This is a genomic window from Ktedonospora formicarum, assembly GCF_016587355.1.
GTDB lineage: Bacteria > Chloroflexota > Ktedonobacteria > Ktedonobacterales > Ktedonobacteraceae > Ktedonobacter > Ktedonobacter formicarum.
Genome location: NZ_BNJF01000001.1, coordinates 1,612,258 through 1,669,928, shown reverse-complemented (window position 1 = coordinate 1,669,928; position 57,671 = coordinate 1,612,258). Strand labels below are relative to the sequence as shown.

Below are 57,671 nucleotides of genomic sequence, written 5' to 3'. Positions count from 1 at the left end.
TTTGATCGTGTATGCTCAATACCCATTACGAGGTTGTAAGTATATGTATATAGCGGTAATTGAGGAAGAGCTACTAATTCGGGATATGTTACATTATGCGCTTGAGTTAAGTGGGCATCAGGTAGACATATATAGCGAGATGCCTGAGCATTGTCGAGCATATGATTTGGCTATTGTTGAGCCAGGTGAGTATGGGCAGGGCTTTCCAGCTATATCTCAACTCATACGTGGTTATCATATACCTGTGCTAATTCTGACATTTTATGAGAGTAATATGGGGATTGCGCGGGAGTACAGTCTGCCTGCCATAAATAAGATGCCCTTTCGGCTCCCTCATCTCCTCAAGAGTATTAGTCGCTTTGGTCGCTTGAATACACCTTTTGCGCAGCCGTCCAGCACAAGACCGCTGGAAGCCTGTTAATAGAGGCCTTGCTTCGATATCGAGGCCTCTTGATCGCGCAAAGGTCCCCTTTCCTGGTCCTTCCTCTAGCTTTCTCTTTATAATAGGCTCAAACCATAGTTATAAATGGGTCTTATTACCCGGAGCTTGCTGCTATATTTGCCCATTGTTCATATTAGAAAAGAGAATCCATATCGCTATGTTTCAACCTATCCTTGCTACCTTGGGATACATTCTCTCACCTGATGGTAAACATATCTTGATGATTCACCGTAACAAACGCCCCGATGATCTGCATTATGGGAAGTTTAACGGCCTGGGCGGTCGTGTGGAGGCAGACGAGGATATTATCGCTGGGATGCAGCGCGAAATACGTGAGGAATCTGGTCTGGAGGCTGATCATATGCAGCTTCGAGGTACTATCTCCTGGCAGGGATTTGGCAAGAATGGAGCTGACTGGTTTGGCTTTATCTTCTTGATTGATGCCTGGCATGGGACCGCTCATAATGGCAATGCTGAGGGCACACTTGAATGGGTGCCGCTTGATACACTTGCAACTCTTCCCATGTGGCCAAGTGATCGTCATTTCCTTCCTATGGTCTTTGATGGCGATGCTCGCCCTTTCCATGGCCATATGCTCTTCCGCAACGGTGAGTGCCTGAGTTGGAACTATCAGCGCCTGTAGCCTTTGGTGGAAGATTTGCGCGGAGCCTGAAAAAACTGATAAAAAAGTGTTGACAAAACAGGACACTTACTATATACTTGTTTGCAGTTCGGGGATACAAAATTCCTGGCTGAGCACATACGGAGAGGTCGCATAGTGGCCTAGTGCGGCGGTTTGCTAAACCGCTGAGGGAGCAATCCCTCCGAGAGTTCGAATCTCTCCCTCTCCGCTTCGAGACCCCTGAGTGTTCTATACTCAGGGGTCTTTACTTTTGTTATCGTAAACATCTAAGCGCTTTGCCTGAAACTTGCTGGTGATATTAGACAGGGTGGAGAACTACACCCTAAAAGACAAGAGATGGCATTGTGGTATTGACAAATCCTTCCCGCTCTGGTATCATCATTTCACACACGTAGGGGTGTAGCTCAACTGGCAGAGCAGCGCTCTCCAAAAGCGAAGGTTGCGAGTTCGATTCTTGCCACCCCTGTTTATAAAGAAGGCTCCCGAGTTTATCGGGGGCATAGGCGTCAAGTTAAGAGAAGAGATCTCAACCTGACAAGTAAAAGCTCCTGTGTCATGATAGAAGTAGGCAAACTGCTATCAGAAACAGGAGCTTTTCTATGAAAAGTATAGCACCCTTGTGCCAGGCCTTAGAGGAATTGATCTATAAAGATGCGCCTCGTTTGGCTCAAGAACAAGGATTGATTGTCCGTCATCGTTGCTTTTCTGCGAGCACCTTGCTGCTTTTACTCGTCTTTGGCTGGCTGAAACATCCATTAGCTGGTCCCAGTCAACTGGCCCGCTTTGCGCACTCGGTGGGGGTGAGAGTGAGTAAACAAGCAATCTTTGAACGCTTGACAAAGAACACAGCGCATTGGCTCTTGAGCGTGTTACAGCAAGCAGTTCACACGCTCCTTCTAACGTCTTCTTTATCTGTTGGGCTCCTAGCTCGTTTCCCTGCAGTTCTCCTCGAAGATACTACCTGTATTGAATTGCCATCGGCTCTCGCCTGGCTCTGGAAAGGAAGCGGAGGGAATGCATCTCCATCGGCTGTCAAACTCGGCGTGCGCTGGGATCTGCGCAGTGGCAGGTTGGACGGGCCAGCACTCCATCAGGGACGTGATCATGATAGCCGAACGAGCACCCACACACTGCCTTGCGGGCAAGGCAGTGTGTGGGTGGCAGATGCTGCCTATTACTCCCTCAAGCAGTTGCGTCAGATGGACCAACAAGGGGTCGTTTTTGTCATTCGCCCACGAGGCAATTTGGCCGTGAGTACACCCGAGGGGCAACGCTTGGATTTGGCATCTCACTTGTCCGCTTTGACCGACACAGTCATTGATCTTTCGGTCCGTTTAGGCTCCATTCGCTCCCTCTGGCTCAATGCGCGGATTATTGCCTTACCTGTCTCTGATGAGGTAGCTCAGAAACGCCGTGAGCATCTGCTGGACAAGGCCAACAAGCAAGGGCATGTGCCCTCCTCACATGCTCTTGCCCTTGCTCGCTGGACCTTGATTGTTACCAATGCGCCTGTGGAACGCCTCTCAGCAGAAGAAGCACTCCTGCTGTTTCGGGCGCGTTGGCAGGTGGAATTGCTCTTCAAGCTCTGGAAGAGTCATGGGCATGTGGATGAATGGAGCAGCCAGCTTCCCGACCATATTCTTTGTGAGTTCTATGCTAAGCTGATCGCTATGCTCGTGGAACATTGGGTTCTCCTTGAGAGTTGTTGGGATGATCCTCACCGTAATTGGATGCTCTGTGCTGATCTCTTTCGAGATCAACTCTCGCTCTTGGTTCTCGGCATTCGTGGATATATCCCTCTTTCTCAAGCCCTTGCATGTATCCGTGAAGCGTTGTTGGGAAGCGCTTCCATCCCCGCTCGAAGTACGCGCCCCAGTACCTCCCATCAACTTCTTGATGGGGTTTACTGGGGCTTAACTTGACGCCTATGGGCTCCCGAGTTTATCGGGGGCTTTTTTCGTATCTCGCTTTCTTTCCTCTTTTGATGTGCCACATCTTCTTGTCTTAATTTAAGACACTACTTGCTTTCTATCTTCCCTCTCTCAACTTACGAGTGTAATGAGTTTTGAATTCATATAAAATAGGAAATTAGTAATTTATAGCGATTAAAAGCTTGTTAACAGGGAAAAAGAGATGTATATATTGGTATGTATGGGAAGTTAAACCAGCATGTAGTTTTGGTGGAAAACGGTGGGACTTAAACAAACAGCTGGTAGTGTTGGAAGTTGAGGAGGATAGAGATGCACGCCTTAAAAGATGTTAAAGTGGTAAAAGGGAGTGTTGAGCAGGATGAGAAGGCATTGCAGGAAGAAGGGTTGGCCTCAGAGCGATATGTACCGCGAGTTATGCCTTCGATTGTAGGTGGTCGTGATCTCCTGGCTTGCTATATCGTAGCAACATTTCTAATCACAAATGCGGTCTTGCAGGCGACTGGTGGTGTGGTGGCTTTGACGTATACTATCCTGGGCGCAGTGGCTTTCTTTTTGCCTTGCGTCATTGCGACCGCACAGCTTGGTGCAATGTATCCCCACGAAGGTTCCCTCTATAATTGGACTTATCACGCTCTTGGACGTTTCTGGGGCTTTTTTGTTGGCCTCTGCTATTGGTTGAGTGGTGTTCTGGCTCCGGTGACGGCGGCGAATGCGTTTGTGACGATTCTGGCTGGCCTGAATAATAATTGGCTAACACAGCCCTGGCAACAAGGATGCGCTATGGTCATACTCCTGGTCTTTGGGTCCTTCCTGTGTACCAGACGTTTGCGTGTTGTGCTCAATATAGTGAATGTAGCGGCCCTGAGTCTCTTAGTTGCGGTGCTGGTGATCGTTCTGGCTGCGGGTGTGTGGATATGGAGTGGTCATGGCATACAAGCGGACCTTTTGAATGGGGTTTCCTGGCGTATTGACCCTAACAACTTCTCGCTCTTTAGTGTGGTGACACTAAGCTTTATTGGTGCGAGTGGTCCAATGAATATGGCTGGCGAGTTACGAGAGCCAGGAAATAAGCGCCTGACCGTTGCGCATCTCTTCGGGGGTACCCCTGTGGTCTTTGCATGCTATTTTCTGGTCCCGTTCGCGATCCTGGTGGTCTTCGGACAGGGCTTACTGGGAGAAGCGGTGCCATCATTCGCGGGTGTGCATATCATTGATATGGTCTTTGGTAAGGTGGTGGGCAGTGTGATTGCTGTGATTACATTGCTCTCTTGCCTGGCGAGTATCGTTTTCTATATCGGAGCTGCCGCAAGACTACTCTTTGTCGCAGGCATCGATAACTTTCTGCCACGAAATATTGCATACCTGAACAAGCATCGGCAGCCAGTTGTCGCTATTCGCTTTCACACTTTTGCGGCCTTGCTAGTCGTGGTGGTTGTGTTTGTCATTCTTCCTTATGTCGTGAAGTTCGGAACATCTACCTCCCTGGTGTCGCGCCTGTATGCTGTTCTCTCTGCAGTGTTGACTATTATCTGGACTGTTGCTACAGCTTTCTACTTTATCAACTTGTTGAGCCTGTGCTTTGGCAAAAAGTGGCATGAGCAGCTCAAAAAACAGAAGATTTTGCCGCGTCCCGTCTTGATGTTGATTGTAGTAGTAGGGTTGGTGACCTGCTTGGCGACTGTTTGCACAACCTTTATCTATCCTTGGTCGGACCTAATTCGCCGAGATATCTGGATCGCGGCCGTGGGTGGCATTACTGCTGTCTGCCTGATCATCGCTATTAATATTAGTATGCTGGCCCATAGCGAGGCACGCTGGGAGTCGATGCGCGATGGCTAGCCTTGCTTGCACTCTGCTTTGGTGCGGACCATGTGCTCTTCTGGTTTTTCAGGTAACCAACCGTCCCGCCAAAGCGGTCGCTAGAGAGTGAGGGCGGCATTCTCGCGTTCGAGGCGCGGACGAATCTCCTCAATAGGATGTTCATAAAGATCAAAGAGGCCAGGCTGGTCGAGCGTGAAGAGCTGATTAAAGTCCTCTGGCGAGAAGGCTTTGCGTAGGCGCGCGGCATATGAGGTGACAAGCACCTGTACATAATGCTCGATATCATAATCCTGACGCTCCTGGGTAGTGCTATGGCTTTGTGATGAGCGTCGCTGTTGCCAGTGTTGGGGCGTAGTGCTCTCTTCAGCGACAGCCTCTGGGAGCCAGATGTAGCGTCGCTGGCCCCGTCCTTTATAGAAGCGGATACGCTCTCCTGGTAACCATTCGTCGCGCCCGGCATTCAATAGCGCCTCGTAGGCTGGCTCCTGGTGTGATGAGCGTGAGGTGCGATAAGTCGCAGGGCTTTTAGAGAGCCGGACGCGCGTGGCGACATCTGAGGCGGTTAACTGGCGGTCCCGCAGTGCATTGACAGTATCAAGGAAAATCTGGCGTACACGGGGGATGTTGCCTAGTAGTGTATAGTGTAGGGCCTGGCGTAGGAAGCGCTCGCCAAAAGGCTCGGCACGACTGGAGCGTAGGGCTACTCCTCGTACAATGAGCTTGTCATTATAGGTAAGCAGGGCGTAGTTCTTGACTTCATGGCTGAGCATGGCACGATAGCGGCCTTCATACTCCAGGCGAATGCCAGAAGGCAATTCAGCGCCAACCTCCGCTACCAGGGCCCGCTCCTGTTCTTCACTCCAATCATTGGGGACCGCGAAATAGACGCCATCCGTATCGGCTTCTATAGGGAGTGTGCCGCGTGCTTCGAGGGAGCGTAAGACCTGAGAGAGAATGGCACGCCCTCTGCTGGTGACTTCATTGGCTGCGCGTCCATCAGAAAAGAGGGCCATTTGACCCGCGCCCATATAGCCATAGGCAGCGTTAATCAGGATCTTCATTGCAGCTTGAGTCGCGTTATGATGATTGGAATCGATAGAATTGGGTTCAGCCACGCGCGCGGCTTCTTTATGAGCCAGGCGTAAATCTGTAAGACGTCCCAGGATGGTAAGCAAAATGCCGAGGCGATCACTGGCTGGCCCTATCTTGAAGGTGCGCATAAGCGAGGGGTAAAGCGAGGCCACATCAGCTTTAACAACATGTTCAGCTACACCGGACGCGAAGAGATACACCGCGCCCCCTGCGTGTGGCTCTATCTCTGTATTACCAGAGTCATATGTGGCCTGACAGGGAAGAGCTGTCCTCGCGCGTAGATAGGCACGCACCAGGATTGGCTCCAGAATGCCCATGGCTGGACCCGCTGATGCCAGACGCTCATAGCGACGTGGAGCCATGCTTGCCAGGGCGAAGGGCGCGCCAAGAAGGCGGCGAGAGAGACCATCCACCTCGTTTACATCGTCGAGGGCATAGCGGCGAACCATTTCCGGTTCGCGCATATAGGTATTGTAGATTTCCGAGCCCTCGATATAGACGCGTTTTGGTGAGGCGATGCCGAAGTAGCGTGCAACTTCCTTCAAGCCATAGCTAGGGATGTCGCGTACAACGAAGTCATGGCGTCGCACGGCATCTAATGTATCGATAAGCTCGCGTCCAGCGACGCTATAGCGGGTTCGCCGCCGAGCCTCGGGGCCGATAGCCAGCGTCTCCTCTCGCCCTTCCAATATGGCGTGAGTGCCACCTGGACCCCGTCTACCCAGCGTGAGCGATATATCATGGGAGGCGGCTCGTCTGCTAAGAAAGGAAAGGTCAAAGCCGAAGAGATTATGATTCTCTATGATGTCAGGGTCGCGCTCGCGAATGATCCGGCAGAGATCGATAATGAGGCGGCGCTCATCATTAGCAGTTGGCGCTTCGAGTATAGCTTCAAAACCCCGGCTATCACGTATTGAAACAAGGAAGATGCGTCCCTGGCGTGGATCAAGCGCCGTCGTCTCAAGATCAAATTGTAGGCGGTGTAGATCCTCATAGTTCAGGTTGCGGAAGTAGACACGTCCTGTCGCCATCAGGTATTGTTCCACAGGCCCGAGACGGTAGTAGGTATGCTCTAGCTCGCTGATATTTTTGACCTGGTAGTTAAGGCGATGTGATGCGCCAAAGAGAATTTCGCGTTCAAGAAGACGACCATCCGTAGAGGAGAGTAAATAGCGGTAGGAGCCTGTGGGTCCGTCTAGCTCACGAAACCAGATGGCATGTCCCGTCGGACATGGTGTTCCTTCTGGTAGCAGATTTGTACCAGGATGGGTTACATCCTCAAGTATCGTGGCGAAGAGCCAGGGGTGGAAGTGGTCGGAGAGACGGTCGATGCGTTCTCCCTGCTCATCCTTCACGCGTCGCCAGATAAGCGCTCGCCCGTCCCGTTGTGCCCAGACAGAGACGATGCCAGTCATCGGGTCCCAGCCGAAGAGACTACCATCTTCGTCATGTGTTTGTCCCTGGGTGTGGAGTGCGGTTGAGCTCTCCATGCGAATTCCTGCCTGCCCCGCTTCACCTGTAGTCATGTATTCCTCTCTCTTTGACTGACTTCGCCTGAATAAGAACGCCTATTCTAAGGGTATTATAGCATATTCCCTCGGCTTGCTGCGCGAATCTATGAGATAATGGAGGATAAGTCTGAGTTATTGGGAGTTGTTGTGAACCCTCCCCATACGATCCTCTTGCTTTTCTGAGGATCGTATGAAGAGATATCCACCATCAAGTGAGAGGAATGGGCGATCTTTGTAAACGGTTGGCTTATTTCCTCGTTTACTAATAGAGTAATATTTTTCTATGTAAAGATCTCTCCCGCCCACTCCTCAAAAGAGATGGTGCAGATGCATGGGACGCGCTGGAGGATAACCGGGGATGCGAGCGGGCATGATGCAGATTGGACGACAATGCTATGGAGCATTCATCTCGCTCGAATAAGCTGGTTGTGAGTATGGCCTGCTTTGTGCTGGCACTCAGCATCTTACTCTTGTTTGCGGTCGCTACCTCGATGCCGTATACACAGCGACCGCTTCAGTACTATGAGACGCCAACTCCTGATCCGACCGCGCCGGTAGATTGCCGGGGCGTCAACCATTGCTAGCGCGTGAAGCTGAGGGGGTGGAGAGCGCGTTCAGCCAGGCTCGCACTTCAGCCTCTTTGCGGTGTCCGCTCATTTCCAGACTTTCAAGACAGGCATCGCCCAGGCGGAGGGCTTCGGAAATGTCACCTTGCGCGGCAGTCGCTCTTGCGAGACCATATTGTCCCAGGATATACATTTCGCGATCCCCCTCGGGCAGGGTCGTAAGCATTTGATGATAGGCGTCCATCGCTTGCTCGATTCTATGAGTGTAGAGATAGAGGTCCCCATACAGATGGAGTGCGGAGGCTATGATGCGCGGAGAGCCAATGAGATGCGCGGCTTCTAGCCCTTCCGCGAGGAAAAGTTCTGCCTGTTCGTAGTCCTCCTGCTTTGTCTTCATCTCGCCAATATTAATCAGGAAAATACCGATCCACTCACGCAAGCCAAAGCGGCGTGCCAGGTCTAGCCCCTCTTGTAGGTAGGTGTCGGCTGGTTCATAGCTCTCCTGCTCATAAGAGAGCGTACCCAGGTTAAGCAAAAAGATAATAGTCAACTCGTAATGGACAATTTGGCGTGCCAGGGTGAGCCCCTCGAGAAGAAAGCTTTCGGCCTTTTCGTTGCGCCCCTGCTCTGCATAGGTGACACCAAAGTTGAGATAGAGGCGGCAAACTTTCTCGCGGTCTCCCTGGTCGCGCGCGAGTGTAAGTGCTTCCTGAAGATAGCTTTCTGAACGGCTATAGTCGCCTCCACTGGCGACAATGGAGCCAAGCACACGTAATTGCTCAACAAGATATTCGGGATAGTTATCCTGCTGCGCGATGGCAAGCCCTTCGCGAAGGTACGACTCGGCGCTGCTATAATCGCTACGCTTCCAGACCAGCCAGCCCTGACCTGTCAGGTGAGCGCAGAGGAGGCGACGATTGTTCCAGGTGCGTGCAAGCTCGATACCTCGCTGGTATGTCTCCTGGGCCAGATTGTATTCGCCAAGACGATAGGCAATCTCGCCGATTTGGAGCAGCGTATTGAGTATGCCATCGCGATCCTGTAACTTTGTCGCAGCTTGATGGGCTCGCTGGAGGTGTGTATTTGCCAACGTATAGGAGCCGCGCATGAGTAAGAATGGGGCGAAAGCGCAGGCACCTTTGACCAATTCTGACCAGTAGTGGCGCTCGTACGCAGTTTCTAGAGCACTCAGGATGATGGCACTTTCATGTTCGAGCAGTTCATAGTCCTTTTCGTGTTGCTCAACATAGTTCAGGGCGTAAGCAATAAGCCGCTCACAGGGAGTCGCTTCCTGTAATTGGGCACGGGCGTAGCTGGCGATAGTCTGGTGCAGGGTATAGCGCTCGGATGTACTGCATTCCAGTAGACCCGCATCGATAAGGATATCCAATGTGGCCGTATCGCACCCGGCAATCGCGAGTGCCGCCTCCTCGGAAAAGCTATGTGGCTTAGATGGGAAGACTGAGAACGCGTAGAGTGAGGCGCGAGCCGCAGAAGATAACTGGTGGTCAGTAATAGCGATGACTGAGTGAAGTGAACGTAGTTCGGACATATCACTCGGGAATGTGCCTGTCTCATGGGAGGTGCTTAAGTCTAGATATTGTTCCGTACTGCTCAAGCTAGCAAGCGCGTCTTGAATGTGTTGAGAGTCGCTGGTGTTATCCTGGTTACGTAAGTAGTTGCCCATGAGGGTGAGTGCTAGAGGAAGACCTCCTACGGCCTGGGCCAGATCAAGCCCTTTGGGAGAACTGCTATCAAAGACATCGGGTGCGAGATTGCGCAACAGAGTGATGCTTTCCTCTCCGTTCAGCTCACGTAGGGTCAGAGGCCCATTGACTGCGAAATAGGAGGCGACTGTCGGAAAGCGGGTTGTAATCAGATGTGCGCAATGTGGCCCTCCAATCTTGAAGGGAAGTGCATCTTCGATGGACCAGGCATCATCGATCAGAATCAGCATGCGACGTGAGCCGATGGCGGCTCGTAGCTCCTGCGTCCAGGAAGTATAATCGCTATGTTCCTCTGGCGAGAGATTGAGTAGACGACTCCAGCGACTAAGTGTGTTGGGGATGTTGGCATGAGGGCCAAGTCCGGCCCAAAGGATGCCATCGGAGAAATAGTCACGTACCTCTTCATCGTAAGCTAGCGCGATAGCTAGTGTTGTCTTGCCGATGCCAGGGAGACCATTGAGTGCTGAAAGGGAGGCGTTACCATCTTCCCAGAGGTGCTGTTTGAGTAGCTCTATATCGTTAGCGCGCCCGACGAGCGGGTGTATGGGTTGTTGTGGAATGGCGGCATCGATACAGACTGGTGCTGGTAGGGGGCGCGTAGGGGTGGCGGATACTCGAAGATGCCGCGATGATATTGAGGCTTGTGATGGGCGTAAAGGCCCTTCAAGTTGCTGATGCTTCAAAGTGGGTACCTCCTCCAGATGCCAGGAAGGAGCCGGGTATAGGGGCCGTCCGTGGCGAAATGTGGCCGTATACGCATCCTGTACGTACGGCAGGTGGAACCTCCCAGGGATATGTCTTGGGCTGGTATAAGATTGACAGGTGAGCGCCCAGAATTTATACGAAAACCAATACTTATTTCCTACGAAAACCTGTGCACGTTTATTGCTACGAACATCAATGTTGCCTTCGCGCTCTGATGTTCGCGCAAGGAGTGCTCACTAGCCACCGTTTTGGGGGCGCTGGTTTTCGTATAAGATGTTTATCGTTGCGGCGAGTGCTCACACGCTCGGGTTTGCGTATAGAAAGCTATCCCAATACCTTTGTAATCATGCGAGTATGGATTGTATTATCTTCCTATGATACCATAAAGTCCATTAAAATTATGTAAAGATTGTCATAAAAGTCCGTGAATATGTTCTTAGTTTCTCCTCTTACTGGCATATTAAGTGTCAGCGACCGATAAAGAGCGTGGTTGTGCGTACCTGCTCAAGATGTAGTGCCCAGAATGTCCCCTGAATGGATTTGTCTTCGCGCGCTGCCCACCAGTCCTCCTGCGTGAAGCGGTTTAGGTCCAGATCAAAAATACGTTCCCAGCTTGAGACAATTTGTTCCCGAAATTGATGCATAGCCTCGTCTTGTCCACGCTTGATACGAATTGGATCAAACGCTGTATAGAAGCTCTGGTCGTCTATCTCATTGAGGGCAAGGTAGTGATTGTTTAATACACAATGCCATTCATCGAAACCAGAGAGGAGGATATCTTGTTCATCAATGTGAAATTCGATGCGGACTCCTCTTTCTCCATGGCCTATGTGACCAACATGCCGTAGATCGGGCCGACGTTGTTGGGCGCTCTCATATTGATACCAAGCCCACAGCGGAAATTGACCTGTAAGCGGACGTGGTCCAATGCGCTGCTCCAATTGAGCTGTCATCCAATCATAAGCCGCGAGAAACTCCTGGTTATGCAGAGAATATTCTGTGGTAGCCTGGGGGCCATAGAGTACCCCATCTCGTTGTAGCTTGAGCCAGTTCGCTTCTAATTGGATGGTCCAGGCAATCATTTTGACCTCTTTCCTTTCTATGCCAGTTTAGTCCTCTCACCTTAAGGACGTCAACTCCCATGATTGTCTTTCTGAAAGACAATGGTTACATGGAATACTCACAGGAATTTGATGTTCCGATAGTACCAATGACGTTCCAAATGTTGAAGGCAGAAACGAGGATATACCAGTTTTTAGCAATGTTTTGGAGCGAATCATGCCTCAAATAGTAACGGCAATTGCGGTTTTTATGCTACAATAATGGCTCACAGGCCTACCGGGCAGGTATATTTTTATCTTTTCCAGTACTATGCTAGCTCTTTTGGTACTTTTTTGTAGGGAAGTCTTTAAAAACCTGACGATCAAGAAAAAATCTTATACTATCTTTTCTAGGTATCGATACTGAGGTATAAGACACAGGTACCCGAAGAAATTGGAAATGTGACACACCACCTTCGACACCCAGAGGGGGATGTGAAGTATTCGAGGATTTCTAGTCGGGTTGAATCGCAGCTAGCAGGTTCGCGGCGGCATAGAGGTTGGCTCACCTATACCTGTATGCTGGAGGTCGCGAGCACCGTTCGCGCGGATTGTGTAGCTCTTCTTATGGCAGTTCACCCAGTTGTCGTGAGAGCATACATATCTGGAACAGGCTGGAATTGAGCGCACTGCACGAAGAAGATATGTTCATTTTGAACCATGTGTAGTTGAAGCACAAAAAAAGCACATGGCAGTAATTTTGGGGGATAGATCCGTAGCTAACCTTGAAGTATGGGCATAAAAGAGAGTATGCTAGGCAGCGGTAAATAAAATTGGTCATGATAGTGGAGAGATTCGGCCTCTCGTATATGAGCCGGACTGTGGGGCGAGGGATCTGCTGGCCGGGGCTGCTGAGGGAGTTTTATATCTAAGAGTGAGTATCTATGAATGTAAGCTGGCCGGGAGTTAAGGCCAGAGAGAGGGATGCCGGTACTTCAAGTGAAGGGTACGAAGCTGTGACCCAAGGGAAAGGTAGAGAGATTTGTATGTTCAAAAATTTGCTGCGTTGGATTGTGCCGCTGATCGTCTTGCTGATTGTAATTACTGTTATTGCCATTGGCTCGATTACTTATACTCATGCCGCAGGAGTTGACTCAAAGCATACTACCACAGAGCAAGTGACGCCTACGCCGAATGTAAAGCCAAATATTTTCTGGCCTGGCATTTAAACTCAGCTCAGATTGGCGATACATATAAATTTGGTGATCAGCATTTGAGAGTGGCTGTTTCTATTGAGACTAATACAGGTGCTAAAATTTCTAGGGGGTAGCGCACCATAGCTCGCCGTTGCTCCCTATTATGAGGTGATTAAGTAGTCTCAATGGCCCTTAGCCAGTGGCGTACTTCTTCTGCATTGCCATGACCTATTTGTTCTAACAGGTCAGCACTTTGAAGTCCAAGGGCTCTTGCATTTTGCGTATCCCCTTGTTCTGCTGCGACTCGTGCCAACCCATATTGCGCTAGGGCTTTGAGATCTAGCCCTCCCTGAGGGAGTGTTTCTAGCATTTCTGTAAAAACGCTCTTTGCTTTTTGCACTTTTTTCTTGCTAAGAAGCAAGTTCCCAAATTCGTTAAGCGCTAAGGCTGTCATGTGCGGTATGCCTATTTGGCGTGATAAAACTAATCCCTCCTGTAGATATATTTCGGCTTGATCGTACATGCCTTGTTTACTAGTGGTTAGCCCCAAATTTATGATTAAAACACATGTCCATTCTCGATGTTCTATCTGACGGGCAATACTAAGCCCCTCTTTCAGATACATTTCGGCCTGATGGTAATTTCCCATTTCCATTTCGGCCCCCCCAGATTTGCAAGCAGAGCACTTGTTCGTTCTCTATGGCCTATTTTTCGTGCTGATTCCAAACCTTCCTGAAAGTACCTTTTTGCTTGCAAATAATTTCCTTGTTGCCCAGCGTTGAAACCAATATTCATTAATATAGTACTTGTCTGTTCCTCATCATCTAATTGTTGTGTAATGTTCAGTCCCTCTTGCAAATAAGTCTCCGCTTGTGCATATTCTCCGCGCATGCCTGCAACAGAGCCTAGCACTTTGAGTATTCCACTGATTCGCTTCCTATCGCTCAGCTCGCGAGCGATACTCAAGCCTTCTTGTAGATAAGTTTCGGCTTGGGAATAGTTGCCCATTTTCCAGGTGACCCAGCCGAGGTAGTTAAGGAAGGCGCTGACCTGCTCAGGGTCGTTAAGGTGACGAGCGAGGGTAAGTCCCTGCTGGAAGATGGCTTCGGCCTGGGCGAATTTGCCTTGCTGGTGGAGGACCTGACCCATATAGAGGCGAATAGTCGCCAGGGCATGCTGGTCATCGAGGGTGGTGGCGGCCTGCTCGGCGCGTTGGAGATGTTGTTCTGCCTGGGCATAGAAGCCGCGTAGCTGTAGATAAGGGGCGAAGGCAATGGCGCCCTGGACTAGTTTGGATCGCATTTCAAGCTGGTGCGCGTAGTCAAGGGCCGTGATAATGGTTGTGCTTTCCTGCTCTAATTGTTCATAGTTACCATTATTGTGGGCCAGGAAGTCGCAGGCGTATTCGACGAGGCGACGGTAAGCGGGATCATGATCGGGTGTGGCGCGCAGTTGCAAGTAGGCGTAATCGCGGATGGTCTGATGTAGGGTATAGCGGCTGGCACCACTGCTCTCAAGAATGCCGATATCGATAAGCGCATCGAGCGTATCGACATCACAGGCGGCGACAGCGAGCGCTGCCTCCTCTGAGAAGCTGCCAGGGCGCGGTGGGAAGACCGCGAGGGCATAGAGGGCCGCGCGCGTTGCCTCACCAAGCTGTTGATCTGTCACGGCTATGACCGAGCGTAGTGAGAGTTGGGCATCGGGCGTAAGACTGGGATGCGTCTCGACAGGGCCATGTGGCTCCTCGATTTGTAAGCGCTCTTCGATATTGCTCAGGCGCTCAAGGGCGGCTGTTACACGGCGCGATTGCCCGCTATGCGTCTGCTTGCGCAGATAGTTACCCATGAGCGTCAACGCGAGGGGAAGACCACCTACGGCATGGACAAGGTCATGAGCCTTCTGTGCCTCACGGTCGACAACGCCAGGCGCGAGCAGGCGTAGGAGTGTCATGCTCTCCTCATCATTGAGAGCCTGGATCTTCTTCGCGCCGTCGAGAGCGATAAAAGACGCTATCTCAGGATAGCGCGTGGTGAGCAGGTGCGCGCAATTGGGGCCTCCAACTTTGAAGGCCAAAGCTTCCTCTGTACGCCAGGCATCGTCGATAACCAGGAGCATATAGCGCTCACCGATAGCGTTATGGATGGCGCGTGCCCAGGCATCGCTATCGCTAAGCGAGGCCATTTCCGTCGCGGAAATACCCAGGAGCGTACCCCAGCGACTTAAGAGGCCCGGCACATTCGGATTAGGACCGATACCAGCCCACAGGATACCATCGCGGAAATGCGCGCGCACTTCACGGTCGTGCGCGAGTGCGATTGAGAGTGTTGTCTTGCCGACACCAGGGAGCCCATTGAGAGCGGTCAAGGCAACATTTCCCCCGCAAAGAGGCGCTTCTTGATGTCAGCTAGCTCATCGTCGCGACCCACAAGGCGGATCGCGGGTAGGAGAGGGATTGCCGAGTCAATGATAACCGTACTCTGAACTTCAGAAGTTGTGGTCTCATTCTGAGGAGCAACCTCATTCTCCTCTGGCTCGACATTAGCACGTACAGGCGTATCCGAAGAACTGGGGGCAAGATCGAGTTCTTCTGTTGTCCTGCCAAAGAGCTGGCAGAGCTTACGGCGAAAATAGGGATTAGGACGGGTGATACCACGCTCCCAACGGCTTACGTTGACATGTGTACTCCCGATCTGTTCTGCCACTTCTTGTTGGGAGAGTGAGCGTGCTATGCGTGCTTCGGTGAGCCTGAGGCGTGGCTGTGGCTCAGTTATTGGAATGTTATTCACCTGGCATTCCTTTCTGTGCCGCGCGAAAATGATAAATATGTTTAATTGAATGATAACATATGATCTTTGCTCTGTACATGTTCATCAGGCATAATTAGAACAGTAAATCCACCGGCTGAACGTAAGGGATTACGCAGAAGGTGGATACAGGCGAAGGGAAGAGGTTTGAAGTTCTGGGGTATCGGGCATGGTGAGGTGCGGGCAGGCGCAATGGGGCCAAGCTCAAGAGGAGATGTGCTTATGGTCTTCAATGAAAGCCAACGTCACTATTGTGACTAGCATTAGCGCTCGGGCTTTCGAGAAGATTGGGTGGGGGAAGCGGAACACAGGGTGTTTCAAGATGTTCTGTGAAGCTCACCAAAGCATTCCAGGCGAGCGGCTTCATACCCAGCCTAAGCCATGCACATTCAAAGGATTGAATGCGAGCCGGTTCACTGGGTCACTCTTCCCTGGCACCTTTCATGTAGATCATTGGGTTGTAGATGTCACTCAGGTTCCCTGGTGAGGTGTAGCAATGCAGATACGACATCAAAGGCACAGCGTATGGGACGCTTCCGCGCGAGACCAGCGAGGACGGCGTGGCATACATAGTGTGGCACTGGTGCCGTTGGAAAGCGAAACTCGCCATACCGACGAATACGTCTGGGAAGGTGCCTGGGAGTCACCAGAGGTTCTCGATGTCTTTAAGGCAGCGGGCTCACGTATTGAGCCTGAGCTACCCGAGAGCGAGATCATAGAGTGGATCTACGAGGCTGGTAAGAGCGTGCATACCGAGGCGAATATGTCTGCATTAGCTGTCTCGCACGAGGAGCGGGCATCAATGCTAGATGTACAGGCAGAAGAGAAGCGCCCGGCGAAGCGTCTCTTCCTCTGGCTGCTGGCCTTACTGGTACTGGGAATCATAGGTATCATGGCCTGTGGCTACTTGTTAGCGATGAGTACTCCGAATCTATAAGTGTATAGATGAGGCATAACGAAGATCTTATACGAAAACCAAAGCTGCCTGAACGGTAGCTGGAGCGGTGCTCAGGTTTTCATATAAGGGGGGAGCTTGTAGAGCGGTCCTGTAGCGAGTGTAAGAGATTGTAAGGCGAGCGGCACACACGTTACGCAGACAGCAGAGAGGGAGAAAAGTTATGCAGAGGGTTTACGCACGCAATAAGAGCAAGACGGCCTCAAGCGATCTGCGGCAGGATAATGATATCTTACACTTCTCGTTGCAGGATGCGTTACCGCAGGGACACATCATGGCGCTGAACCCTAAGTTCGGCACGCTTTCATATCTTGCATATGATGATGATCGTCTGCTGATGGTAGCACAGGAGCAATTTACTGGCACTGAGATGAGTGTTCTCCTGCCGTTGCTAGAGATGTTTCCTTACTATTGCCCTTATGAGGCACTATATGCCAGCTTCTATAACGGACGTATCTCTGAAGAGACGGTTGAGCAGAGCCGTAAGAAGCTTGATGAGGCCCTGGAAGAGGGGCTCTGGGATCAGGAGATGCGTCCCATTCGCGATGCTCTTTCGCGAACGCGCATTAAGCTCAAAAAATTTGGCATCGATGTTTCTTCGATCCTGGCGACTGGCTATATCCTGATGGTGGCTTCGGCTCCAATGCCGATCATAAAGCCCAGGGAGAGCGAGCGCGAGATGGTTAACGCCTGATTGAACCGGCGAGGTTGAGCGGGATTGGTGAACTCATACACCACACCGTCCCTTTTGCTCCCTCACCCCCGGTTGGCCTGAGTGGGGTTTTGCGGTCCCCCCACGCGGGCCTTCCGGGCCAGACCTTCCAATGAGAGCGAGTACGCATACGACACGGTGCGTACTCGCTCTTTTTGTCATCATGGAGCCTGAAAGATTGTATCCAATCGTTGATGGCTCTCTTCTCGATCAGTCAACAACTCCTCAACTATCTGAAAAGATGCAGGATGAAGTTCGCGCGCTCACGTGAGTACCTGCTGTCGCATGCGTAGAACCCAGGGGAGATGTAGTGGATGTTGTCCGCTCAGATTGAGCAAACGCAGGCTGTGGATAACTTCGTATAGAGGAGAGTAACTGAAAGCCAATTGCTCTAGTTGCAATGAATCGAGATGGATGATGTGAGTCATGGCTCCTCGCTCTCTGATTCGCTCATTAGCTAAAAAGTTGTATTTTGCCTCATCCTACCATATGCTGTGAACATAGAGAAGTTGCATATGTTGGTTATTAGAATAGGCACATAAAGGAGCCAAGAGATGCAGATTACTGAAGTAGGACCGCAACATTTCTCTCTCAATGAGCTCATTGAGAGCTTGGTTCGACAGCTTGAAGAGAAGTATGTATTTCCTGAGAAGGCACGGGAGATCGCAACTGCCCTGTATCAACACCTCGACAAGGGAATTTATGCTGACATCAGCGATGGGAATCTTCTCGCGCAGATGATTACTGAACATCTGCGTGTGGTGAGCCATGATAAACACCTGCGCCTCTATTACCGTCCGGAGGGCGTTGTGGATCACCTCGAAGAGGATGAGACATATACACCTGAAGAAATTGAGCGCATATATCAGAAGCGCGAGCAGAACTATGGCTTGAAAAAGCTTGAAGTGTTGGATGGCAATATCGGCTATTTCCAGTTCAATGAATTTGTGCATCCAGCCGTCGCGGGTGAGAGCATGAATGCGGCTATGACTTTCCTGGCCCCAACAAAGGCACTGATCATAGATCTTCGCTCCAATGGTGGAGGTGAACCAGCTATGGTACAGTTCCTTGCCAGCTATTTTTTTGATGCCTTCCTCTCTGAGAACATTCAGCTCAATGGGCTGTATGATCGACGCAAAGATCTACTCCAACAGTATTGGGTGTTGCCCTATGTGCCGGGTCCTCGCTATCTGGATAAGCCAGTCTACCTACTTACTAGTGAGCACACCTTCTCAGCGGCGGAGGAGTTTACCTACAATCTCCAGCAACTCAAGCGCGCGCTTGTCATTGGTGTGACGACGGGTGGGGGAGCGCACGCAGGACTTCGCTTTCCCATCAGCGCGCACTTCGAGGCTTTTATTCCCCTTGTTCGCGCAGTTAACCCGATCAGTGGAACAAATTGGGAGGGGGTTGGCGTCCAGCCCGATATCATCACGACCAAAGAGGAGGCGCTTGATATCGCGTATCAGAAAGCTCTTGCCGAAGTTCAGTGAGATAGGTGCTCAACTGCTAGGAGTAGATAATGAGCGTCAGGGCAAAGCCCCGACGCGACGATATAGAAACCTTCCTTGATCAGTGATGCCTTTAGATTATCACTGGATGACATAATAAGTATTAGACAATATCATCTCTTGCTCGCTATACTGGTGAACAGAACGCATGTATAGCCAGTATAGAAAGAAAGGTGCATATGTCTCAGGAAGAAACTCAAGCTAGTAGTGGGCAGCAGGCAAGCGCGAGTGAGCGTAACCAGCTTATTCAGAACAACTTTGGAGTGGCAGCCCATGAGTATGTGACCAGTACTGTGCACGCGCAGGGGCCAGATTTGGCCTGGCTGGTAGAAGCAGCCAGGCTTCAAGGTGACGAGACCGTGGTTGATGTCGCAACTGGAACGGGTCATACTGCCCTGGCTCTGGCTCCCCATACTCGCGAAGTTATTGCCATTGACTTTACTGTGTCTATGCTGGAGGGGGGAAAACAACTAGCCCATGAGCGAGGCATCGATAACGTGCGCTTTGTCGAGGGCGACGCACATGCGCTTCCTCTGGCTGATGGGAGCGTCGATGTTGTGGCGTGCCGCTTCTCCGCGCATCACTTTGTGGATATCGCGTGTGTGGTCAGTGAGTGGGCACGTGTGCTCAAGCCAGGGGGGAGGCTGGTTCTCATCGACACTATTTCGCCTGACAATGAAGCACAGACCGCGCTCCTCCATGAGATCGAGGTTCTGCGTGATCCCTCGCATGTGCGCAATCATTCAACTTCCGAGTGGCTTACATTGCTCGAAGAGGCTGGTATTGATGGGCAGACTGTACGTATCTGGGGTCTTCGCCTGGATGTGCCAACCTGGACACAGCGTATGCGCACTCCCGCAGCTAGTGTCGAGCGTATCGAGCGTCTTTTGACTACCACAACACCGGAAGTTCGCGCGGCTCTTCGCGTGGCTGAGGAAGAGGGAGTATTCTCCTTCGATCTTCCAACCGCACTCATTGTAGGTGTGAAGAACTAAGCAGTATATATATGATCTGCTTTCTTATAGTTTTGATTCGTTCATACGCATAAAGGGAGCAGGCGATAACGTGGTTGAAGACATGCGTTGATCGCCTGCTTTTATTTCTTGTTGCTATCGTGTTTAGCTTGGTTGATTGGTAGGAAGGATACAGCGTTCGGATTGCTCTGTTTCGGGTATGAGTTGGCGATAGATATTCATATAGGCGTTTGCCATCGCGTTCGCGGAGAAGTGCATACTGACGTGCTCGCGTACCTGTGCGCGATCAAGCTTGGAGACACGCGGTATGGCTTCAATCATACCGTCGAGGTCGTCGACGACGAACCCGCTCACTCCATTGCTTACCACTTCGGGTGCGGCCCCACGTCCGAAGGTGATGACGGGACAGCCCAGGGCCATAGCCTCTACCATGACCATACCAAATGGTTCTTCCCATTCAATAGGATTAAGGAAGCCACTGGCGCGGCTAAAGACTTTCCGCTTTCCCTCCAGGTCTAGTGCTCCAAGGTAGCGTACATGCGCGTCGTCAAAGTGTGGCTCAATCTCTTCGCGAAAGTAGCGTTCTGCCTCTTCGCTTGAATTGTCGACTGTTCCCGCGAGATATAGTGGCACCTCCGCACGTTGTGCGACCTTGATAGCGTGATGTGCTCCCTTCTCGGGAGAGAAGCGTCCTAGCCACACAAAATAGGGCTCAACTTCTGTCCCTTCTGGTATCTCGTACTCACGCATATTAATGCCGTTATATACTACGCCGAGAGCATTAAGAGGGGCATGCCCGGTTTCTACACGACAAGCGCTGCGGCTGATGGTGACCAGTGGACAGGCGTGTCCCCATTCATAAAAGAAGTAATTATCAGCGTCTCCGTGCCAATCGCCTACTCTATCAAAGGGCATATGGCTATGCATGGTGATGACATGGGGTATTGTTAGGGAAGCTAGTAGTGGCAGGAGGTACATATCGCTCATTGACGAGAGATGTCCATGCACAATATCATAATTATCTTCCTGCTGGATATGCTGAAGCGCTTTGTGCAGGTGAAAGTAGGCTTTGAGATGGGCCTGCCATGGTGTACCTTCATTCAATAGAGCCTGGGGATAGAAGGAGATATGGCGTGCCGAGGTCTGGCTGTCTCCAGGAGCGTAGAGGGTTACATCATGGCCTTGTGCGACAAGCTCTTCTACCAAATTGCTAAGTACAGCTTCAGTCCCGCCATAGTTCTCCGGTGGAATTGAGATCCAGGGTGGCGCAATCTGCGCGATTTTTAAACGTGTTTTGTTATTGGTCATTTGAACGCCTCCTCCGCCTCCTGTTTGCGGCATGTATATCATATAGTTTTAAAGCAGCGAAGAACACACCGTAATAGGCTGAAATGGTTATAGGGTGTGGATGTGCCCGAGTTTATCTCTCTCTATATGACACGAATATGCTAGGCCATAAGGAGACGAAACAGATGGCCCTGGTGGAGAATGAGATTATGTCCGCGCGAGAAAGATGTAACTCTGCTTTGAGCTTGCGGGTGGAATCAGGTACCAGCGTCCATTGCCTTCAAAGACCGTTGCCCGATAATAGATATCTACGGTCTTTCCTTTCACAAAGGTATCTGAAGGTAGATAGGCGCTTAGTCCGGCGTTCAAGCGCATGCTGTGTGCTTCTTGGCAGAGTGCTTCCGTTGTACAGGTGAGCGTCACATGCGTCATACTGGAAGTGACGAAAGCACGTTTGAGTATATAGGGCGTATTGCTAGTGGGAGATTTTGGCGTGATGTCTTCCCCCAGGACTCGCGCAAGGAAAACTGGTAGCGCAAGGGAGCCGAGCCCTGCCAATGAATGGCTAGCGTTTTTCCTGAGCTCTGATTGGTCAGCCAGAGCGAGCGAACCTCCAGCATCAGGTTTAGCACATCATCGTTCCCAATTGATGATGGTAGAGCGGTCTGTGGTAAGTAATAGTATGAGGCGTCGCTAATAGCATTGTGCTGCCCAAAGAAGGTGCTAGAGGCGGCGTATTTGCGCCCAATGAGTAAGGATGTACTCGCTCCCTGGATAGAGAGAGTTGCATTGAGATTGACTGAGACATCAAGTGTGCTATTCGCGGGACCAATCAGCGTATAAGCCATGGCGAAGGCATTATTGTCAATATATGCCTGCTGTAATTGAAGCGTATAGCCGCCCTGAGCGTGCTGTTGCTGATTGATATCTCTATACAGGTGTGAGTTACAAATGGAACCACCATTACTATTATTATCGTACACGGGATCGACGAAGAAGCAAAGTGGGCGATCAACGCGCGCATCATAAGCGGTAGGGGTGGCGGTCGTTTGTACTCTGTTCATCGAGCCGAGCAACTGTCCACGATTGGCAAAGAGGAGCAGTAAGCCGGATGCAACCAGGCAAAATACCAGCAGCAATGAAGTGGATGTCAGTATGTGGCGTAGTAACATACGCTGATGAGGTGGGCGTGTATACGAGGTAGAGGTTGAGAGGCGGCGCAGTGAGAGCATACCCTCGTCCATCGTTCTATCAGAGTTGAATGGTGATGCGAGACGCACGCGAGGGGAGGGAAGGGCCTTGATCAGGCGGGCGACATCTGCCTCTTCTCTGGCATTAATTACTGGATCGCTTATGAGGCGCTGCGTCGCAGTGCCAAGATGGATCTGGACTCGGTGTAGTGAAAGCCCCAGGCAGGATGCTACCTGTGCGAGTGTAAAACCAGCGACTACATGGAGTAGCAGGCTGGTGCGATCATAGAATGCGAGGCGGTACAGCGCGTGTGCGACCGGATCTTCTCCCGCTGGTTCATTAGCGGGCGGAGTGAGAGGCCAGGGGCGACTACCTGGCCCTTGATAGCGTGTATCGTAAGCGATATTGGTGGCGATGCGATAGAGCCAGGGAATGAAGTCGGCGGGTTGTTGTAAGCCTGGTAGGGCTTCCCAGGCGCTACGAAAGGTTGCTAGCGTCAACCTCTCAGCATACCTCTCGCCGAGCAGGCGTGTGAGATAGAGAAAAATATCGCTCTGATGGCGCTCGAAAAGCGCCTCCATTGCTGCTAGATCGCCCTCCTGCGCTTGCAATACAAGCTCGCCATCACTATCTGAGAGAGGTGTTGAGTCGGTCATCGCAGTTGCCCTTTCGCTTCCTTGCTCATACTTATTGGGAAATGGTAACCAGTGTTAACAGCAGTATAGCATTACATTATTGCTTGCAGAAAGGAGAAAAGGAGAATGACGAAGCACGAGTGGACTAATCATCCACCCGCGCTTGTCGATGGGGAGTTAGTGAGCGTGCTCACTATAGAAATCCTCGGCAATTTTGAGAGCTGCACCTGGCTCGGGAAGGGCATAGCCGCATTTCGGCAACACATGCTCAAGTGTGTTAAGCATGGTGTAGACGGTCTGGCGTTGTGCGTTATAGCCCATCAGACCAACGCGGAACATGCGTCCCTTGAACGTGCCCAAACCTCCACCAACCTCGATGCTATACTCATCAAGCAGCACTTTGCGCAGAGCTGGCTCGTCAACGTCATCGGGGATCAGGACTGCTGTCAGTACTGGGAGCTCATATCCAGGCCGCGTTAAAAGCTTGAGACCCAGGGCGCGAATACCAGCCTGAAAGGCATCTCCATGCAATTTATGTCGTGCGAAGCGAGCTTCAAGGCCTTCCTGTTGGGCCAGACGTAGCGCCTCGCGCATTCCGTAAACGAGATTACTACAAATTGTATGGTGATAGGCGTGATCCTCGTTCCAGTAGCGGTGGAGCGCGAGCAGGTCGAGGTAATAACTTTGAACTGGCGTACGCCGCCGTTTGATAGTATCGACCGCGCGCTCATTGAGCGTCACTGGAGCCAAGCCCGGAAGTGCTCCCAGGCATTTCTGACTGCCTGAGTAGCAGGCGTCAATCTTCATGGCATCGACGCTGACCGGGATGCCGCCCAGGCCACATACGGAGTCAACCACGAAGAGGGCGTTATGAGCATGGGTTACGCGTTCAAGTTCCGCGAGTGGTTGTTGGAGGCCTGTCGAGGTCTCCGCGATGGCTGTCGCGAAGATTTTTGTTTCGGGATGCTCTTGAAATGCCTTCTCAAGTGCGGAGGCCGCCAGTGGCGTACCTGGCTCGGTCTCAACAAGCACAACGTTGGCCCCAGCACGCTGTGAAATTTCGGCGATCTTACCACTGAAGAAGCCTAAGCTTCCAGCGATTATGGTATCACCCGGCTCAAGCAGGTTGCTAAGCACAGCTTCCGCCCCTGAAAAACCTGAGCCGGAGACACAGCAGGTAAGCGCGTTATGGGTCTGAAACATCCAGCGTAGCAGCTCGGCTGTCTCTGCCATGATAGTGAAGAGCGCGGGATCAAGATGCCCAAGCTGGGGCGCGGCCCCAATGCGGAGTACGCGCGGGTCCACATTGCAGGGGCCAGGACCTAACAGTAGGCGATATGGTGGATCAAGCTCTGGCAGTACATCTCTTTGGAAATCGCCATTATGAGGGTGTGCAGGCATCTGTGACATAGATAATCGTCTCTTTCTATTCATGAGGATGGCGTTCTATGGGGTGACGAGGTTGGGTGGGCGCTCGCCCAGGGCGTGCGCGACCAGATTGCGCGCTGCCATTGTTGCCATACGTGTGCGTGTGGCATAGGTCGCGCTGGCAATATGGGGAACGAGTATAACGTTCTCCATGTTCAACAATTCGGACTCGACCGCTGGCTCACGCTCAAAGACATCCAGGCCCGCTCCGGCGATCTCTCCTGCCTGTAGAGCGTGTACAAGTGCCTTCTCATCTACCACCGGGCCACGTGCGGTATTGATCAAGAAGGCCGAGCTCTTCATCAGTTCTAGCTCACGCTCTCCAATTTGGTGGTGGGTCGCGGGCAGGTAAGGCGCGTGCAGACTCACGAAATCTGAGGCACGTAACAGATCATCGAGTTTAGTATATGTTAGCCCATAACGTGTCTCCACCTCGGGCGCGAGACGGTGTCTGTTGTGATAGAGCACACGCATATCGAAGCCACTGGCACGCTTTGCTACCAGTTGGCCGATGCGCCCTGCCCCGATGATGCCAAGCGTCGCACCTGTGACATCGGTCCCACAGAACATGAGTGGCCCCCAGCCGGTGAACTTGCCAGCGCGTAGGAAGCGCTCAGATTCCGGTATACGCCGAGCCACTGCTAGGAGGAGAGCAAAAGCCAGGTCCGCAGTCGTATCCGAGAGCACGCCAGGCGTGTTACTGACCGCGATCCCCAGGCGCGCCGCTGCCTCGACATCGATATTGTTATAGCCCACCGCCATGTTCGCAACCATCTTCAGGCGTGGAGTCGTGTTAGCGCAGGCTTCGAGCAGTTTCGCGTCGATGGTATCCGTCACCAGACTGAGCAGGTAGTCGTGCCCAGGCGCGCGGCGTAGGAGTTCGTCCGAAGACCAGATGACGCCTTCATCCATATTGGCCTCAACATCTCCTATGGCTTGTAAGAGTGGATAGGCGTCTGGGAGTATCTTCTGGGTGATAAGAATGCGTGGTCGCTCGGGCATTGCGAGACCTCCAGATAAAAGTTGAGCGTATCTCTACATTCTATGGTCTAGGGCGTTCTATGCTTCGTAGAGACTGCTCATAAACCTGCCGCACAATCATTGGCCTGAGCTATATTAGCTACCGTTCAGGTAAATTAGGAAATGAGCGGCAGGGTTTCATTGTAGCAAACGCACTCAAGCGTACGCAAGGAAACCTGTAATAGTCGCCCTTATTTATGGTAGACGCTCAGCTACATCGTTGAGACGACGAAGGAACTGGCGATCCTGGATACCTTCGAGGATCAAGCGCGCACGCTCAAGGTGTGAGCGGTCGCCGTTTCGCTCAGCCAGCACAATGCGCATCCGCGCGGCATGCACGACCGCCTGCATCTCCTCCAGTTGATCGATGTGGCTCTCTAACTCATCGCTATCATTGTTGAGCATGGCTTCAGCCATCCCGACACTCATTTGATTGATTGTACTTCTCCCGAAAGAGTCAGTTTGTGTGTTCTCGACTAGCTTTGGGGGGAAGGAGAGATTATGCTCCATACAGAAAAGCAGCATGCCACGTGCTGTGCCCCCACTGTATTCGGTCAGGTCAAACTTCGAGGCGGTAATATCATCACTCTGGTAGACGTCTATCATGTTCTGAAGCTGTTCACGCATGTTGAAGAGCTCGTTTGAGGCGCGACGCACAAAGGAGCCCATGGCGTCGATTAATGGTTGATCCTCGCGTGCCAGTGCCCAACGTGTCAATGTAAGATAGCCATCAAACATACTAAAGGTGCTGAGATTATTTCCACTCTGTTCGCGTATCTCTTCCATTTGGGGATATAGCTCTTCAATCAGGGACCAGTTACCCCGTGTGAATGCTGAATTAACAACCTGCGAAAGTGAAGCTCCAAAGGGGATCAGTGATTGGCCGGGGCGGATTTGTTTGAGCTCGTGCCGCATCAGATCGAAGAGCTCCTCATATTTGTGCAGAAATTGATAAGCAAGTGCGATCATCTGGAGCGCGTCGCCCCGTTCCGTAGCGGAGAGGTTGGGAATCGCGTAGCGGCGGAGCGCCGTTTCGAGCATGGGAGAATAATCATACAGACGCATATAAAGCGCGGTACGAGCATCAAGCGCCTCGCTGAGTGCGGTTGTGTCTCCTAACTGCTCAAAATATGCTACCGCATCGAGGGTGAGGGGAAGAAGAGCGCGCCGCTCGTCATCTGTAGGTTCTGGTATTTGAATGAAACACTGAACGAGCTGCACACGCCAGCGCTCGTAATCATTCCCCGAGGCCTCGACTAGTTGTTGCGCGCGCTTCAGGAGCGGTTGAATCTCCTGGGCTCCGCTCTCTATTCGCTCCCACTGGCCCCCGCGTGTGTAATGGATCAGGAGCTTGCGTAGGATTCGTGCTCCAATCAAGCTTTGGGCTGCATCAGGGCTTGGATTCTGCTTCTCCCAGTAAGTGAAGGCTTTGTGATAAGCCTCAATGGTGGTACGCGACCAGTAGAGACTATCACCAAGGGCTTCATGTAATTCGACCAAATCTTTCTCTGAGGCTATAGCTATCGCGCTTTGAATATTGTTTTGCGCCTCTGTGTAGGCTCCCGCATGGCTGGCGAGGCGGGCCGCGCGGCGCAGAAAGTCGATGGCCCTGGTGGTATCGATATGGAGTTGTGTACGTACCGCCGATTGGCGCGAGAGGGTTACTGCCTCGTGGTAGTGGTAGGCGATCAATTCAGTGTATTCGTCGAGGTGGGTAGCATTGATATTTTCCAGAGACACGGCGAGTTTCTCATGTAGTCGGACGCGTTGGGTTCGCGCGAGCGTACCATAGGAGACATCGCGGAAGAGGATATGGCGAAAGGCATAGGTATGGCTCTCTGATGGGGCAAGTATGTCACGCTCCAATAACCCATCGAGTGCTTGCTGAAGTGAGCTTAGACTATATTCGCTCAATACTTCCGCCAGCATAGTCATTGAGAAGGCACGACCTGCGACTGATGCTACCTGTAGTACGTCACGTTCGGGCCGCGAAAGCTGATCCAGGCGGGTCTGTACGGCTGCATGGACTGTGTCAGGAAGTTGCTCAGATGAGTCTGAAGTATTTGAGCGCTCCTGGAGACCTCGTAGCAACTCAAGCGCGAAGAAGGGATTGCCCCCGGAGCGCTCAGCGATGCGTGTGCGTACTGCCTGAGGAAGGTCCTGGGTCAGGCGAGAGATAAGCTCCTGCGTGTAGCGCGGCGAGAGCGGTTGCAGGGCCAGGGATGTGAAGTTCTGCTGCCCTCCACCCCAGTTCGGGCGGCGGTCCAGCAATTCTGGGCGGCTGAGCGCGATCAGCATCAAAGGTGCTTGTGTGCGCAGGTGGGTAATGTATTCGACGAGATCAAAGAGGCTTTCACTGGCCCAATGTAGATCCTCGAAGATGAGGATACGTGGGGCTTGTTGCGCCAGCACTTCGATGAGCAATCGCCAGGCGGAGAAGATATTCTCGCGGTCGGTCGTTGTCTCGCCTTCGATGCCAAGCGTTGCCAGAATCAGGTCTGCCAGCCTCTCGGCGTCCTGTCTTGCGTAAATTGCGTTCAGGAAGACGTGTGCTACGCGCTCACGTGTGATATCTCCATCAATCAATTGGGAAAGTAGCCCACGTAAGGGCCAGTAGGCGAGTGTCTGTCCATAGGGGAGGCAGCGCGCGGTCGATACCTGAAAGCCATCGTCGGAATCAAGGCGTGCCAGGAATTCCTCCAGTAGGCGTGTCTTCCCTGTTCCAGCAGGAGCGATGATGGAGACAAGTTGTGGGCGTTCCTCTTCGAGGGCACGAGCCTGTAAGAGGGCTAGTTGCATCAAGTCTTGTTTGCGCCCCACTAATGGCGGACGCTCGACTTTGCGCGGCTCGCTGGCCCTGTAAGGGATAGACTTGCAAGGGCTTGCTCTTACCCTTGACCTCGACCAAGCGTGCCTCCTCAAAGAGGAAGGCATGATTGGCGGCGGCGTAGACGCGCTCCCCCGCCAGGATCTCACCAGGGTTGGCGTTTTGTTCAAGTCGAGCGGCGACGTTGACGGCATCGCCTGTTGCCAGAAACTGGTTATTGCTTGTATCAATCGTTGCCATAACCTCGCCCATATTTATGCCAATGCGTAGGAGGAAGGAGGGGCCGAGGATATCATCATTGGCGACGGCTTCGCGTAAGGCGAGTGCTGCCGCGAGAGCGCGTTCGGGATCATCGCCGTGCGCGGATGGTAGGCCAAATATTGCCATCACGGCGTCGCCGATGAATTTCTCCAGTATTCCTCCATGTCGGGGAATAATATGGCGCGCGTGCTCATAGTAGCGTCCCATCAGGGCACGTACATCTTCGGGGTCAAGTGTGTCACCTAGTGCGGTCGATCCTGTGACGTCGGCGAAGAGAATACTGACAAGCTTTCGCTCTTCTGGCATAGCAACTCCTCTGCTGGAGATATCCTTTATATAACTAATGCTGAGATTTTGCCCACATTGTAACATACATGCTTGTCAATAAAGTTGTTGCCGCTATCCCTATTCGACCCATATCTTTAAGTTCTTGAAGACGGCTTCGGTTGAGGCGTCATATTGCGCATCGACGAATAGACCCAGATACCCCTTCGTATATGTGTTATCAGTAGCGCTCTGAATGTAGAAACCATTGATATAAAGATCAAATCTTCCGTTATGGGCTCGTAGCCCAAGCACGTTGTTGTCTTCTGGAGCGGTCTTAATAGCTGAGGATGTGTTACGTAGGATAATACGAGCGCCACTGCGGGTATTATCTGTATAGACGGTCAATTGATAGCTTCCGCCTTTATCTATCTGAAAAGCGTAGAATGCACTAAATGTATCCTGTATGTAAAAGAGTAGCCCTGCGCTCTGCCCCTGGATTTGTGCGACCTCGACTTGAAGTGCGAAATTGGTCAAATTGATACCTTGCGCAGTACAGGTAGTTAAGTCTCCGCGCATGTTCTGTTTGATGGAGTAGTGCTTGTCCCTGAACCCACAAATTCCCTCACCATCATCGCTCTCTTCCCATTGAAACTGCTTGGTATTCTGTGTAAGGGAATCGCTGAGGGTTGGTGCAGCATTTGGAGGAAATGTTTGTCTCTCATTTTGTGCAGTACAATACCGCATCGACCTCGATTGGCAGAGCTGAATTGAGCTGGCTAGGTGGCTGTGGTGGCTCATGTATATGCTGGTAGGCGAGCTCAATCTGGCCTCCACGAAAAGGTGTACACCCGGTCAATAATTCATACGCCATGACCGCGAGCGCGTACTGATCGCTCGAGAAGTCCGCGTTACCACGTAAGTGCTCTGGGGCCATATATGATGGAGTGCCACGTACTTGCGCACCAGTTGTGATGATAGTTGAGAGCTTGGCGATGCCGAAATCAGAGAGAAATAAATCTGGAATATCCATAGTCTCAGTATCTTGTGTGCGAATAAGGAAGTTCGATGGTTTTACATCACGATGAATGATGCCGTGGTTATGCGCATGTTGGAGTGCCCTGGCGGCTTGCATGACCATCTCAGATACGTCAGCAGGCGAAAGGGGAACCTTCTGCTTGGCTTGCCACCATTGGGCTAATGTACCTTCTTCGTATAAAGGCATGACCATGTAGGCAAGTATTGTCTGTTGATAGTCTTGCTGTCCAGAGTCGAAGAGGGGTACGATATGGCGATGATTGAGATGAGCGAGCGCCTGTAATTCCTTTTTGAAGAGGCGTAATCCGGCATCAGTTTCGTTATTTATAGGCAACTGGAGGACTTTGATCGCGACATTGCGCTCAACTTGCGGATCTTCCGCAAGATAAACCTCGCCCATTCCCCCCTTTCCCAATAGGTGAAGTATCTTGTAACGCCCGAGCTGAATCCCTTCCAGGTGCATAGGCTCCATCCTTTTACCATTCGCAATCTTCATATGGCCTGTTTCTGAGTGTCCACTATTGTAACATACGTATAAGCTAATGCATATGCTCTGTTTACGCTATTTGTGTTGTTGCACCCTAAGACTTTTTTCTAGTACAGATGTCTTGCAAAGAGGAGCGGCGCGGATAAGCTCTCCAAAAGAAAACCTATCTGCGCCACTCCTCTTCTTACGTCCGATTAGCCACCTAACTTTGGGAGTTGGTAAAAAACACCTATTCTACAATCTCTATCGCGTCTAGTCCTCCATAGATTGTATGCCAGGGTTGCGCGCAACGATCCAGCACCGCATTGAGAGCCTGTACATTGCGTACACCCTGCTCTTGTAGCCAGGCTTCGAGCGCTGCCTCTCCTTCATTGACGAACACAGGGATACCACCTTTCCAGGTCGCGCGACCGCATAACACGCCACTAAATGGTACACCTGCCTCTGCGGCTAGTTCCAGTGTCTCGCGGAAGACGGCGTCATCGACTCCGCCACTCAGGTAGATAAAAGGGAGTTTGGCGGCCTTGGCGGCAGCCTGGAAATGTTCTTTTGCCTCCTGTCGATTATAGGCCACCTCGTCGCCCTTATAGGCCAGGCTTCCTGCCAGATAGGTGCAGTTGATTGGCACCTCGACTTTCAGCATATCGATGCCGTAGCGGGGGCGTGAGAATTCTTGCATGATTGTTTGTATATATGCTGGTTTCAGGCGCGCGAACTCAAGGCTTTGCTCCTGGTGGATGTTGTCATAGGCCAGAGGCTCCAGAAAGAATGGAATATCGAGCGCGCGGCACTCGTCGCCAACACGTTCAACGAAGGCTTGCTTGCTCTCATTAATCCATGCCTCATCAGCGGGATTATAGTACAGGAGGATTTTCACCACATCGGCCCCAACTTCGACCAACCTGCGCGCGCTCCAACGCTCCAGCAGGCGTGGTAAGCGTCCAACGGCTTGGGGATCATAGCCCGTGACCTCGTATGAGAGCAACGCGCCGCTTCCCTCTGCTCGCTCTCGCAGAGCCGGCAAACCATATTCGGGGTCAAGGAGGATCGCGCTAGCATAGCATGTGAGAACCTGCGAGACCTTGCTTTTAAAGGCCGCGATGGCTTCTGGTGTCCCTCTTCCCTCTTCTAGCTTCTCGATGCTCTTCTTGAGCGAGCCACGCTGATCCATAGCGACGGCGGCAATGATGCCTCGCTCATTGGCACACGCCTGTATATGCTCAAATTTACCGCGACTGATGCGCACCTTTGTCACAACGTACCATCCTTCCAGACACAACAAGTAAAAACGTTTTGCGATAGTGTATGCTGTCCATTTACTAAGCCTGCCACTCAGACGCTCTTAGCAAATGTGTCACAACAGAGCTTGTACAAAGGGGAGAAGTCGCTCGACGTCCGCCAGATGCAGGCGCCCCGCGCCCAGGATCAGAGTATTAGCTGCTCCCGCCGCTACTCCCAAACGTGCAGCCTCTTGCAACTCCTGACCGCGTAATAATCCGGCGGCGATACCAGCCAGGAGGCTATCACCGCTTCCAGTCGCACAAAGTGCGGGCACCGTAGGCGCCGACCAGCCAAAGCGTTGCCCATCTCTGGCGCAACCTACAACTCCTGTTTTCCCAAGCGAGATGACCACGGCACGCGCGCCACGCTGTCGTAATTCGCCCGCAGCTTCCAGGGCCTGGGAGGGGTCAGAAACTTTTGAGCCAAGGAGTTCGCCTGCCTCAAACTGGTTGATCTTGAGTAGTTCCGGTGCATAGATCAGGGCTTCAGTAAGTTGAGGGCCATGTGCATCGAGCAAGACTGGGACTGAATTGTTCTGCGCCGCGCGGAGCAGCATTGCTAAACTATCCTCTGGCACTCCTGGCGGAAAGCTGCCACACACTGCCATAAAGTGCGCTTGGGGCAGAGCTGAGTTGACTTTATGCACCAGGGAGGCCCACTCTTCTACTGTGAGAGGGGCTCCCCGCTCATAAATTTCCGTTAAGCGATAATTATCTTTGGGGTCCACGATGGTCAGGCAGGTGCGTAACTCGGCGGTAACCTCTTGAAGCTCGACTTGTAGCCCCTCCCGAGTGGCTAGCGCTAACAATTGTTGACCGGCGAAGCCTCCTGCAGGCCCAAGGATGAGCCCGTTTTCGCCCAACGTGCGAAGTGCTCTGGCGAAGTTGAACCCCTTTCCTCCAGCGAGTGTGATGAGCTCGTTGGCACGATGGATCTTACCTGGGGCGAAGCCAGGTAAGACGACAGTTTTATCGAGCGCGGGATTGGGAACGACTGTGATAAACATATCTAGTTACTCGAATCAAGCACGACGACTGCGGTCAGGTTATGTGGCTGATCAGGGTTTTGCCCGTTAGCGCGCGCACGGTAGTAAGCGAGCAACTGAAGGACCGGTAGATATAGCACAGCGCGGTTGGTTTCAGCCAGCCCCGAGTTGAAGGTTACCTGATAATCCGCAGCCTTAGATGTGACCTGATTTTCGGATAGGACCAGCGTGCGCCCGCCCAGGGCGCGCATTTCGCGTAAGACGGCCAATTCATATTCGCTGGCGCTGTCTGAGAGCAGACCAACCACCAGGGTCCGTTCATTGACCATCGACATTGGGCCGTGGCGGAACTCCATGAAGTGGAAAGCCTCGGAGACAGAGAGCGACATCTCTTTCATTTTTAAGTTAATTTCGGAGGCCAGCCCATATTGTAGACCTGAACCCAGAAAGTAGAAGCGCTCAATCCCTTTCTCTTCGCCTAGTGCTTTTGCCAGGTCATGATAGGTTTTGATCAGGTTCTCGCCCAGGGCGGGGAGGCGCTGCATGGCCTGGAACTGAGGCTCATGTGCCAGGGCTGTCGCGGCCTGAGCTGTGACTAACATCGCGCTAAAGGACCGGGTCTGCACGACGCTCTCTTCTTGTCCCTCAGCGATGATCAATGCCAGATCGCTCAATGCTACCAGTTCTGCCTCAGGATAGCAGCCAATGGTTACTACTGGCTCTGTGTGCCGGCGCTTGAATGCCTCGGTTGCGCGGATGGTCTCGGTCGTGTGGCCCGAGCGTGAGATCGTAAAAAGCAGAGGACGGCTACCGGGAGCATAGATTGTGTCCGGGAAGAGTAGCAGCTCTGAGGCTGGAACCGGGCGCGCACGTACGCCCAATTGTTGCTGAAGCAGAGGGGCAACGGCCTGAGAGAGATAGTGTGTTGAGCCGCAGCCGGTCACAATAATCTCTGTGTATTGCTCCGATAGCCAGAGCTTCTGTATGGCCTCCTGGCTGGCTGCCACCACCTCAAGGGCTGCTCTCCATGCCACCGGCTGTGTCAATATCTCGTAGAGTGTATGTGTCTCATATCCACCAGGGATTGTAACTGTTATATGTTCCCCATTGCTCATGTCGAATAAAGCTCCTTGAATTGAGTGCAAAGCTATCAGTCCTCTTGTCTGCTTGCTAACTAGTGGGCAGATGTAATAAGGGCTGCCGCGCCAGTAATTCCGGCATCATGTTGCAAGCTGCTCAGGCGAAGCAGATTCAGGCCGCTCATTTCGCGAAAGATGGGAGAGTTCTCCAACCAGCGCGTAACGCCTTCGTGTATGGCTTCAATGAGCGGGCTCCCCTCTACAGCCAGTCCTCCTCCGATTATCACTATCTGAGGATCGAGGCTCATACTTAACAAGTAGATACCATATGCCAGGTATTGCCCTGCTTCACGCAGAATCTTTGTGGCGAGCGCGTCGCCTTTGCGAGCGGCCTCAAAGACGTCCTCGGAGCGCAGGTTTTCCAGAGGCTGCTTACCTATTAGGTCTCGTAAGAGCGATGATTTGCCGCTCCTGAGTTCGTCTTGAGCGCGCAGAGCTAGAGCTGGACCAGCCGCCAGCGCTTCCAGGCATCCTCGTCCCCCACATCGGCATAAGGGGCCAGTGGGGTTGAAGCTTGCATGTCCGATCTCGCCTGCCATGCCATGCGCGCCGCGATAGAGCTTTCCATTGATGATGGCTCTGGTCGCGATGCCTGTCCCTAGACTGAGGTAGACCATATTGTCCAGCCCCTTGCTCACTCCGTAAATACTTTCGCCCAGAGCTGCCGCGCTCACATCATTTTCGATGGCGCATGGAAGCTGTAGCTCCCGCTCAAGCCAGGATCTTACCTCCACATTCTGCCAGCCCAGGTTAACAGAGATCTGGCAGATACCTTGCGCGGGATCAACCATGCCTGGTATTCCCAGTCCAACCGCATGCACCTGCTCCATCGTTACACCAGTCGCTTGAACTGCGCTTCTGACTCCCTGGGCGATTGAGCTCAGGGTGCGTTCAGGGGTACTGGTATCAGTTGTGATCTTGATACGACCGTGTACATTGCCCTGCGTATCCACCACACCTGCGGCAATCTTTGTACCCCCTACGTCGACCCCTACAACCAGGGCATCGTGTGGGATTGTCTGTGCTTGTTGCATATGCGCTACTATTCTCCGATTAATGTGCTAACTGGACGCCACGTTGCTCGCGGCGTGCCTGCTCGGCGGCGAAGACCGTAAGGTGTGTTTCCAACGACTCCTCGGGGCCTGAGAGGATCTGACTGGGATCGTGCTGAGCTACTGCTGCTACAAAGCTCTTCATCAGTCCATAGTCGCCTCCGCCATGTCCACTGGCCTCTTCCAGGCGCTCAACTTCGTAAGTAGTCGTCTGCTCTGTCAGGAAGTCATAGTGAACGATTTGCTTTCCATTTCCGCGTAGCTCACCCTTGGTTCCAAAAATTAGTGTCTCGCGATCCCGAATCTCGCTCGTTGCGATCATCGTGAATACAGCTGTCGTACCGTTTTCATATTGTAAGTTGACCACCTGATGATCTACCACATCGTTGTCGCACTCATACACACAACGTCCATATGGGCCGTCGCGTAGCGCTGACTCTACTCCGTCCTCAGAGAAATCAGTCGTAATTACGTCTAGCGGCCAGTGGAGTTGCCCTTCGCGTAGTCTGTTGGTATAGAAGCGCTTCGCCGAATAAGGGCAGGCGTGCTCATAGGCGCACTCCAGGCAGCGAGTGGCTTCGCCTGCTTCCGCTGGTTTTCGCTCTTTACGGAAGTGAGATAGCGAGCCAAATGACGAGACTTGCACACAGGGGCTCCCAATGATATAGCGCAACCAGTCGAGATCATGGCAGGACTTCGCTAGAAGCATAAATGACGACTCGGCCTCGTTTCGCCAGTTGCCACGCACGAATGAGTGTGCATAGTGCCAGTATCCCACCGGTTCCAAGTGTTGGATGCTCAGGATGTCACCGATCAACCCCGAATCGAGAAGACCCTTCAAGCGCTGTGTATAGGCTGTGTAACGGAGCACATGCCCAACTGCCAGAATATTTTGATGCTCCAATGCTGCCTCAACAATCCTCTGACAACTCTCGGGATCGGGAGCCAGGGGCTTTTCTAAGAGAATGTCATAGCCTTGCTTTGCGAACGCGACGGCTGGATCGCGGTGGAGCGCGTCAGGCGTCGCGATCACTACTGCGTCCGCGAACTTTGCCCGTTCAGCCAGTTGTTGCCAGTCCTCAACCACATTCTCCGGGGAGATATGATGCTCCCTTGCTAGATGTGAGCGGAAGAACTCACGCGGGTCTGCGACACCCACGACCCGAGCCTGGTCTGGATGCTGTAGGGCATACCTCGCGTATGTCTTTCCTCGACTACCAGCGCCAATGATAAGTAGTGTAATGGGGGTCATCCCAGGATTCCTTTCTGGTAAATAGTAAGTGACTCTTTACGCTTGCGTACTTTAGCCTTTTGTGCCAGTGATGGCAATGCCTTCGATGAAATGCCTTTGGAAGACGATAAACATAACCAGCATCGGCCAGGATGCAAGTACCGCTCCCGCCATGAGTACCGGGAAATTGGTGCCATGTTCGCCTTGAAGAGTGGCTAGTCCCACGGCCAGAGTCATCTTATCGGTTGAATCGTTCACGACCAGCGGCCAGATCAGGTCATTCCAGGACCAGAGAATGGTCAGAATCGCAAGAGCGATCAGGGCCGACTTTGCCAGTGGCAAAATGACATACCAGTAGATCTGTAAATGGTTCGCGCCATCCAGGCAAGCGGCCTCATCCAATTCTTTCGGTAAACTGAGAAAGAACTGACGCAAGAGAAATGTTCCGAAAGAGCTAAATAGACCTGGCACAATCAGCGCCTGCAATGAATTAAGCCAATGCAAGTCCTTCATAATGAGGTACTGTGGTACCAGATAGACATAACTAGGGATCATCAAGATAGAGAGTACCACCACAAAGATGATGTTGCGCCCAGGGAACTCGATACGCGCGAAGGCATAGGCCGCTAATGAGCAGAAGGTAAGTTGCCCCAACGTGCGCCCGATGGTCATCAATAGGGTGTTTTGGTAGAACGTGAGAAAGGGCAGCGTCGAGAATGCCTGAGCGTAGTTATTCCACTGTAACTGTGCGGGAAAGAATAACATCGGTACATGTGTTGCCTCTGCCAGTGTCTTCAGAGACGTTAGAACCATCCATAGAAAGGGAACGATAAAGAGCAACGCGCCGAGAGCAAGGATTGTATGAATGATCCAGGAACTCTTTGTTGTGTGTACCTTATGTGCTTTTGCCTTCACCTGTTCAATCATAGAATTCCTCCTAAGACCATATCTGTCAACCATATACCTTGTGCTAGCTCGCTAGTCATAATGCACCCAGCGCCTCTGCAAGCGAAGTTGCATGATGGTTACCAGCAGGATGACAACAAACAAGAACACCGCGATAGCCGATGCATATCCCTTATCGTTATCAATGAATGCGTGCTGATAGAATAGGTAGACAATAGTTTCTCCCGCAGGCAGGGCGGGGCTGTTCTGCCCAAACATCAGAAAAATCAGGTCAAAGACTTGAAAGGCATTGATGAGAGATGTTACGGTCACAAAGAAGATTGTAGGTGTTAGCAGAGGTAGGGTTACATGGAAAAATTTTCTGATCGGGCTTGCGCCATCGATGGCAGCAGCCTCCATGTAAGTGCTCGAAATGCCCTGCAAGCCTGCCAGAAACAATACCATATTATTGCCTACAGCGCCCCAGATAGCGACCACAATGACGGCATAGAGCGCGGTCTGCATATTGGTCAGCCAGCTTGTTCCTGTGAGGTGGATCAATCCCAGGAAGTAGTTAATCAGACCGTAGTCACCGTTATAGAGCCAGCGCCAGATGACCGCCACTGCTCCCGGGATTGTGACCACTGGTAGAAAGTAGAGCGTGCGGTAGACCCCAACACCACGTATCTTTTGGTTGAGCAGGACAGCGAAGAAGAGCGAGACGACGATTCCACCTACGACCGACAGGACGGTGTAGATAAGGGTGTTAAGTAAGGCACGCCCTAGCTCGGGATCTTGTAGCATGCTTTGATAGTTAGAGAGTCCACTCAGCTTATATTTGCCAAAAGCTCCCCAATGCGTAAAGCTAAAGAAGAACGTCTGAAAGACCGGCCAGATATAGAAGATCAAAAGGCCGATGAGCAGTGGAGATATCATGGCATATGCCCAGAGGATGTCTTTTCTCTTCTTCTGGCTGGTGGACCTGCGTCTTATGTGGGTAACAGCGTTTTTCGATGTCTGTGCCACCTCAATGCTTGCGGTATCCAAGCGTCACCTCCATCTAGAACATGGTGCGCCCACCGACAGCGCTGTCGGTGAGCGGCTTGTATGGTACGATTATTTCTCTTGCGCGAGGGCTTGATTCATTTGCGTTGCCAATTGCTTTGCTCCGGTCTCAAGATCGAGCTGTCCCGACCAAACCTGGGTTAGAATCTTATCCTGCTCATCGTTCCATACCTGGGTATTCTTCGATATAGGATAAGGAACCGAGTATTGCAACTCATCAATAAATGCTTGCAAGTGGAAGTTCGGATAGGCTTTCACCCAGGTATCTTGTGTCCCATTGTACGCTGGAATTACAGTGCCTGTATTAGCCTGCATTTCTGCCGCTTCCTGCGAACCCAGGTATTTCACAAATTCCCATGCCTGTTCAGGATGCTCTGTGTTGGCCGAGATCACATTGCCTAGACCATGGATAACAGTCGCGCGCTTCTTTCCCTGTGGCAAGACGGAAACGGCAACCTTGTCTTTGGTGTAGCTGTTCGAATGGAACTCAACCGCATCCCAGGACCCACCGTACATCATGGCGACCTTGCCCGACTCAAACATGACAAGGGGCGTGGTGTCGACCATTTGTGATTCGGTAGGAGAGGATTTATCCTGGATGAGATCAGTCCAGAACTTCAGACCACCAATGGCGGCTTCAGAGTCGAAACCTGATGATTTTTTATCTGGTGAAATGACATAACCATCATTTTGAGGAATTGTGTTGTAGAAGCCCTCTTGGGAGTTCATAGGTGCCGCGATGCCCCAGGTTCCCTTCGCGGAGTTCGTCAACTTCTTGGCGGTTGCGCGCAATGTATCCCAGGTCCAGGTATCATCGGGATACTTCACACCAGCCGCGTCAAAGAGCGTCTTGTTGTACCAGAGCCCAATAGTGTCGAAGTCCTTAGGTAAGGCATAGTGCTTTCCATTGTAGGTGTACAGGTTGACTAGCGAGGCTGGATAGTTGTCCAGGCTGACTTTGTCATTGTTAATCTGCTCATCAATTGGGGCGATGATTTCGTTTGAGGCATATTTCTGGAAGTTTGGGCCGTTCATCCAATAGACGTCGGCGGCGCTTCCGCCTGTCGCTGCGGTCTCAAGCTTTGTCCAGTATTGGGCGTATGGTGTCACTTCAATGGTGACTTTGATGTTGGAGTGGGCTTTCTCGAATTTGTCGATGATCTGTTGCAGGGCCGGAACCTGATTCTTATCCCAGATACTATATCTGAGCGCTACAGTCCCGCCAGAAGAGGCGTCGTCGCCTCCACAGGCGCTGATGAAGATGGCTAGCAACATAAAGATGCAGCCCAGGGAAAAGAGTTTTTTGTTCACTTCACTCTCTCCTTCTGACCATAGGCAGGTCAAATAGTTATAGAGCCGCGTAACACTCAAGGTGCAAGTCGACTCTTACCGGATGGGGCGTGCTAGATATCGCATTTATCATCTTGCTTATCTTGTGCGCAGAAGACAATCAAAATAGAAGGGTTGTGCCTTGCTTGCGTCTATCATCGGTGGATAGATGAGATTCTGCTTCTCTGATGAATCGTAGATAAGCGAGATGATCGTAAGCAATCAAAAAATGATCGTTTTTGATTGCTTTTTCGGAATATACCATCCAAAAATATCAATGTCAAGCTGTGGAAGCACAAAAACGATCACATGTGAGTCTTTGTTGACAGTGTTGTGCCATTATAGCTATAATATCAATCAAGAATGATCAGTATTTGGGTTGCAAAAGGACACAGGGGAGAATGGATACACTGTTAACGACCGCGAGGCTTGAGCAGATAGAGCATATCGTCAAAGAGCGCCAACATATACGTGTGACAGAACTGAGCGAATATCTGGGGGTCAGTGAGCCAACTATCCGCCGTGATTTGAAGAAGCTGGAGTTAATGGGCCGGGTAAAGCGGGAGCATGGTGGGGTGAGTGCTGCCGAACTGGCTACGGTAGAGCCGCCAATTGTGCAACGAGGCGTTGAGAATAGAGAAGAGAAGCGGAGTATCGGTCGTCTAGCTGCCTCTCTGATCAAGGATGGCGAAACTATTTTTCTTGGTTCTGGCACAACCACGCTCGAAGTTGCCCGCTGCCTGGAGAATAAGCAGAAACTGACTGTCATCACGAATGCTCTCAACGTTGCCTATCACTTGGCTGAGAAAGAGAATATCACTTTGATTATTACCGGAGGGGTAGTACGTCATTCTGAGCTCTCGATGATTGGGCATATTGCTGAACAAACATTGAAAGATTTGCGTGCTGACAAGGCTATTATCTCCATGCGTGCCGTGAGTTTACAGGATGGTTTGACCAGCATCGACCCATTGGAGACGATTACCGACCGTGTTATCATCCAATGTGCCCGTGAAGTAATCCTGGTCGCTGACAATACCAAGTTTGGCAAGGTCGCTACCAATATTGTCGCGCCAGCAACTGCTGTCCAGAAGATCATCACTGATGATCGAACATCGGAGGAAATAGTCTCACAACTACGTGCCCTGGGTATTGAAGTGCTTCAGCCCTCAATGGCTCAGGACATGTAAGAAAACGCGTATTCTTCTTTTTCTTATTTATATGTTGTATATATCTTGTTGCCTCTCGCATTATTTGAGATTGTCGCACAATCTTTTTAACTTGTCTCAACCGAGATAGCGGTACAGTTGTCCGCCAAGAGTGCTAGCCACAGATAGCGGAAGTCGCTTCCAGCTAGAGGTGAGCAGGCGATATTTCCAGCTTTGTTCGGAGGTCGTTGCTAATCCGGCCTGCTGTGGATAATAGTAATATGGTAAGGGCGCAGCTCAGCTCCCCAGCGTCGTTTGAACTCCATCAATCCTTCGTTATCACGCGCGGTTCTGCCCATATCTAATATTTCGTATCCATGCTCACAGCCCCACTCGATGGCCCGCCACATTAGAAGATTATTAGGCGCCAGATGCAGGTAGCGTTCGTCAGAGGCTCCATATGCGTAGCGGAGAGTTTTTCCTGAGCCAAGGAGGACCATTCCGGCTATTACTTGTCCCCCATGCTCGGCCAGAAGAACCATCATTTGCTGCTGCGCCGAGAATGTGTCCCAGAGCTCATAGAAGAATTTTGTTGGCTGGGCCGGCATCCCATGCTTACGTGTGCGGGTCAACACATGTAGCTGGTGATAGCGCTCAACATCGGTACGTGTGAGCGCGCTTCGGATGAGTAGCCCGTTTTTACGGGCCTTTTTAATTTGATGCTGAACTGGTTTTCGCAGGTGTGACCACACCTGAGCCGGGTCCGCATCCAATGCGAGATGCCACGTGACATATAAGTTGCTCTCAACAAAGGCAGGATGTTCTGCGAGCACGGGATTTTCACCTGTACGCAGTTCGAGATATCTGGCCTTATGTTGTCGGGTAAGCTCAATGGCCTCATCGATAAGTTTGAGTGTGCTAGCCTCGTTGTCTGCTAACAATGGCGCCTGATCTGAGAAGGGCAGGGAGACGAGATGTGAACCTGAGAGTGGACTGCGTACGCTATACAGCGGCAACAGGGCGCTTGGCTGTTTATCATCTTCTAGGTGTATTAGGTGAAGCGGCGTAAAGCCGTAAACGCGCTGGATCAAGGCCAACCAGGCAGGCTGACTATAAAATGTTGCCTGCTTGTGCTGCTCAATAAAGGTTTGCCAGGAGATCTGGCCCAGGCTCGTCTCAATCATGATATGCTCATATCCCTCTCACTAAAATGTCGTCTTGTTAAGCATATCCTTGTGATGTTGTGGCGCAGTGATGGATGTGGTTGCGTTTATGTAGGCATCGCTCCTTTCGGGCGTAGAAGTGATGTATCCCGTAGCTATCATGCCTCTGCTCCACCACCACCATTTTTGTACCTTGTCCAGCATCGTAAATACACTACGAAGTGGTACCGTGTTTCATGGCGGGGTATATGTATTCCCGAGGGCCTCTCGCTATGATGAACTTATGGTATGTCGTATCTATGAATTGTTATAGAAGGGATCAGAGACGTGCGGCATTCGACATCCCCTTTGCGCTGGCTTGCATTACTGGGCAATCTGCTTCTGCTGTGTGCCCTGGCGCTTTCCGCGTGTTCACGTGAAGACACAACAACGAAAACATCAACGACGAATGAACCAATCGCGACGCAAAAGCCAACCCTGCCAGGGCAGGCTATCTGGAAGGATGGCACCTCATCGTATGTGTTTGGTACGAATGACGCCATTGAATGGTCGCCGCACAATTTCCAGACACAGCCCGCCATCCAGGATACCCTGAAGGCAGGAGGCTTTACACTGGTACGAACCTACTTTCAAGATACCAGTTCGGATGTGGAGATAGATAAACGGGTAGGTGCCATTGAGCGAAGTGGAGCGCAATGTTTAGGGGTTCTGGCAAATATTTTCAACGAGAAGTTTAATACTCATCTAGTACAATACCTGGGGAATCGCTGTCAGATATATGAAGTTGGCAATGAGCCAGATTATTATGAGCCGCGCATCGACCCGGGAGTGTATGTAAAACAGTGGAGCGACCTCGTTGTCAAACTGCGTAGAGTAAACCCGCAAGCCAAGTTCCTTGGGCCTTCGATCAGTAACCTGGATGTGGGTGAGCTTGGACGCGCCTCTCGCCATACAGGCTATATCAATACCTTTCTCAACGGTGTCAAAGCTTCTGCTGTCTTTCCTGACGCGATCAGCTTCCATTGGTATCCTTGCTGGCAAGATTCTGAGGATGCTTGCCTGAAGAAAGCAGGTACTATTGAGCAGGTTGTACAGGAGTTGCGTGCAAAGATCAAGGAAAAGCTAGATCACGATGTACCTATTGCCGTGACCGAATGGAACTTTGATCCTGGTAGCCCTCCTCCAAGTTATGGTGAGAAGGCTGACTTTATCACCAAGTTTAGTAAAGATGCTCTGGAGGCCATGATCCGCGCTAAGGTGACCATTGCCTGTCAGTATGCTGCCGCTAGTTATACTGGTTACGGTGGGCTGGATATGTTCAATGTCGATACCAGCCAGCCCAAACCACAGTTCTATGCGATCAAGAGTGTCATTGATGCATACAAGCCAGCAAATAGCCCAACTACCTCGACTGATACGAATGGCACCACGCATGGAGATGGTGTGCTTGTCTCTCAGGGCAAGCCTGCGGTATGTGGCAATAATACCAGTCCTACTGGGGCGCAGGTTCTGACCGATGGCAAGTATGGTAACTGGGGTTACTGGCAGGCCACGCCTCAATCATTGCCAAGCTGGTGCGCACTCCATTTGGATAAGGGGCCGAGTAAACTCCTCTTTATCTGGTTTAGTGATTACCAGTTCGATTACATTACCAATAAGGGGTCAGCGCCTCAGGACTATACTATTTCCGTCTCTGCTGATAGCACTGATGGACAGGATGGGCACTGGCGGACTCTGGCGACTGTGAGTGGCAACCAAGCGCGTGTGCGAGAGCATTTACTCGACTTTGCAGGTCAGAGCTGGGTGAAGATGACCGCCACCAAACTTTCACCTTTGCCTCTACGCAACGATCTAGAAATTGATGAGCTTGAGGCGTACGATGTGTCACAGAGCACGAATGATACCTTCATCTTCTCTGGCGACTCGATCACTGGTATGGCTTATAACCGTTATCCCGAGAACCAGCCCTCATTTTCGCTCAATGTCCACAATGCTTACAGCCAGCGCTATCCAGCTATGCTTGATGCGGGTCTGGGCGGTTGGTCATCGCAGGGGGCGGTTGAGCATATCGATGAATGGCTCAAGCTTAACCCCGATATTCATTATTGGCTTCTGCAATGGGGGTCCAATGATGCTTTGGAAGCAGTCTCCCCTGAGCGCTACGAAGCTAATATGCGTCAGGTCGTTCAGAAGATAAAGGGCGCGGGCCATATCCCGATCCTGGCGCACATTACGCCTGTCAATATGGCTGGTGATAGAGGCACGCAGGTGAATCAGAAAATTGAGGCCTACAATCGGGCTATCGATAAGATTACCAGGGAGAATGGTTTGATTAGCGGCCCAGACCTCTATGCTCTGTTCCAGCCGAATAAGGCCACCTACCTGCTCAAAGATGGTTTACATCCTACTGCTGCTGGAGCTATTGCTATGAACAAAGCCTGGTTTGAGGTTGTGCGCGATGCTATCTACAAGAAGAGCTAAGTAGAGAGCAAAAGGAGAGGATGGTGCGACCAAATTGCGCCATCCTCTCCTTTTTATCTTACTCGAAAAGAGGGGAGAAATTCAGGGTATAGGCTGGTTCGCGCAACTCGCGATACTTGAGCACCTTCGCGGGAACGCCGCCGACAATAGCGAATGGAGGGACATCGCGTGTGACGACCGCTCCCGCCATGACAACCGCGCCGCGACCAATAGTTATGCCCTGGAGAATAGTACAGCGTACGCCAAGCCAGGCGTAGTCTTCTATCACGATAGGTTTATAGGTATCGGGGAAGCCAGGATCATTGAGCTCATGGCTACCGGTGACTAGCCAGCTCCCGGCGCCTATGCTCACGTTGTCGCCAATGATTATTCCCCCAGTAGCGTAGAGTAGGCAGCCATGATTGATAGCGACATGATGTCCAATATTGACCTTGCTCTGGCGAATACTTCCAAGTTGGATATGTTGTCCCATGAGGATCTGTGTGCCATGCCCGATACGCCAGCCTAGCACACGCCGATACCAGCCCAGGCGCAGCCTACGCGACGGAATATGCCCGATGATATGGTTGGTTGCGTATTTCAGTGCGGCATTGAGCACATGCTTCACAGGTCAACCTCCAGCCCTAATGTATCACGACGGCGACGTGGCTCAGAGCGGAGCGCAGGTATGCGTGGTCGCGTGACCTCTTCATCAATTTCCGTCCTCTCGGGAAGAGGATTGGTACGGCGTAGTGGACGAGTAATGGCGGTGATTCTAGGCAGGGTAGTCTCCTCTAGCTCGAACATAACCTCCTCGACTGGCGCGATCTCGGGTGTAGTCTCCACTCGCTCTGCCTTATGACGTAGCGCAGTCAGGAGCATGCGTAGGTCCTCAGTGGGTATGGTGCGAATGAGAAAGGCGACCGCGAGATAGGTTATAGCTCCGGCTGGAAGCAATACATAGATACTCGTATTGCGTAAGATCCAGATAACGAGCGCCATCACCATACTGGCAAGAAACGCCTTGCTGGCTACAACCAGACTATGGAATGAGAGTATTTCGCGTGGAACAAAGCAGAGACTGACACAAACCAATAGGAACTCTGTCAGAGAGGTCGCCAATGCTGCCCCTACATGCTGCAAGTGTGGGATGAGGAAGAAGTTGAGTGCCAGATTAAACACAAGAGCGATGCTAGCAGAAATGGTCATCCTCTTCTCACGCCTCAGACTGATAATCACACTGACGAGTACTGTATTAACATAAAGGAAGACCAGTCCCGGCGCTAAAGCCTGTAATGCTGGTGTCGTATGTTGAAATTCAGGATTATGATATAGCACACCAATGATATTAGGAGCTGCAACGAGCAGGGCTGTGGCTATCGGGAGCACGCAGAAGAGCAAGAAGTTGAGCGATTTCTCCACGGCTACTTTAAGCTTGTCTAGCGATGCCAGCGACAGATCGGCGTAAATTGGTGCCATGATAGGGTTGATGATAAGTGATGGTAGGAAGATCAACGTATCAAAGAGGCGGTAGCTGGCTCCATACCAACCAACGACGGTTGTGCTGGTTAGTAGTTGCAGCAACACCGTATCGATACGATAATAGATTACGCCTATCGCGCCACTGACGATGAAGGGAATGCTTGTGCGCAACAGGTCGCGAATCAACGCCTTGTCCAGCGTGAAACCTAAACCCACCTTGCGATAGAAGCAGAGCGCTTGCCATAAAGCGCTTACTAGTGAGCCACCCAGAAGCACCAGAGCCATCTGCTGTACATTGCCCCCGAATTTGAGGACCAGATAGCCAAAGAGCGCTGAGAGCCCCTTCTCCAGAATCGTGCCTATCACTGGAAAGACCACATTCCCTAACCCATAATGGAGCGAGGCAAATGTCGTCGCTATAGAGCTTGACAGCAGCGTCAAGCCACAGATCGCAATTAAATTACTTTGCTCTGTGCTATAACCCATAACGTGACTGAAAAGCAGCGCGAAGACGTAGAGGATGAGCCAGAAGAGCACTTTGAGCAGAAGCGCATTTGAGAGATAACTCAGGGCCTTGCCCTGATCCTGAGCTACATCCCTGGTAATTTGCTGATTGAAGCCGAACTCCAGGGGAAACCCAATGAGCATTGCGAAGCTAAGTGCGAAATAGAGCTCACCAAACTGTGATGCTCCCAGGAAGCGCCCATAGGCGATTGTGAGTAGCAGGGTCGAGGTCCAGGTCATACCCTGACCCAGGAGCGAAATGACAGTACCGCCCACCACTCTACGTAGTTTGTCCATGCTCTTTACACCTTTTGCTTGAAAGATCCGTTAGCCGCGCGCCGCAGAGCGATGGCTAAATCGCCAAGGGCTGGCAGAGGATCGCGCCAATCCAGGACAGAAAAGACCGTCTTTCCAAACAAGGAGCGCAGATAGGCTAAGACTGAGAGTTGGCCTGCGCGTATCTCCTGTATTCCTGCTGGTAGGTCGGTTAAGACGCGTAACCAGCGATAGCCATAGCGTGGCGCTGCTATTTGTGGTCGTTCTCCCATGAGATCACGGTATTGGATCAAGGGAAAATCGAAACCGCAGGCTACACAGAGCGTATGCCAGCCCCAGGGACGCGGATTAATGTCGAGTACCTTGTATTCGCCAGTACGGGGGTCTTGTTTGAATTCAACCTCCACCATGCCAGTGATGCCCATATGGCGTATGAGCTTTGCTGCCATCTCCTCAATCTCGGGAACCGCTACCGCCTCAACGAAACTGCTTCCCAACCCATAATGAATAGGATATTGTCGCGTGCGTCGAGCGGTCATGCTCAATAGCACCTCACCTTCTTTACAGAAGGTTGCAACCGAGAACTGCTGCCGTCCCTGACCCGGAATAATCTCCTGAAGCATGATCTCATTGTGCGGAATGAGGCTCACCATCTGTCTGTAGGAGGTGCGGAGTTCGTCATGGGTCTCGGCTGGCAGGGCCTTGGCGCGTACAGCATGTTGGAGATTAATCGAGATTGCTGGCTTGAGTAGCACTGGAAACTCGATCTCCAGACTGGCAAGATCCGCCTCACAGCTCGGATACCAGGTGCGGGGCGCGGAGACACCTACCTCCTGAGCCATGCTATAGGTCAGGCGTTTATCGTGCGCCCAGCGGATCACATGCCAGTCTTGTGTGACGAGCCGATAGCACTGAGCCAACTCATCCCTATGGTGTGCGACGAAGCCCACTCCGGCGTCATCGGTTGGAAACACTAGCCACTGATCGAGGTGAAAGGCCTTACAAATGCTGAGCAGAAAACTCAGGAAATCGGGCCCATCCAGATGTGGGCCCTTCCATGTGAGCCGCTTGACCGTGTAGCGCGAAAACCAGGCTGAGCGTGGCACATTGTCGACGAGAACGCAAGGGATTCCCTGTCGTCCCAGGCTTCGTACCACACCCAGAGCCTTGAAGTCGCTACCAAGCACCACCACACCCGGCTGTTCTTGTCGTTGTGCCATGCTTGAACCCTTTTGTCATTGTGGGTGAACGCGCCGTGTTGGCGTGATGCTTACGCTACTTGCGCCGCGTGTTTGGCGACCTGTTGCGCGGCGACGCGCGCGCCTACTACAAAGCGGCAAAGCGGACCAAAGTTAAAGTTGGCTGACGCTCCCACGAAGTGCAGGTTGGGAACTGAAGATTCAAACCAACCGTTCAAGAGCGGGTTACCCTGGTAATGCCTGACCTCGTTACGGAGCGCTTCGTCAAGGTATGTCAGTTTATGAATATTTGCCTTAAAGCCTGTGCCAAGTACAATATGATCGACCTCGCGCTCACTTCCATCGCTCAGGCGTAGGCATACACGCTCGCCTTGTTCTTTTGCTTCCCGTATGCTTGTATGGGCAGTCAGGGTAACCTTTCCCTCGACACGTGGTCGTAGCCAGCGCGAACCCGAAGGGCGAACCGCGCGCTGATCAAGCGATGCACGTGTGTGGTCTGGGAAGAGGCGGAAGAGCAGCGGATAGGCCACCAGCCAGTTGACTCCTGGGGGCCAACATCACTCGGTGGATAGAATATTCGCTTGATCGGGCCCGTGTAGTAGTAGAGCCGGCGATCAATCCAGTTGATAGGGCCGCGCGCGATAACTTCAACCGAGGCCGCACCTGCCTCATGGAGGAGCGCCGCTGACTCCAGCGCACTCTGTCCACTGCCGATCACGACCATTTGCTTGCCATGAAACCTGGAGTGTTCCCGGTGTTCCTGGCTATGTGTGACTAGATGCGCTGGAAGGTGCGTGAGTACCTCTGGAATATTGGCGAAGGGAGCGACACCAGTCGCTATCGTGACTGTACGTGCCTCCAACTCGCGTCCATCGTTCAGAGCCAGATGGAAGCCTTTACCGGCGCGTGACACATGCGTGACATAGGTCTCATCCACGTCAGGTACGACATGTTGCTGAAACCAATGCCCGTAGGCCAGAAAAGTCTGGAGAGCGACAGGCTCTTGCTTCTCCATACCAACGGCCTGGGCGTAGCGAGGAAGGCTATAAGCCTGCCTGGGATCGGAGATATTAAGTGCGCTCCATGATGATTTGAGATACATCTGAGGAGACATTTGCTCCCAGAACTCCATCGTTTTTCCAAAGGTGTGAGTTGGAAGCCCCCGACCTTTGAGATGTGCCGCGACTGACAGCCCGTAGGGGCCAGCGCCAATGACGACATGAGCATCCTGCGTCACGTCAACCTGCCTTTCACAAGAAAACAAAGCTTCCCTTAAGTGAAAACCTAAGCGCGTAGAGCGGTACTGGCTTTCACCTGAGACCTTCTCTTTAAGCGAAAACCAACGCTATATCGCGCTCAGGCTTTTGCTTAAGATTGCTTATTCAGTTCGAAAACTAAGTATGTTCATTCGACCGTAATGTTGCGATCCTGCGTTACTTGCTATGTAGAAGATAGCCGCCTCATGTAGCAATGGGATGTCGGTGTTGGTGGATAAGTAGTGTTATTTGTATGAGCAAAGGGGAGGTTGTGTTGCTGAGATAATGCTCTCCTATAGAAACCCGCCTGGAAAGCGCTTTCATTGAATATACCCTTTGGAGTTGGTAACCTATTCCTGGCAGACAGGCTTGAAAGAATGGTTCATTTTTCGCTACTTGAATAGAACCTGGAAGGGGCTTTGAGAACCTGCTCTTCACACCAAAAAGCACCTGATCTGCGCGTGCAAGAGGTAAGCTACACCGTAGTGCTAAATTCTAGGAGGGTCAGGTTCTCATGCGGCGTACCTTGGAAACCATTTTTCGCAGGCTGTGGGGCTTTCTTGGGCTTATAGTTATCCTTCCTCTTATTGGCGTTGGTATCGCGTTGTTGCTGCCTCGCTCCTACGAGTCGACCGCGACCGTCTGGGCATTGCATCGTTATACTGCTGTCGGCTCAACAGGGCCCGAAAGCAATTTGGAGGCAACACCCGCTGAGACCCAGGCTAATGCGCTTAAAGAGCTCCTGCATACACGTGTCTTTGCCTTAAACGTCTCGCGCTCTACCGGACTGGCGGATGAACTGCGTGAGTCACTAGGCTATAAGGTGAATGGCCTCTTTCGCTCTCAGGATATCGATGACGCTATGGCAACTGAGGTTGCTGACAACGTTGTTGTAACTCCCAATGGCTATAACCTGTTGTCGATTAGCTATACCAGCGGTAACTCGCGCGTGGCGGAGCGCATAGTACAGAATGTCATTTCGCAGTTTGGTGGTCAGAGCTCTAGCCTTGCTCTCTACGATGGGCAGAAACTTCTGGATGCCTATCAAGGTGAGCTGGCGAAGGCCAAAGAGGATTATGATAAAGCGGTGACGGATGAGGCGACCTATTTGCAGCAGCATCCTGACAAGGCTCGCTCTACACAGATTAGCGATCCTGAGTATGCGCGCTTGCATGCTAAGACACAACAAGCTCAGACCTCCTATCAAAATATTCAAACCGCCATTGATAATCTCAGACAACAATTGGCGACTCTGGGGCAGGGCTCTAGCGATCTCTTTAAGGTCGTTGATTCAACCTCTCCTGGCTTACCAATGTCTCGCATGAAGTCATTTCTCTTATGCGCTGGAACTGGTCTGGGAATTGCGCTCGCTGCCATTGTCCTCTATGTCGTGATGATGGTGCGGCGTGACCGGGCCGTGTATACCGCCTCCGACATTCAGAAAATAACCTCACTGCCCGTTATGATGCAGACTCCATACCTGACCGCAGGGACGACGGCCCTTGCTACCAGCCAGACACTACCATCTGTGTAGTCTCGGTCGGAACGTTAGGACAATAGGTGCGAGGTTGAGTGCTATGTAGAATGCCTTAACCTCGCAAAGCTGTAGCATCAGAAATTTCGATGAGAGCATCCGAAAGCGTGAGAGACTCTAGTTGAGAAATGAGTTGAGGGAGATATGCCAAAGGATATGCAACAGCAGAAGGTGATTGAGGCCGATATGGCCCGTGAGGTTGAAGATGTCGATGATCCAGACCAGGCGAAGACCGAGAAGTTTGTTGCTGTGAAGGGGCGCAAAGAGACGCTTCACAGCGATGATGTGCTTCAAAGTAAAGAGGTAGTTCAACAAAAAGAAGCGAAAGCGTCTAAACTCGCGCCTATACCACAGGTGCCTGCGACGCCAGCACCAACGGTAAAGGGACGACGAGCCCTGGCTCGCTTGAACGAAGAGTTAGCGAACTTACATGCGCTCAAGGAGCGCTGTCGGCAGATGTGCCTCTCTATCTTCTTCCGCCGCGATACCACGATTAATAGTATTGGCTTTACAAGCTCCATTCCCGGTGAAGGGAAGTCGTTCCTGGCAAGTATTGCGGCCCTCTCCCTGTCCCAAGATAGTAGCGTCCCGGTGACATTGATAGAGTGTAACTGGGAGCATCCAAGTCTACATGAAGTCTTTGGATGTGATGCAACTCCTGGGTTGGCGGAATGGTTGCGCGGTGAGTGTGGTGATAACGATATGCGCCGCCAGATTGCACAAAACCTGACTGTGATACCCGCAGGATCGGGAAAACAAGATGCGGTTCGCCTTTTGCAACAGATGCGGGGAGATGGCCTGAAAAACCTTTTGTCGCCACGTCATGAGCAACTTCTGCTTGTTGATCTTCCGCCTGTTGTGACGGCTGGTTATGGTTCCCTGGCAGCTACGCTGGTAGATACGTTGATCGTTGTGGTGCGTGCGGGCGTGACGACGGATCGCATGATCGCCGAGACGTGTGAGCAGTTAAAGGACCTCCCTCTCCAGGGCATCATTATGAATCAGATGCAGAGTAAGATCCCTAACTGGATACGCCAGCTACTCTAACGTATAGAGGCACAAACTATGAAAACCATTTTCGCCCTCCTGGTTGTTTTCTTTTTCATTGGGATAGTAGCGCAGCAGTACTCGCGCAAGACGAAATTCTGGCTCACGAGCGTTGTCGTGGTGCTGATGGTTTACTTGTTCTTCACCTGATGAGGCAATGTGTTCATGGATATGCGTCTGAAAACCAGCCCCAGGCTACTTGTAGACGATACAACGAATGTCGAAGGAGTAGAAAAAGAGCGTAGACTCGGCGAGAAGCGTCTATTCTGGCTAATTCTTGTCTCCGTTCTTGTTCTCACTCCTATTCTAATACTGCTGGCGACCGTGATTGGATTTAGTACTTTGCTTGGCTTGACGCTAGTTGGGAGCATACTGATCCTGGTTGCGCGTCGCCCCATAGTTGGTTTCTATCTGGTGGCAGGTTGTGTGGTGCTCTTTGAGGCACTCTCCCTCGATACGCCAATCATTACGGACAACTTACCCATCTATGCCTGGCCTCCCAAATTTAATGGATTACCCGAGCGACCCATCGGGTTCTTCATGCTCTACATTTTTCTCGTCATCATTGTTAGGCATTTGTTAGCACGCGAGCGGCCTGTCTTTAAGGGTGGCCCTATGTTGGGGCCATTGCTGGGTTTACTACTCTGCGTTGTCTGGGGGATTGTGCATGGCTTAGCAAGTGGCGGCGTGTTTAAGATTATCGTGCTAGAGGTTCGCCCCTTCTGGTACATCTTCATGACCTACCTGCTGGCCTATAATCTGCTGACCGATAAGAAACAGGTGCGCACTTTCTTCTGGATTTTGATTCTCTGCTCAACTATCAAGTCATTTCAAGGAGTTTATGTTCTCTTTGGGCCGCTGCACGGGAATATGACGGCCCAGCATGATATCCTGGGGCATGAGGTCTCTTTCTTCTTTGTCTCAGTGCTTTTGCTCCTGTTGCTGTTTGTCTTGCAGTATCGCGACCGAGCTCAGATGTGGGTTATCATCCTGAGCTTGCCAACACTCTTGCTGGCACTTGTCGCCAACCAGCGGCGTACGGACTATATCGCGTTACTTCTGGGGGCCGGGTTAGTCTGGATACTGACCATGGTAATTAAGCCTCATATCAGAGGACGCCTGTTAACGCTCCTGAGTGCGCTTGCTGTGGCGGGTGCTATCTATGTCTTTGCCTTTGCTCATGCAGGTGGAGCCTTTGCCGCTCCTGCCCGTGCTGTGTATTCTGTTTTCAGCCCCGAGGGAGCTGATGCTAGCTCGAACATGTATCGCTGGATTGAGAACTTTGACCTGCGCTATACCGTACAGTTAAATCCTATGGGTCTAGGCTTTGGCAAACCGTTCTTGCAGCCAGTGCCTCTGGCGATTTTGGCAACCAGCGATCCCACTGCCGATGGCAATCCCTATCAGTTTATCCCGCATAACACGATCTACTGGGTATGGATGCGACTTGGGTATATTGGTTATTTCGCACTATGGCTTGTCTTCGGCACCATGATCGTGCGTGGTTGTCTGATTGTTCGCAACCTGCGGGACCGCTATATCCAGCTCATTGGCCTGTTTATCCTGGGGACTACGCTAATGGAGGTGATTGTGGCTTTTGCTGACTATCAGCTCTATTTTTTCCGTAATGTGATCTTCTTTGGCCTGACTATGGGCATCTTAATGAAGCTTCCTGATCTGGAAGAGCGAGAGGAGCGAAAGAAGCTTGAAAATGTTGATCCTGAGCGCCTACCTGCCAGGAACGGGGTGGGGAGCTAGTGCCCGTAGCTATTACCTGTTGCAAGCTCTGGCGAGTCGGCATGATATCAGCTTGATTGCGCTGGTGAGTCCAGAAGAGTATGAGATGTATCGGACTCATTCTCCGCTCCACGGCCTCGCTCGGCACGTGCAGCTTGTGCCCTTCCCTCCACAGGCAGGGAAGCGACAGGCTCAAATCCGCACGCTGCTACGTGGTCAGTCATACTCCCTTTCTAGTTGTATTTTGCCTGCTATGCAAGAAGCTATTGACGCTCTATGCGCGCGCGAAACCTTTGATACAGTGCTCTATGAAGGGCTTTTCATCGCCGGATACCGCCTCCCTCACGGTGCCAAGGTAATTCTTGATCAGCATAATATCGAGCATGAGTTGGTTCGACGCACCTATGAGAGCGAGCGTGAGCCAGCGCGCAAGTTGTTCAACTGGTTGGAATATGGCAAATTGCGCCAGGGAGAACTTCAACGCTGCGCAGCAGCGGACCTGCTCCTGGTTACCAGTGAGCGTGAGCGAGAAGTCTGGGGAAGGCTCTTGCCCGGTAAGACTGTCACGGTCGTTCCCAATGGAGTTGACGTTGAGAGTTTTCGTTCAAGCAGTCGGGAACGGGAGAAGGCCAATCATATCGTCTTTACGGGCACGATGGATTACTACCCCAATAGTTCGGCTGTATTGCTCTTTGCGCGCCAGTGTTGGCCTCTCATCCGACGTGAAGTGCCGGAGGCTACCTGGCAGATTGTAGGGCGCAATCCTTCGCTCGAGGTACAACGCCTAGGCGAACTTCCAGGAATTACCGTGACAGGCTCGGTGCCGGAGGTACAGCCCTATCTGTCTGAGGCGGCAGTCTCGATAGTCCCGCTCCGCGTAGGTAGCGGCACGCGTCTGAAGATTCTGGAAGCCCTGGCGATGAGCAAGGCCGTTGTGACAACCTCGATTGGCTGTGAAGGTCTGGAAGTTCACACGCACGAACACCTACTGATAGAGGATCAGCCGGAAGATTTCGCGCACGCAGTGGTTGCCCTACTGCGCGATAGGGAACGACGGGAAGCTCTGGGGAATGCAGGACGAGATCTTGTGGAGCGTATATATAGCTGGCACTCATGCGGCGAACGGCTATTATCCGCGCTGAACCAGTATGATAGGAAGAGAGAACAGGTATGATATTGCTCGATGCTCTTCGGTGGCTACTTGGTAGCCTGGAGGTGCTCTTTCTCTTGCCTCTGCTCTACCTGTGCCTTCTCTGTTTCTCAGCTCTACTCTATGCGCGGAAGCGATCAAGGAAGATTGTGCCACAGATAACGACTGATGAAGCGCGTCATTTTGCGATCTTGATTCCCGCTCATAATGAGGAGGTCATTCTCTCTCACCTGCTGGAAAGCCTTAGCAAGCTGCGCTACCCCCAGACGAAGTATGCTGTTCATGTGGTTGCTGACAACTGTGATGACCGTACGGCTGAGATTGCGCGCCAGTACGAGGGCGTGTATGTGCATGAGCGCTTTGATCGGCAGAAACGTGGCAAGGGCTATGCTCTCAACTGGCTCATTCAATGCATTGAAGACGAACCGGAGGCCGAGCATATCGATGCTTATGTTGTGCTTGATGCCGATTCGATAGTCGAAGCAACCTTCCTTGAGGCTATGAGCCGGGAACTTGTGCGTGGAGCACGTGCATTGCAGGCTCAGAATACTGTTCTCAATACCGTCGAGTCGCCTAGCACTGTTCTGCGCTGGCTGGCTCTAACTCTGATTAATCATGTGCGCCAGTTAGGGCGCAATGGTTTGGGAAGTACCGCCGCACTGACGGGAAATGGTATGTGCCTAAGCCGCGATCTCTTGCAACTCTATCCCTGGCGCGCCTTTTCTGTTGCTGAGGATTACCAGTATTACTTGATGATTGTGGAGCAGGGGGAGCGGGTGCGCTATGTGCCGGAGGCGCTAGCACGTTCGCATATGCCCACCTCATTCGAGCAGATGCGCACGCAGGATGTGCGTTGGGAGGCGGCGGAGCCTGAACAGCCTTCCTGGAAGATCGCGCTCAGGCTCTTCTGGTCTGGGCTCCGTGCGCGTGATGGGGTCCGCCTGGAGGCAATGATTGAGCTTCTAGTTCCCCCGCTCTCATTGCTGGTTGGTGGCTGTATCATCGCGGTTGTATTCTCTTGCCTGCTCTTCTCCTGGCCTAATATTCTGCTTGCGTTCCTGGCTCTGGTATGCTTGCTCACATATCTTGTCACGGGGCTCTACTTTTTGCAGCCGGATCGTGCGGTCTATCGCGCGCTATGGCATGCTCCTGGCTTTATGCTCTGGAAACTTTGGGTCTATTTTGTCGTGCGGCGCAGCAAGAAGCACACTACAGAATGGGTGCGTACAAGTCGGACGACGGTCGTGAAATAATGTAGAGGGAGAATGCTTGACTATGGCAATGGTACGTGTTGGAGCAGTGACATTTGATTGGTATCCGTTTGATCCGCTAGTGAGGCGCATCTCAGAGGCGGCGGTGGATGGTGGCGACGGGGTAGAAGTGATCTGCCTGCGCCAGGAAGGGGAGAAGAAGCAAGAGGTCTATAATGGTGTGCGTGTTGTACGCTTGCCTATGAACCGTGGCTTCGGTCGGTCGCTTCCTTTGACTGTGCTAAGCTGGCTCTGGTTTATGCTGCTGGCGGGATGGGTACTGACTTGGAGACATCTCAGGCAACGCTATGACGTGATCCATGTACATAATCTTCCTGATTTCCTGGTTTTCGTGGCTCTTATTCCAAGACTTTTGGGTGCGAAGATTATTCTCCATATCCAGGATCCCTCGCCAGAGTTGATGGTCGCGAAGGCCAGTGGACGCAAGGGGGCGCTGATCTTCCGCTTGGCTTGCTGGCAGGAGCGACTTTCCTGCGCTTTCGCGCATAATGTTGTCACTGTGGGCTGGCCTTTTGAAGAGTTGCTTCTACGCCGTGGGGTTCCCAAGCATAAAATTACGATTCTGCTGAACAGTGCCGATCCCAAACTTTTTCCACCAGAACGCCGCGTTCCTGCTCCCTATACCAGGGCGGAGAGCGTGGGCGAGACCGAGCACTCGCCTTTCATTGTGATGTATCATGGCACGCTTGCCGAGCGTAATGGCCTGGATACCGCTATTAGGGCGCTGGCGTTAGCTCGTAAGGATGCCCCTCAGCTTCGTCTGGATATCAAGGGACGCGGTGAACATCTTCCCTATCTTAAGCAACTTGCATCGGAGCTTGAGGTGAGCGATCATGTTTTGTTCACTGATCCTTGTCCCGCCGAAGAGCTTGTGGACTTTATCCTTCATGGCGACGTTGGGATTATTCCCTATCGCCGTAACGGTTTCTCTGAGTTGGTGCTGCCAACCAAAGCCTACGAGTTTGCCTGGATGCAGCGCCCTATCATTGCCTCGGACACGAAGGCTATTCGCTCAATGTTCCGCGAAGAGTCGATTCTGCTTTGTGATGCTGATAGTCCTGAGGATTTTGCTCGTGGGTTGGTCGAACTTGCTCAGCAGCGGGAGCGCCGTGTGCGTATGACCGCTTATGCGCTGCAAGATTATACTCCCTTCCGTTGGGAGGCGATGGCTCAGCTTTACCGACAACTCCTGAGAACGCTGAGCAAGAAAAATGGAAAGCCTGTGGCTAGCCCAGCGAGTGAGTCAACCACGTGATGATCACCGCGCCAGTATCGTGAGCCAAGCTCACGATACTGGCGTTTACCCCTCTTCTTAAGCGTGTTTTCCTACTTCAAGAATGCGTAAGAAGAAATCTTGAATTGTCACCGAATCAATATCGCCACTGATAGAGAGTGCCGCCTGGTGACCCGAGGGCCAGCAGGCGAAGCGTACTAGTGGTTGATCCAGTGCCTCAATTTGTTCTACTAATTTGCTGCGGTTCGTGAACTGCTCCGCACGCGAGGTCCCCAGGCCTTCGGGCATGTGGATATAGAGTGCGTAATTGTTGCGTTCCTCCTCATAGGAGCGCATAACTGGATAACCTTGCTCATGCAGAAAGTCCACAACCTCTTCGGGCGTCGTGTGCGAGACGGCAAGTGCGGGACAGCGTTCTGCCTGTACCATGAATGTGCGTGCCTCGACACGTGCTTCGCTTTCGCTCCAGAGCATCGTTTCGCCTTCTACTTGCATGTGGCGTGTCAGAATGGTCGCGCGGTTGGTGCATTCGGCCTGTATCTGCCATGCCCCTTCCTCTTGTTGTTGTATATGAAAGGTAAAGGCCCGCCTCTCTTTCCACCAGTGTGCGATCTCGTCCAGACGTGTGATCCATACTGGACGTGGTTGGCTTGTAGCCGCACACAAAAGCGTCGCGAGTGCCTGTTGGCAGAGCACGCCCCGCTCTGGGTGTAGATTGAGCACATAGGCCCCTTCAACATCATAGACGCGTTGCATGACCTTGCTCCAGATTGTACCAACCTCCTCGCCCGTGGTGATACGCAGACGGTCAAAGAGCATCTCATCGTCGGGGATACTGGTAGGAATACGCAAGAGAGCACCCTCGAAATGTGGTCGTAGAGCGTATGTGGTGTAGGGAAGTGCCCGATAGAGGGCGAGTGATTTCTGATAGCCATCGAGGATGGTTGGTGAGAGTGTTGTCAGGTTAACAACCTCATGGAGCACTGCCTCATTGCTTTCGTAGCCAAAGCCCAGATCTGTGAAGACTTCTATGGAGTCTTCACTCCATCCCAGGTACGGATTGCGGAAGCCTTGAAATGGCATTTTGACATCCTGGAATACGGAAATGGCACGCCTGGTTTGGGCCTGTTGCGCATCTTTATGGAGTTGGCGATAGTCATTATGAACGTAGC

47 protein-coding genes, 2 tRNA genes and 1 pseudogene (1 of these 50 running past the window's edge) are annotated in these 57,671 nt (G+C 51.9%); 20 read left to right on the top strand and 30 right to left on the bottom strand.

Annotated elements, in window-relative coordinates; genetic code table 11:
• The first annotated feature begins 43 nt into the window (after window positions 1–43).
• From K3T82_RS07220 to K3T82_RS07195, 6 genes are all read left to right on the top strand, one after another.
• Window positions 44–421 carry a response regulator transcription factor gene (locus K3T82_RS07220; RefSeq protein ID WP_220192807.1) on the top strand — a complete coding sequence of 126 codons (378 nt, stop codon included), beginning with the start codon at window positions 44–46 and terminating at the stop codon, window positions 419–421.
• Between the two features lie 178 nt (window positions 422–599).
• A complete protein-coding gene (locus K3T82_RS07215) occupies window positions 600–1,085 on the top strand; it encodes an NUDIX hydrolase (protein WP_220192806.1) in 486 nt (161 codons plus the stop codon).
• Between the two features lie 121 nt (window positions 1,086–1,206).
• Window positions 1,207–1,293: transfer RNA gene (locus K3T82_RS07210), tRNA-Ser, on the top strand.
• Window positions 1,294–1,478: 185 nt separating this feature from the next.
• Window positions 1,479–1,551 (top strand) — tRNA-Trp (locus tag K3T82_RS07205).
• 133 nt (window positions 1,552–1,684) lie between these two features.
• The gene (locus K3T82_RS07200; protein ID WP_220192805.1) at window positions 1,685–3,007 is read left to right on the top strand and encodes an IS4 family transposase; all 1,323 of its coding nucleotides are present in this window, start codon (window positions 1,685–1,687) and stop codon (window positions 3,005–3,007) included.
• A 318-nt stretch (window positions 3,008–3,325) separates the two neighbouring features.
• On the top strand, window positions 3,326–4,855 hold the full coding sequence (locus K3T82_RS07195; protein WP_220192804.1) for an APC family permease: 1,530 nt from the start codon (window positions 3,326–3,328) through the stop codon (window positions 4,853–4,855).
• Between the two features lie 80 nt (window positions 4,856–4,935).
• Here K3T82_RS07195 and K3T82_RS07190 read toward each other — a convergent pair whose 3' ends face one another.
• Window positions 4,936–7,455 (bottom strand): DNA polymerase domain-containing protein, encoded by a 2,520-nt coding sequence (locus K3T82_RS07190; protein WP_220192803.1) that lies wholly within the window; start codon window positions 7,453–7,455, stop codon window positions 4,936–4,938.
• A 380-nt stretch (window positions 7,456–7,835) separates the two neighbouring features.
• On the opposite strand from K3T82_RS07190, the gene K3T82_RS07185 reads away from it, so the two are divergent.
• Window positions 7,836–8,024, top strand: a complete 189-nt coding sequence (locus tag K3T82_RS07185; RefSeq protein ID WP_220192802.1) for a hypothetical protein — start codon at window positions 7,836–7,838, stop codon at window positions 8,022–8,024.
• Here the strand turns inward: K3T82_RS07185 and K3T82_RS07180 are convergent.
• Both K3T82_RS07180 and K3T82_RS07175 read right to left on the bottom strand, forming a co-directional pair.
• On the bottom strand, window positions 8,011–10,416 hold the full coding sequence (locus tag K3T82_RS07180; RefSeq protein WP_220192801.1) for a tetratricopeptide repeat protein: 2,406 nt from the start codon (window positions 10,414–10,416) through the stop codon (window positions 8,011–8,013). The two genes, K3T82_RS07185 and K3T82_RS07180, sit on opposite strands and share 14 nt — an antisense overlap.
• A 489-nt stretch (window positions 10,417–10,905) precedes the next feature.
• The gene (locus tag K3T82_RS07175) at window positions 10,906–11,520 is read right to left on the bottom strand and encodes a DUF3841 domain-containing protein (RefSeq protein WP_220192800.1); all 615 of its coding nucleotides are present in this window, start codon (window positions 11,518–11,520) and stop codon (window positions 10,906–10,908) included.
• A gap of 1,004 nt (window positions 11,521–12,524) precedes the next feature.
• Here K3T82_RS07175 and K3T82_RS07170 point away from each other — a divergent pair.
• Window positions 12,525–12,707 (top strand): hypothetical protein, encoded by a 183-nt coding sequence (locus K3T82_RS07170; RefSeq protein WP_220192799.1) that lies wholly within the window; start codon window positions 12,525–12,527, stop codon window positions 12,705–12,707.
• A 139-nt stretch (window positions 12,708–12,846) separates the two neighbouring features.
• Here the strand turns inward: K3T82_RS07170 and K3T82_RS07165 are convergent, their stop codons facing one another.
• Genes K3T82_RS07165 through K3T82_RS07155 form a run of 3 tightly spaced genes read right to left on the bottom strand, consistent with a single transcriptional unit; the run spans window position 12,847 to window position 15,463 of the window.
• On the bottom strand, window positions 12,847–13,329 hold the full coding sequence (locus K3T82_RS07165; RefSeq protein WP_220192798.1) for a tetratricopeptide repeat protein: 483 nt from the start codon (window positions 13,327–13,329) through the stop codon (window positions 12,847–12,849).
• The gene (locus K3T82_RS07160; protein ID WP_220192797.1) at window positions 13,290–15,041 is read right to left on the bottom strand and encodes a tetratricopeptide repeat protein; all 1,752 of its coding nucleotides are present in this window, start codon (window positions 15,039–15,041) and stop codon (window positions 13,290–13,292) included. The genes K3T82_RS07165 and K3T82_RS07160 overlap by 40 nt, the downstream gene beginning before the upstream one ends.
• Window positions 15,038–15,463: a helix-turn-helix domain-containing protein gene (locus tag K3T82_RS07155; RefSeq protein WP_220192796.1), complete on the bottom strand. Its 426-nt coding sequence runs from the start codon at window positions 15,461–15,463 to the stop codon at window positions 15,038–15,040. The genes K3T82_RS07160 and K3T82_RS07155 overlap by 4 nt, the downstream gene beginning before the upstream one ends.
• 514 nt (window positions 15,464–15,977) lie before the next feature.
• Between K3T82_RS07155 and K3T82_RS07150 the strand changes: the two genes are divergently transcribed.
• Window positions 15,978–16,418: a hypothetical protein gene (locus K3T82_RS07150; protein WP_220192795.1), complete on the top strand. Its 441-nt coding sequence runs from the start codon at window positions 15,978–15,980 to the stop codon at window positions 16,416–16,418.
• Window positions 16,419–16,599: 181 nt separating this feature from the next.
• The gene (locus K3T82_RS07145; protein ID WP_220192794.1) at window positions 16,600–17,130 is read left to right on the top strand and encodes a hypothetical protein; all 531 of its coding nucleotides are present in this window, start codon (window positions 16,600–16,602) and stop codon (window positions 17,128–17,130) included.
• A gap of 281 nt (window positions 17,131–17,411) precedes the next feature.
• Here K3T82_RS07145 and K3T82_RS07140 read toward each other — a convergent pair whose 3' ends face one another.
• Window positions 17,412–17,576: a hypothetical protein gene (locus K3T82_RS07140; RefSeq protein WP_220192793.1), complete on the bottom strand. Its 165-nt coding sequence runs from the start codon at window positions 17,574–17,576 to the stop codon at window positions 17,412–17,414.
• Window positions 17,577–17,702: 126 nt separating this feature from the next.
• Here K3T82_RS07140 and K3T82_RS07135 point away from each other — a divergent pair, with 126 nt between their 5' ends.
• Together K3T82_RS07135 and K3T82_RS07130 are read left to right on the top strand one after the other, a co-directional pair.
• Window positions 17,703–18,641: a S41 family peptidase gene (locus tag K3T82_RS07135; protein WP_220192792.1), complete on the top strand. Its 939-nt coding sequence runs from the start codon at window positions 17,703–17,705 to the stop codon at window positions 18,639–18,641.
• A gap of 197 nt (window positions 18,642–18,838) precedes the next feature.
• Entirely contained in the window at window positions 18,839–19,654 is an 816-nt protein-coding gene (locus tag K3T82_RS07130) for a class I SAM-dependent methyltransferase (RefSeq protein WP_220192791.1), read from the top strand.
• Between the two features lie 123 nt (window positions 19,655–19,777).
• On the opposite strand, the gene K3T82_RS07125 is transcribed toward K3T82_RS07130, so the two are convergent.
• From K3T82_RS07125 to K3T82_RS07050, 17 genes and pseudogenes are all read right to left on the bottom strand, one after another.
• The gene (locus K3T82_RS07125; protein WP_220192790.1) at window positions 19,778–20,941 is read right to left on the bottom strand and encodes a glycosyltransferase family 4 protein; all 1,164 of its coding nucleotides are present in this window, start codon (window positions 20,939–20,941) and stop codon (window positions 19,778–19,780) included.
• Window positions 20,942–21,127: 186 nt separating this feature from the next.
• Window positions 21,128–21,295: a hypothetical protein gene (locus K3T82_RS07120; RefSeq protein ID WP_220192789.1), complete on the bottom strand. Its 168-nt coding sequence runs from the start codon at window positions 21,293–21,295 to the stop codon at window positions 21,128–21,130.
• Window positions 21,296–21,348: 53 nt separating this feature from the next.
• Window positions 21,349–22,767, bottom strand: a complete 1,419-nt coding sequence (locus K3T82_RS07115; RefSeq protein WP_220192788.1) for an RNA polymerase sigma factor — start codon at window positions 22,765–22,767, stop codon at window positions 21,349–21,351.
• Window positions 22,768–22,923: 156 nt separating this feature from the next.
• Window positions 22,924–24,156, bottom strand: coding sequence for a pyridoxal-phosphate-dependent aminotransferase family protein (locus tag K3T82_RS07110; RefSeq protein WP_220192787.1), 1,233 nt, complete (start codon window positions 24,154–24,156; stop codon window positions 22,924–22,926).
• A gap of 36 nt (window positions 24,157–24,192) precedes the next feature.
• Window positions 24,193–25,176 (bottom strand): 2-hydroxyacid dehydrogenase, encoded by a 984-nt coding sequence (locus K3T82_RS07105; protein WP_220192786.1) that lies wholly within the window; start codon window positions 25,174–25,176, stop codon window positions 24,193–24,195.
• 213 nt (window positions 25,177–25,389) lie between these two features.
• Window positions 25,390–27,993, bottom strand: a complete 2,604-nt coding sequence (locus tag K3T82_RS07100; RefSeq protein WP_220192785.1) for an ATP-binding protein — start codon at window positions 27,991–27,993, stop codon at window positions 25,390–25,392.
• 76 nt (window positions 27,994–28,069) lie between these two features.
• Window positions 28,070–28,588: pseudogene (locus K3T82_RS47540) on the bottom strand (adenylate/guanylate cyclase domain-containing protein); the annotation flags it as partial.
• 99 nt (window positions 28,589–28,687) lie between these two features.
• Window positions 28,688–29,125: a 3-keto-alpha-glucoside-1,2-lyase-like domain-containing protein gene (locus K3T82_RS07095; protein WP_220192784.1), complete on the bottom strand. Its 438-nt coding sequence runs from the start codon at window positions 29,123–29,125 to the stop codon at window positions 28,688–28,690.
• Between the two features lie 142 nt (window positions 29,126–29,267).
• On the bottom strand, window positions 29,268–30,047 hold the full coding sequence (locus K3T82_RS07090; RefSeq protein WP_220192783.1) for a serine/threonine protein kinase: 780 nt from the start codon (window positions 30,045–30,047) through the stop codon (window positions 29,268–29,270).
• Between the two features lie 253 nt (window positions 30,048–30,300).
• Window positions 30,301–31,326 (bottom strand): tagatose 1,6-diphosphate aldolase, encoded by a 1,026-nt coding sequence (locus tag K3T82_RS07085; protein WP_236031034.1) that lies wholly within the window; start codon window positions 31,324–31,326, stop codon window positions 30,301–30,303.
• A 99-nt stretch (window positions 31,327–31,425) separates the two neighbouring features.
• A complete protein-coding gene (locus tag K3T82_RS07080; RefSeq protein WP_220192782.1) occupies window positions 31,426–32,358 on the bottom strand; it encodes a 1-phosphofructokinase family hexose kinase in 933 nt (310 codons plus the stop codon).
• A 2-nt stretch (window positions 32,359–32,360) separates the two neighbouring features.
• Window positions 32,361–33,452, bottom strand: coding sequence for an SIS domain-containing protein (locus K3T82_RS07075; RefSeq protein WP_220192781.1), 1,092 nt, complete (start codon window positions 33,450–33,452; stop codon window positions 32,361–32,363).
• Between the two features lie 59 nt (window positions 33,453–33,511).
• The gene (locus K3T82_RS07070) at window positions 33,512–34,510 is read right to left on the bottom strand and encodes an ROK family protein (RefSeq protein WP_220192780.1); all 999 of its coding nucleotides are present in this window, start codon (window positions 34,508–34,510) and stop codon (window positions 33,512–33,514) included.
• A gap of 19 nt (window positions 34,511–34,529) precedes the next feature.
• Window positions 34,530–35,780 carry a Gfo/Idh/MocA family protein gene (locus K3T82_RS07065; protein ID WP_220192779.1) on the bottom strand — a complete coding sequence of 417 codons (1,251 nt, stop codon included), beginning with the start codon at window positions 35,778–35,780 and terminating at the stop codon, window positions 34,530–34,532.
• Between the two features lie 51 nt (window positions 35,781–35,831).
• Complete coding sequence (locus K3T82_RS07060) at window positions 35,832–36,686, bottom strand: carbohydrate ABC transporter permease (RefSeq protein WP_220192778.1); 855 nt, start codon at window positions 36,684–36,686, stop codon at window positions 35,832–35,834.
• Between the two features lie 51 nt (window positions 36,687–36,737).
• On the bottom strand, window positions 36,738–37,691 hold the full coding sequence (locus K3T82_RS07055) for a carbohydrate ABC transporter permease (protein WP_220192777.1): 954 nt from the start codon (window positions 37,689–37,691) through the stop codon (window positions 36,738–36,740).
• A gap of 69 nt (window positions 37,692–37,760) precedes the next feature.
• Complete coding sequence (locus K3T82_RS07050; protein ID WP_420799294.1) at window positions 37,761–38,984, bottom strand: ABC transporter substrate-binding protein; 1,224 nt, start codon at window positions 38,982–38,984, stop codon at window positions 37,761–37,763.
• Between the two features lie 455 nt (window positions 38,985–39,439).
• Between K3T82_RS07050 and K3T82_RS07045 the strand changes: the two genes are divergently transcribed.
• Window positions 39,440–40,228: a DeoR/GlpR family DNA-binding transcription regulator gene (locus K3T82_RS07045; RefSeq protein ID WP_220192775.1), complete on the top strand. Its 789-nt coding sequence runs from the start codon at window positions 39,440–39,442 to the stop codon at window positions 40,226–40,228.
• 209 nt (window positions 40,229–40,437) lie between these two features.
• Here the strand turns inward: K3T82_RS07045 and K3T82_RS07040 are convergent, their stop codons facing one another.
• Window positions 40,438–41,370 carry a lipid II:glycine glycyltransferase FemX gene (locus K3T82_RS07040; RefSeq protein WP_220192774.1) on the bottom strand — a complete coding sequence of 311 codons (933 nt, stop codon included), beginning with the start codon at window positions 41,368–41,370 and terminating at the stop codon, window positions 40,438–40,440.
• A 306-nt stretch (window positions 41,371–41,676) separates the two neighbouring features.
• On the opposite strand from K3T82_RS07040, the gene K3T82_RS07035 reads away from it, so the two are divergent.
• Window positions 41,677–43,830: an SGNH/GDSL hydrolase family protein gene (locus tag K3T82_RS07035; RefSeq protein ID WP_220192773.1), complete on the top strand. Its 2,154-nt coding sequence runs from the start codon at window positions 41,677–41,679 to the stop codon at window positions 43,828–43,830.
• Window positions 43,831–43,888: 58 nt separating this feature from the next.
• Here the strand turns inward: K3T82_RS07035 and K3T82_RS07030 are convergent, their stop codons facing one another.
• The 4 genes from K3T82_RS07030 to K3T82_RS07015 form a co-directional block, all read right to left on the bottom strand.
• Window positions 43,889–44,437, bottom strand: a complete 549-nt coding sequence (locus K3T82_RS07030) for an acyltransferase (RefSeq protein ID WP_220192772.1) — start codon at window positions 44,435–44,437, stop codon at window positions 43,889–43,891.
• Window positions 44,434–46,092: a flippase gene (locus tag K3T82_RS07025; RefSeq protein WP_220192771.1), complete on the bottom strand. Its 1,659-nt coding sequence runs from the start codon at window positions 46,090–46,092 to the stop codon at window positions 44,434–44,436. The genes K3T82_RS07030 and K3T82_RS07025 overlap by 4 nt, the downstream gene beginning before the upstream one ends.
• 5 nt (window positions 46,093–46,097) lie before the next feature.
• Complete coding sequence (locus K3T82_RS07020; protein WP_220192770.1) at window positions 46,098–47,291, bottom strand: carboxylate--amine ligase; 1,194 nt, start codon at window positions 47,289–47,291, stop codon at window positions 46,098–46,100.
• Between the two features lie 385 nt (window positions 47,292–47,676).
• Window positions 47,677–48,507: an NAD(P)-binding domain-containing protein gene (locus K3T82_RS07015; RefSeq protein ID WP_220192769.1), complete on the bottom strand. Its 831-nt coding sequence runs from the start codon at window positions 48,505–48,507 to the stop codon at window positions 47,677–47,679.
• A gap of 533 nt (window positions 48,508–49,040) precedes the next feature.
• Here K3T82_RS07015 and K3T82_RS07010 point away from each other — a divergent pair.
• From K3T82_RS07010 to K3T82_RS06985, 6 genes are all read left to right on the top strand, one after another.
• On the top strand, window positions 49,041–50,060 hold the full coding sequence (locus K3T82_RS07010; RefSeq protein ID WP_220192768.1) for a GumC domain-containing protein: 1,020 nt from the start codon (window positions 49,041–49,043) through the stop codon (window positions 50,058–50,060).
• A gap of 156 nt (window positions 50,061–50,216) precedes the next feature.
• Complete coding sequence (locus K3T82_RS07005; protein ID WP_220192767.1) at window positions 50,217–51,107, top strand: CpsD/CapB family tyrosine-protein kinase; 891 nt, start codon at window positions 50,217–50,219, stop codon at window positions 51,105–51,107.
• Between the two features lie 165 nt (window positions 51,108–51,272).
• On the top strand, window positions 51,273–52,865 hold the full coding sequence (locus K3T82_RS07000; protein WP_220192766.1) for a hypothetical protein: 1,593 nt from the start codon (window positions 51,273–51,275) through the stop codon (window positions 52,863–52,865).
• Entirely contained in the window at window positions 52,819–54,018 is a 1,200-nt protein-coding gene (locus K3T82_RS06995) for a glycosyltransferase (RefSeq protein WP_236031254.1), read from the top strand. The genes K3T82_RS07000 and K3T82_RS06995 overlap by 47 nt, the downstream gene beginning before the upstream one ends.
• Window positions 54,015–55,247 (top strand): glycosyltransferase family 2 protein, encoded by a 1,233-nt coding sequence (locus K3T82_RS06990; RefSeq protein WP_220192764.1) that lies wholly within the window; start codon window positions 54,015–54,017, stop codon window positions 55,245–55,247. Before K3T82_RS06995 ends, K3T82_RS06990 begins: the two co-directional genes overlap by 4 nt.
• A gap of 22 nt (window positions 55,248–55,269) precedes the next feature.
• Window positions 55,270–56,520 carry a glycosyltransferase family 4 protein gene (locus K3T82_RS06985; RefSeq protein ID WP_220192763.1) on the top strand — a complete coding sequence of 417 codons (1,251 nt, stop codon included), beginning with the start codon at window positions 55,270–55,272 and terminating at the stop codon, window positions 56,518–56,520.
• Between the two features lie 57 nt (window positions 56,521–56,577).
• Here K3T82_RS06985 and K3T82_RS06980 read toward each other — a convergent pair whose 3' ends face one another.
• On the bottom strand, window positions 56,578–57,671 hold the 3' portion of the coding sequence (locus K3T82_RS06980) for a polysaccharide deacetylase family protein (RefSeq protein WP_220192762.1). Its footprint extends 244 nt past the window's final position; the window shows 1,094 of its 1,338 coding nt (coding positions 245–1,338); its start codon lies beyond the right edge, outside the window; it ends in the stop codon at window positions 56,578–56,580.

Coding starts and splice junctions, on each gene's coding strand:
- K3T82_RS07040 (WP_220192774.1), bottom strand. CDS start 41,370: ATGATTGAGACGAGCCTGGGCCAGATCTCCTGGCAAACCTTTATTGAG.
- K3T82_RS07190 (WP_220192803.1), bottom strand. CDS start 7,455: ATGACTACAGGTGAAGCGGGGCAGGCAGGAATTCGCATGGAGAGCTCA.
- K3T82_RS07165 (WP_220192798.1), bottom strand. CDS start 13,329: ATGGAAATGGGAAATTACCATCAGGCCGAAATGTATCTGAAAGAGGGG.
- K3T82_RS07140 (WP_220192793.1), bottom strand. CDS start 17,576: ATGACTCACATCATCCATCTCGATTCATTGCAACTAGAGCAATTGGCT.
- K3T82_RS07200 (WP_220192805.1), top strand. CDS start 1,685: ATGAAAAGTATAGCACCCTTGTGCCAGGCCTTAGAGGAATTGATCTAT.
- K3T82_RS07080 (WP_220192782.1), bottom strand. CDS start 32,358: ATGTTTATCACAGTCGTTCCCAATCCCGCGCTCGATAAAACTGTCGTC.
- K3T82_RS07010 (WP_220192768.1), top strand. CDS start 49,041: ATGCGGCGTACCTTGGAAACCATTTTTCGCAGGCTGTGGGGCTTTCTT.
- K3T82_RS07095 (WP_220192784.1), bottom strand. CDS start 29,125: ATGCGCGGAGACTTAACTACCTGTACTGCGCAAGGTATCAATTTGACC.
- K3T82_RS07115 (WP_220192788.1), bottom strand. CDS start 22,767: ATGACCGACTCAACACCTCTCTCAGATAGTGATGGCGAGCTTGTATTG.
- K3T82_RS06995 (WP_236031254.1), top strand. CDS start 52,819: ATGTTGATCCTGAGCGCCTACCTGCCAGGAACGGGGTGGGGAGCTAGT.
- K3T82_RS07025 (WP_220192771.1), bottom strand. CDS start 46,092: ATGGACAAACTACGTAGAGTGGTGGGCGGTACTGTCATTTCGCTCCTG.
- K3T82_RS07150 (WP_220192795.1), top strand. CDS start 15,978: ATGCAGATACGACATCAAAGGCACAGCGTATGGGACGCTTCCGCGCGA.
- K3T82_RS06985 (WP_220192763.1), top strand. CDS start 55,270: ATGGCAATGGTACGTGTTGGAGCAGTGACATTTGATTGGTATCCGTTT.
- K3T82_RS07105 (WP_220192786.1), bottom strand. CDS start 25,176: ATGCCCGAGCGACCACGCATTCTTATCACCCAGAAGATACTCCCAGAC.
- K3T82_RS07005 (WP_220192767.1), top strand. CDS start 50,217: ATGCAACAGCAGAAGGTGATTGAGGCCGATATGGCCCGTGAGGTTGAA.
- K3T82_RS07135 (WP_220192792.1), top strand. CDS start 17,703: ATGCAGATTACTGAAGTAGGACCGCAACATTTCTCTCTCAATGAGCTC.
- K3T82_RS07045 (WP_220192775.1), top strand. CDS start 39,440: ATGGATACACTGTTAACGACCGCGAGGCTTGAGCAGATAGAGCATATC.
- K3T82_RS07070 (WP_220192780.1), bottom strand. CDS start 34,510: ATGCAACAAGCACAGACAATCCCACACGATGCCCTGGTTGTAGGGGTC.
- K3T82_RS07100 (WP_220192785.1), bottom strand. CDS start 27,993: ATGCAACTAGCCCTCTTACAGGCTCGTGCCCTCGAAGAGGAACGCCCA.
- K3T82_RS07075 (WP_220192781.1), bottom strand. CDS start 33,452: ATGAGCAATGGGGAACATATAACAGTTACAATCCCTGGTGGATATGAG.
- K3T82_RS07110 (WP_220192787.1), bottom strand. CDS start 24,156: ATGTCACAGATGCCTGCACACCCTCATAATGGCGATTTCCAAAGAGAT.
- K3T82_RS07170 (WP_220192799.1), top strand. CDS start 12,525: ATGTTCAAAAATTTGCTGCGTTGGATTGTGCCGCTGATCGTCTTGCTG.
- K3T82_RS06990 (WP_220192764.1), top strand. CDS start 54,015: ATGATATTGCTCGATGCTCTTCGGTGGCTACTTGGTAGCCTGGAGGTG.
- K3T82_RS07000 (WP_220192766.1), top strand. CDS start 51,273: ATGGATATGCGTCTGAAAACCAGCCCCAGGCTACTTGTAGACGATACA.
- K3T82_RS07050 (WP_420799294.1), bottom strand. CDS start 38,984: ATGTTGCTAGCCATCTTCATCAGCGCCTGTGGAGGCGACGACGCCTCT.
- K3T82_RS07215 (WP_220192806.1), top strand. CDS start 600: ATGTTTCAACCTATCCTTGCTACCTTGGGATACATTCTCTCACCTGAT.
- K3T82_RS07020 (WP_220192770.1), bottom strand. CDS start 47,291: ATGGCACAACGACAAGAACAGCCGGGTGTGGTGGTGCTTGGTAGCGAC.
- K3T82_RS07125 (WP_220192790.1), bottom strand. CDS start 20,941: ATGACCAATAACAAAACACGTTTAAAAATCGCGCAGATTGCGCCACCC.
- K3T82_RS07185 (WP_220192802.1), top strand. CDS start 7,836: ATGGAGCATTCATCTCGCTCGAATAAGCTGGTTGTGAGTATGGCCTGC.
- K3T82_RS07195 (WP_220192804.1), top strand. CDS start 3,326: ATGCACGCCTTAAAAGATGTTAAAGTGGTAAAAGGGAGTGTTGAGCAG.
- K3T82_RS07090 (WP_220192783.1), bottom strand. CDS start 30,047: ATGCACCTGGAAGGGATTCAGCTCGGGCGTTACAAGATACTTCACCTA.
- K3T82_RS07065 (WP_220192779.1), bottom strand. CDS start 35,780: ATGACCCCCATTACACTACTTATCATTGGCGCTGGTAGTCGAGGAAAG.
- K3T82_RS07175 (WP_220192800.1), bottom strand. CDS start 11,520: ATGATTGCCTGGACCATCCAATTAGAAGCGAACTGGCTCAAGCTACAA.
- K3T82_RS07060 (WP_220192778.1), bottom strand. CDS start 36,686: ATGATTGAACAGGTGAAGGCAAAAGCACATAAGGTACACACAACAAAG.
- K3T82_RS07220 (WP_220192807.1), top strand. CDS start 44: ATGTATATAGCGGTAATTGAGGAAGAGCTACTAATTCGGGATATGTTA.
- K3T82_RS07130 (WP_220192791.1), top strand. CDS start 18,839: ATGTCTCAGGAAGAAACTCAAGCTAGTAGTGGGCAGCAGGCAAGCGCG.
- K3T82_RS07145 (WP_220192794.1), top strand. CDS start 16,600: ATGCAGAGGGTTTACGCACGCAATAAGAGCAAGACGGCCTCAAGCGAT.
- K3T82_RS07120 (WP_220192789.1), bottom strand. CDS start 21,295: ATGCGCTTGAACGCCGGACTAAGCGCCTATCTACCTTCAGATACCTTT.